The organism is Avibacterium endocarditidis (assembly GCF_965138825.1).
GTDB lineage: Bacteria > Pseudomonadota > Gammaproteobacteria > Enterobacterales > Pasteurellaceae > Avibacterium > Avibacterium endocarditidis.
The window spans coordinates 1-44,896 of sequence record NZ_CBCSDH010000018.1 but is presented as its reverse complement, the minus strand read 5'-3'; the positions used below and the strand labels follow the sequence as shown (position 1 = coordinate 44,896).

Below are 44,896 nucleotides of genomic sequence, written 5' to 3'. Positions count from 1 at the left end.
CTTAGAAGTGAAACGCTGTAACGCCGATGGTAGTGTGGGGAATCCCCATGTGAGAGTAGGACACCGCCAGGTATTGAATGAGAGAAGAACGCCATTGAGGGAACTCGATGGCGTTTTTTTATTNGTTTTATTTTATATCTCCTATTTTGGGTTTTATTTTGAGGGGGCTTTTTTCGCTTAATTTAATCTTGTCTATCTTAATTTATCTTCTCTTTTGCTTTCTGGTTTGCTGAATATCGCATTATAGCCGCTTGAATTTTCCCTGGAACGACGGACTTGTTTAGATGGATATTATTGATGCATTAATCCATATCTATAANCATAGATATATAAGAGAATGTAGGCGAATTTGGCTATTTATGTTATTAGCTGAAGCAAATTAAACAAGCTAGGGAATATATAAGAGGAATCTGGCAAAATTACACCGCACTTTGGTTTTATGTTTTTCTAGTAAAAACCTTATAACTGGCTTGAAATTAATTTTTGAAAAGTTAAAGTAAAATCTCTATTTTTCTTAAGAAGAACGAAAAAGATTTTATCAGAATGATTTAGTTATTTTTTAGTAGTTACGTTTATTTATAGATAGATATAGCGGTTACATTATCTCTTATACCCACTCAAAACCTCATTCCAATCCTGTTCTGTAAATTTTATTGCTAGCTTATTTACTTCTTTAATGAAAGAGCGGTGTAATCTGGCGAGATTTTGGGCTTTCCAGTTATTGCCTGATTTTTCGGTGCATTTGTCAAAATCAATCAGCCAGTATTTTTGTTCTGGTGTGGCGAAATGTTGGACTAAAATATTATGGGCGTTAAGGTCGGTGTGGCAGATTTGCCGATCGTGTAATTGACGGATTAAGTGGCCGATTTGCTGCCAATTTTCAGCGGATAAAGAATGGTGCTGCAAAAGTGCGGTGAGATCTTGCGCATTTTCGATTTTTTCACTCAGTAAATCTGCTTGATAGCAAATGCCCGCTTTGCCTTTAATCACTCTTGCGCCAATGGGTTTTGGCACGGGGAGTCCGTCTTGATGTAATTTATTTAACAAATGAAATTCGGCGAAACTGCGCGTGTGTTGAAGATCGTGGAACCAATAACGATCTTTATTCAACTTACCAAATAAACCACCGCGATAATAATGGCGCAAGGCACAATTTACACCAAAAAGATCCGCACTTTGCACAAACCAAGTTGTCCCCCGCCCTTTGGCTGAACCAAGAATACGCTGCTGTTGCTGCCAAAATTGCGGATCAAAATAAGCGCAAGGATCAACTGGTTGTGTTTCCAGATTAAAAATAAAATATTGGTTTTGCTGTTGCAGTTCAAGCATATTCGGCAGATTTCTTATAGAATAGATCAATGAAAATATTCTACTGAAAATAAAAAAGAATGCTACATTAAGCAGAAAAAGTAAGGTAAATCTATGGCACTTTTTTCCACGCCCCCTAAATCTATTTGTATTTTACGCCTTTCCGCCATTGGTGATGTGTGTAATGCGCTGTCAGCGGTACAACAAATTCAGCGTTATTGGAAAGATACCCAAATCACTTGGATTGTGGGCAAAACCGAAATGCAGTTATTGCAAAATGTGAAAGGGATTCGCTTTATTCCTTATGACAAAAAAACCGGCTGGAAAGGCATTTTAGCTTTGTGGAAAACCTTGCGTGGCGAGCATTTTGATGTGCTATTAAATATGCAAACGGCTTTGCGTGCTTCAATGATTTCCTTAGGCATCAAAGCCACTTATAAAGTGGGGTTTAGCAAAAATCGTGCGCGAGAAGGTCAATGGTTGTTTACCAATCGTAAAATTAATGAACCAACTAATCCGCACGTGTTAGCGGGATTTTTGGCATTTGTGGAATATTTAGGCTTGCCTGTGGAAGCGCCTAAATGGGATTTAGCCATTGGCGAAAAAGAAATTTCCGCCGTTCGGCAATTTATTGATCCAACAAGAAAAAATCTACTCATTTCCCCTTGCTCAAGCAAATCAGAAAAAGATTGGCTGGCTGAATGCTATGCAGAAATCGCCAATATCGCCCATCGTCAAAATATTAATGTGATTTTGTGTGGCTCGCCTGCGCCAAGAGAGCAAGCAATGATCGAAAAAATCATCGCATTGTGTGATTTTCAGCCTGTGAATGCGAGCGGCAAAACCTCATTATTGGAATTAAGTGCCTTAATCGGAATGGCGGATTTACTGCTTGCTCCCGACAGCGGCCCTGCACATATTGCTACCGCTCAAGGCACCCCTGTGATCGGCTTGTATGCCTATCATAACCCGCTACGCACAGGCCCTTATAACAATTTGCCCGAAGTGGTTTCCGTGTATGAACAAAATGCCCAGCAAGAATTTGGCAAACCGTCTAGCCAATTACCTTGGGCAACCAAATTGAAAGGCAAAGATTTAATGGCGCAAATTTCTGTGGCAGACGTATTAGAGAAAATGCGCCAGATGGGCTTTATTCAATAAAACTGTTAAAAAATAGCCAAGCATTCGCTATAATACGCCGATTTTTGCGTTCGCGAATGCCAAAAAATAAAGTGCGGTGGAAAATTCTGTAATTTTTCACCGCACTTATCCTTTTGCTTTACCTTGCGAACCTTTCTTTTTATTTCTAGGAAAAACAATGTTTAATAAAATTTTTGAATGGTTTGAAAGTCGCCTAAATGCCTATCCAGAGCAATCACCGAAAACGCCCGAAAAAGGGTTGATCCGCTTTATTTGGTCGAATATGGAAGGAATGCGTGGCTGGATTTTGCTACTTGCGTTGCTCACAGTCGGCACAGGGGTGATGGAAGCCGTGTTGTTCCAGTTTATGGGAATTGTGGTGGATTGGCTTGGCAAGTACACGCCAGCCACCTTATGGCAAGAAAAAGGCCATTGGCTTTTGGCGATGGCAGCTTTGTTAGTGTTCAGCATATTTTGGTCATTTACTGCGTCTGCGGTGCGTTTGCAAACCTTGCAAGGCGTATTTCCAATGCGATTGCGTTGGAATTTCCACCGTTTAATGCTGGGGCAAAGCCTGAGTTTCTATCAAGATGAATTTGCTGGACGCGTATCGGCGAAAGTTATGCAAACTGCCCTTGCGGTGCGTGATACCGTGCTGACCATTGCGGATATTATGGTCTATGTCGTGGTGTATTTCATCACCTCAGGCATTGTGCTTGCCGCGTTAGATGCGTGGTTCTTGCTACCTTTTGCCTTATGGATTGTGGCGTTTATCACGATTTTACGCATTATCATTCCAAAATTAGCCAAAACTGCAGAACGCCAAGCAGACGCACGTTCTTTAATGACGGGGCGAATTACCGATTCTTACGCTAATATTGCCACCGTGAAATTATTTTCCCACGGTTCAAGAGAAGCCAGTTACGCCAAGCGTTCAATGGAAGAATTTATGGTTACCGTACACGCCCAAATGCGTTTGGCGACCTCTTTAGATACCATCACTTACGCCACTAACATCACCTTAACACTCAGCACGGCAATCCTAGGCATTGTGCTATGGAAGCAGGGCAGCGTTGGTGTAGGGGCGATTGCTACCGCCATTGCAATGGCATTACGGGTGAATTTTATTTCCCGCTGGATTATGTGGGAATCCGCACGTTTATTTGAAAATATCGGCACGGTAAATGACGGAATGAACACGCTAACCAAACCGCATACTATTGTGGATAAACCGCAAGCCTTGCCATTAAAAGTAAGCAAAGGGGAAATTCGCTTCAATGATGTCAGTTTCTCTTACGATCCACAAAAACCATTGCTAAACCACTTTAATCTCACCATTAAACCGGGGGAAAAAGTGGGCTTGATCGGTCGTTCAGGGGCGGGGAAATCCACCATTGTAAACTTGCTATTACGTTTTTACGAAGCAAATCACGGCGACATCACCATTGACGGACAAAATGTGTGTGATGTTACGCAAGAAAGTTTACGTAGCCAAATTGGCTTAGTGACGCAAGATACCTCGTTGCTGCACCGTTCCGTGCGCGAAAACATCATTTACGGCCGCCCAACTGCTAGCGATGAAGAAATGATCTCTGCTGCACAGCGTGCTGAAGCGTCAGAATTTATTCCTTATTTGAGCGACTCAGAAGGCCGAACAGGCTATGATGCTCACGTTGGTGAGCGCGGTGTGAAACTTTCTGGCGGACAACGTCAGCGTATCGCCATTGCCCGCGTAATGCTAAAAGATGCGCCAATTCTGTTGTTAGATGAAGCCACCAGCGCGCTAGATTCCGAAGTGGAAGTGGCGATTCAAGAAAGCCTAGATAAAATGATGGAGGGCAAAACCGTGATTGCTATCGCCCACCGTCTTTCCACCATTGCTGCAATGGATCGCTTAATCGTGCTAGATAAAGGCCATATCGTAGAACAAGGCACGCACAACGAATTGCTCGCCCAAAATGGACTTTACGCCAAACTCTGGCACCACCAAAGCGGTGGTTTTTTGAGTGAAGAATAGATAGCATTAAATATCAAAGCAAGATTGCCGAACAATCTTGCTTTTTTTGTATTTATATTATTCCAATACTTTCCACGTGCGATAACCATAAATTGCAATGGCAACAAAGCAGATAAGTGGTAGTACGAAAGAAACATTGACTGCTGGCATTCCAAAAATTTCGCCTTGGTCAATAAGAATGCCTTGCAATGGTGGCATTAACGCACCACCGACAATTGCCATTACTAAACCAGCTGCGCCTAAGGTGGCTTCTTCTTTTAAGCCATAAAGTGCAATGCCGTAAATGGTTGGGAACATTAGGGACATAAAGGCTGAAGTGAGAATTAAGCAATATAAACCGCCCACACCGTCAATAAAGATAACACCAAGGATACTAAAGAAGCCGCCTAATGCGAAAAGGTATAACATGAGTTCTGCTTTGAGATATTTCATAATACTGGTGCTAATAAAGCGGCTTACGATAAAAATACCCATTGCGATAATGTTGTAGTTTTGTGCTTCTGCTTTGGTGAAGCCCAAACGTTCTGCATATTGAATAATGAAAGTCCAGCACATAATTTGCACACCAACATAGAACACTTGCGCAATCACCCCTTCGCGATATTTTGCTTTTGCAATTAAGCGGTTAAAGGCTTCACGGAAAGACAGTTTTGTGCCTTGTTCAATTTTAGTTGCAGGCATTTTGTATAAACCAATCACTAATATAATCACGACTACCACAAGTCCCACAACTAAATAAGGATTGCGGATAATTTCTAAATCGTGGGTACGCACGGCGGCTTTTTCTGCTGCGGATAAGGTGTTGAAAATCAGATTACCTGCTGCATCACGTTTGTCAGATTCCAAATTCACTAACACGATTTGTGAGGCAACAAACATTCCTGTAATCGAACCGAGCGGATTAAAAGATTGCGCTAAATTCAAACGGCGAGTAGCAGTTTGTGGATCACCCATTGAAAGAATATAAGGATTGGCAGTGGTTTCTAAGAACGCCAAGCCAAAGGTTAAGATATAGAGCGAGAATAAAAAGAAGGTAAATTGTTCATAGCGTGCCGCAGGATAGAACAAAAATGCCCCGACTGCATAGAGGGCTAGCCCAAGCAATACGCCTGATTTGTAGTTATAACGGCTAACAAATAATGCGGCAGGAATGGCCATTGTGCCGTAACCACCATAGAAAGCAAATTGCACTAATGCAGCTTCTGAGGCGGGAATTTCCATTACAGTTTGGAATACCGCAACCATTGGATTGGTAATATCATTGGCAAATCCCCATAGTGCAAATAATGTCGTGATTAAAATGAAGGGGACGACAAATTGTTTTTCAAGAATTTTAGCACTCATAATGTTCTCCTTGTGTGAGAAACAAACTCATTGCATTTTCAAAAAAACCGATAGAAAAATGAGCTTATTTAATTAACTATTCTTCAATACGCAATCCATAAGATTTAAATTTTTCTAACACTTCTGCCATTTGCGTTTCTGATAAAAGCGGAATGTCAAGGCCTGTTGCGAGCAATTTCATATACCACTGTGCCAATACTTCCACTTCGTGTGCGAGCCAAAGTGCTTTATCAAGATTTTGTTCTGCTGCAATTAAACCGTGATGAGCGAGTAAAATTGCTTTTGAGGTTTTAATGCCTTGTGCCACATATTCCGCCAATTGGTGTGTACCGAATGTGGCATAAGGGACACAAGGAATATGATCTGTCCCGCCAACAGCAATCATATAATGGAAAGGGGGAATGGGTTTTTCGAGAATTGAAACGGCAGCACAATTCACCGCGTGATTATGCACCACGGCATTAACATCAGAGCGAGCTTGATATACCGCTAAATGGAAATGCCATTCGCTGGAAGGTAATTTTCCTTTTTCATAATGGCCTTGTTTGTCCACATAAACAATACTGTCTGGTGTCATTTGTTCGTAAGGCGTTCCCGTGGGAGTAATTAACATTCCGTCTTGATAACGAACGCTAACGTTGCCGGCGGTGCCTTGGTTTAAACCTAATTTCGTCATTTCAAGGCAAGTATCAATAATTTTTTGTGAGAGCTGTTGTCTGTTCATTTTTATTTCCTTACTACTATTGGATCGAAATCGGGGTAACCCCTTTTTTCAAAATAATATTGCCGTATTTGGCACATTCCCCTGTTACCACGATGGCATAGGCTTGCTTCGCACGCTCATAAAAATCAAAACGATCGATACGGCTTAATTTAGGCAAATTTTGCACCGCACTTTGGTTTTCTGAAGCCTGTGCGATCACATTGAGATAACGCATTTCTACGTTGGGATCGAGGCTGTCGCCACTGACCGCCTGCATCATAATCAGCGGTGCGTCCACATAAGCATCAAATTCAAACAATGGTGTGATGCCACTTAGCAAGGTGGCAATGCCAACACCGTCTGCTCGAAGCACGCGTGAATGCAGTTGATGAGCGGGAAAGTGAGCATCAGCGAGAACGATTTCATCGCCGTGTCCCATTTCGGCAAGGGTTTTTAATAAGTCTGGTGAAAGACTGGGGTGAATACCTTTTAACATTATTTGTTCTCCATCAGTTGTTGATAAAGTGCGGTGTGATTTGAAGGGAAAATGCGTTGTTTGTTTGGCTGCATTTCGCCTTGCGCTTGTTGTACATTGTCATACACGCCAACGCCCGCCAGAGTAAACATTGCCGCACCTAACACGGTGCTTTCTGCCACGTCCACAATATCAATAGGTAAATTCAGCACATCAGCACGAATTTGATTCCACAGACGATTTTTAGAACCGCCACCCACGCAAATTAAGCTCTCCGCTTTGAAATGGCTGACTTGTTGCAGAATATCTAAGCCTGCTTTAAGTTGATAAGCCATATATTCCAACGCCGCACGATAAATTTGCCCACGCGAGCTGTGCATTGAAAGCCCGACAATTTGCCCGAAACCTTGTCCGTTATCCGCAGGATTAAACTTGCCACTAAAGCGAATGCCCTGTGATCCCACGGTTGCTGCTGAGCCTTCTGCGATCATTGTTGGGTAATATTCTTCAGTATCTTTTACATCGGCAAAGAAAGTTTTGCCCACCCATTCCATCACGCCAGAGCCAATCCATTGCACTGCAGGATTAAAGCAACGAGATAGTGCGTCAAATTCCGTGGTTAAGCCTTGTGGCACAAATTCAATGTGTGGCTCGGCTTTTTCGGTGCGCGCCATTAAAATCTCCCAAGTGCCTGAACTTAGCACCGGTTGATTTAGCCCTGCGCCTGAGCCAAAAACCGCAAATTGGGTATCGTGTCCGCAAGAAATCACCGGAATAGGATTTAACCCTAGCTGCTGACAAAGTGCGGTGGATAACACGCCAATTTTTTCACCTGCACTCACCATTGGTGGAAAATGTGTTTCTTGTAGCCCTAATACATTTAGCACTTCCGTATCCCAAGTTTGGCTTTGCAAATCGGTCATCATTGAGGTACCAGCCATTGTGCGATCGGTGCTAAAAACACCTGTTAAACGTTGGTTAAGCATTGATGAAATGAACACAAATTTATCCATTTTTTGCAAAATTTCAGGTTCATTTTCTTTTAGCCATAACAGTTTAAATAGGGTGTTAAAACTGTATTGCCCAATTCCGTTCCGTTGATAAAGTGCGTTTACATCAAGGTATTGTGCAAGATTTTCCATAATGAAAATGGTGCGTGGACATTGCCAAGAAATAATCGGGTAAAGCTGATTTCCAGCCTTATCGAAAGGTGCGCCATCTACCCCAAAGGTGGTGACGCCAATCCCCACAATATCTTGCAAAGAATGGGATTGTTTGAGCTGAGTTAAGGTTTTTTCGGCACAAATTAACAACTTCTGCCAGATTTCTTCAATATCCCAAATATAAAAATGGGGATACTGCGGATCAGGTTGAGCGCGATTTGGCTGATGATGAGAGGCCAAAATCTTGCCTTTTTGATCAATAGCAATAGTGCGTAAATTGGTTGCGCCACAATCAAAAATCAGTGCGATTGCCATAAAACCTCCGAGAGTTCTATTTCAAAAGTGCGGTTAAAAAACACCGCACTTTTCCTTTAGCGATTATTTATAAAGTGGCCCAAAGTTTGCGCAAGCACGGTAATCTTGCCCTTCTTTGTCTTGACCAAAGCCATTCCACGCACTTGGGCGGAAAATATCTTGTTCAGCCACATTGTGCATACACACAGGAATGCGCAACATTGATGCAAGGGTGATGAGATCCGCACCAATATGACCATAAGTGGCAACGCAGTGATTTGCGCCCCAGTTCGCCATAACAGAATACACATCAGTGAATGCACCTGTGCCTGTTAAGCGCGGTACGAACCAGGTGCAAGGCCAAGTTTCGTTGGTGCGTTTCATTAGGGTGTCGTGAACCTCAGCAGGTAAATCAATTGACCAACCTTCCGCAATTTGTAGTACAGGGCCAATGCCGCGAATAATATTTAAACGGTGTATCGTAAATGGCATTCCGCCTTTAGTGAGATATTGTGATGAGTAACCGCCGCCACGGAAATATTCATACACCGCAGGACACCAACGGGTGTTTTCCACACAGCGTTTGCCATCTTCTTCCGTCACTTCCCAAGCAGGCTTAATGACAGGATTGCCTTTTTCATCCGTATGCTGGCCTGTGCCGTCTAAGGCGGCAGAACCTGAGTTAATCAAATGGATAAAGCCACTTTCTGGGCGGAAGCCAGTGGCACGTTCCACTGCATCAGGACTCCAATAGGTGCGAACATCGGCAAAGATTTGTGCTTGCCCAGTAAGCTGATTACCAAACAGCATACATACGCCATTGAGGGAGTCATTTTCCGTAGCAAGAATGTAAGGTGGGCGAACTCCGTTCCAGTCGTAGGTGGAGTTAAGAATAGCTTCCATAAAATCGCCATTTGGCATATGGTCTGTCCAATGACGTTGTCCTTGGAAACCTGCTGCAATCGCGTTATGTCCAAGAGCTTCTTCACCATAATTGAGCTGCGCTAATTTTTCATTGCCCGCCATCAGATCACGCGTGATGATTGCCATTTTCACCACGTTTTCCCAAAGCTTCGCTTTTTGTTCTGGGCTATCTTGATGATCTGGGTGATTGACATCAACACCTTCTTTGCAATAGGTTTTCACCCATTGAAGTGCCAATTCCACTTCTTCCTCATCATAAATTTTGCGGTCAAGACGGCGTTTAATTTCGCTCATATCCACATATTCATTGCGCATTCCTAAATATTCTTGGAAGAATTTTTGATCCACGATAGATCCTGCAATTCCCATAGAAACAGAGCCGATAGAAAGATAGGATTTGCCGCGAATGGTCGCCACAGTTAGTGCGGCGCGAGCAAAGCGTAGGAGTTTTTCTTTAACGTCTTCAGGAATACTGGTATCAGAGGCTTCTTGCACTTCTGTGCCATAAATAGAAAAGGCAGGTAGGCCCATTTGTGAATGGCCGGCTAATGCGGCAGCTAAATAAACAGCACCGGGGCGTTCTGTGCCATTGAATCCCCAAATGGCTTTTGGCATATGCGGATCCATATCAATGGTTTCTGAACCATAACACCAGCAAGGGGTAACGGTAATCACAGCGCCTACATTGGCGAGTTTAAATTTTTCTGCACAAGCAGCAGCTTCGGCCACGCCACCAATACAAGTATCTGCGATAACACATTCCACAAATGAACCGTCCGTATGGCGAATATGGCTTTCTAATAAATTGGCAACCGATTTTGCCATATTCATCGTTTGATCTTCGAGCGATTCACGCACGCCCATACGGCGGCCATCAATGGTTGGGCGAATACCAATTCTAATTGGGGCTGATTTTAATACTGTCATTGTGTTTTCCCTCTATACTAAGCCGAGCTTTATTCCGCTATGGGTATTGTGTTGAATAAAGTCAGCAAGATTTATTGAAAAAGTACGACTTGGGTAAAATGAATTGCTTTCATCGCACATACGGCAAGAATGGAACGGTGGAGCAATATCGTTATGCAATGTGCTGCATCAACTTTATTGTTCAATAAATCAGAAAAAGAGAATAGTTTTTTAGCAAGTTTGTGTGATTTTTGCGGAATAGATCACAAAAAATGCCCGATTTAGAGGGGGTAAAATGCCCGTTTTTGGTATTAAAAGCAAAATCGGGCATTAAAACGAAAAAGTGCGGTCAAAAAGCAAGGTGAATTTCTTGCTCTTTACAATAGTTTTGTAAACCTTCATTTGGGGCTTGATCAGTAAATAAAATATCCAGTTGAGAAAGCTCACCGAGTTTGATTAAATTTTTCCGCTCAAATTTAGAGCTATCAAGCAGTAAAAATTTCTGCCCAGAGGCGTCAATCATTTTGCGTTTAATGGACGCGTTCAGCTCGTTGGATTCCCAAATGCCACCATTGCTATCAATGCCAGTACAAGAAAACACACAAAGATCAATATGCAAGCGGAGCAATAATTGCTCAGAGAGCGGCCCATAAAAGGCAGCATATTTGGCGGAATAGACCCCGCCGGTGGCAATGGTTTTTATGTTGGGTTTATTGGCTAATGCATTGATATTGTTCATAGAATTGGTTACCACGGTGCAAGGAATATCGGGAATAAGCTGAGCAAAATGCCAGCTACTGGAACTGGCATCAAGCCCGATCACCGCCCCTTCAAACACATATTCTACCGCTTGTTGTGCGATGTATTTTTTCGCTTCAGAATTTAACCGTTGTCTTGCTTGAAAGGAACGCCCAATGTCTTTAGACTGGCAACTCATCGCCCCGCCGTGAACGCGATGCAATAAGCCTTTTTGATTTAACGCTCGCAGATCACGGCGAATGGTTTCGACCGATACACCAAATTGCTCGGCGAGGGCATTGACATTCACTTTTCCAGTCGCGTTCACTAGCTGTAAAATTTGCGATGTTCTACTTGGCATTTTTCCTCCAAACGGTCAAAGCAGGCATTAAACCCACAAAAATTTAATAGCCACTTCCTTGCACTTTCTCCCCCTGTACAATCGCAACTCCCGCACTTACGCCTAATCGGGTTGCTCCTGCTTCAAGCATTGCCAGAGCGGTGACAGTGTCGCGAATGCCGCCAGAGGCTTTTACCTCCACCGCATCGCCAACGGTTTGTTTCATCAAGGCGACATCTTCAACGGTTGCCCCGCCTTTGTTAAACCCAGTGGAGGTTTTGACAAAGGCAACGCCCAGTTTTTTACAGATTTCACAGGCTTTCACGATCTCTTCTTTGCTGAGCAGGCAGGTTTCTAAAATCACTTTTAAGGTTTTGCCTTGACAGGCGGTAAGCACTTCGGCGATGTCTTGCTCTACGGCTTGCCATTGTTGTGCTTTCATAAGTCCTAGGTTAATCACCATATCAATTTCATCAGCCCCTTGCTTAATGGCTTCTGAGGCTTCAAAGGCTTTCACTTGGCTTAAATTTGCCCCTAAGGGAAAGCCAACAACGGTGCAAATTTTCACCGCACTTTTCTCTTTGCCATTTTGCGTGAGTGCCTGCTTAGCCAGTGGAATATAGGCGGAGTTTATGCACACGGAACAAAATTGGTGTTCAAGCGCTTCTTGGCATAAGTTAAGAATATCTTGTGGGGTTTTATCTGCGCCAAGGGCGGTGTGGTCAATGTATTTGGCAATATCTTGTGGTTGCATTGTGTGTCCTTAATCTTGTCTGGATTTGTGCTATATCATAACCTAAAAGCGGTGGTGAGCGCGAAATTTCTTTAGCCCTTATGCGCAAAATCCTTTAGAATAAACGGCAATATTGAAATCAAATGAGGATTGAAAAATGATTATTGTAACTGGCGGCGCAGGCTTTATTGGCAGTAACATCGTAAAAGCGTTAAACGAGATTGGACGCACAGATATTTTAGTGGTGGACGATTTAAAAGACGGCACAAAATTCGTCAATTTAGTGGATTTGGATATTGCGGATTATTGCGATAAAGACGACTTCATTGCGTCCATTATGGCAGGCGATGATTTAGGCGAGATTGATGTGATCTTCCACGAGGGGGCGTGTTCTGCCACCACCGAATGGGACGGCAAATTTGTGATGGAAAACAATTATGAATATTCCAAAGAGCTATTACATTATTGTTTAGATCGCCAAATTCCGTTCTATTATGCGTCCAGCGCTGCCACCTATGGCGACAGCGACACCTTTGTCGAAGCGCGTGAATTTGAAAAACCTTTAAATGTATATGGTTATTCCAAATTTTTATTTGATGAATATGTGCGTAAAATCCTGCCAGAAGCCCAATCACCTGTGTGCGGCTTTAAATATTTCAACGTTTATGGCCCAAGAGAACAACACAAAGGCAGTATGGCCAGTGTGGCTTTCCACCTTGATAACCAAATTTTGAAAGGGGAAAATCCAAAATTGTTCGCCGGCAGCGAACATTTCTTGCGTGATTTTGTCTATGTTGGCGATGTGGCAGCAGTAAATATTTGGTGCTGGCAACACGGCATTTCGGGCATTTACAACTGCGGAACGGGCAAAGCGGAAAGTTTCGAGGCCGTAGCGCAAGCGGTATTGAAATTCCACGGCAAAGGGCAAATTGAAACCATTCCATTCCCAGAGCATTTAAAAAGCCGTTACCAAGAATACACCCAAGCGGATCTCACCAAACTGCGCGCCACAGGTTATGACAAACCATTCAAAAGCGTTGCCGAAGGTGTCAGCGAATATATGGCGTGGTTGAATAAATAACATAACTACGTAATTAAATCAGATGTAAGGGCGAACCTGTATGTTCGCCCAAAATAAACAGGATTAGTCGTAAAAAATTAGCAGAAATTTCACCGCACTTTTCTTTTTAGCTAAATATAAGTGCGGTGGGAAATTGGCGATTTTTGAGTGAGCGAACATAGCGTTTCCCCGACAATTGATATAATTCACACATTAATGAGAACCGCAGAATGAACATCTTAATAATTGGCCCATCTTGGGTTGGCGATATGATGATGTCGCACAGTTTATATCAATGCTTAAAACAGCAATATCCTGATTGCCAAATTGATGTGCTTGCGCCAAATTGGTGTAAACCCTTGTTGGAAAGAATGCCGGAAGTCAGAGGGGCGCTCACAATGCCCATCGGACACGGCACCTTTGGCTTGAAACAGCGCTATGAAATTGGGAAAAGTTTAAGAAATCAATATGATATGGCGATTGTGTTGCCAAACTCACTCAAATCTGCGTTTATTCCTGTGTTTGCCAAAATTGCTCGCCGCCGTGGTTGGAAAGGGGAAAGCCGTTATTTCTTTTTGAATGATTTACGCGCTAATAAAAATGATTACCCAATGATGGTGCAGCGCTATGTGGCATTGGCTTATGAAAAAAACGCCGTGCCAACGGCAGCACAAATGACCTTTCCTTACCCTTATTTACAGGTGAGTAGCCAACAAATCGAGCAAACCAAAAGCCATTTTCACGCACAACTTGCACAGGCAGAAAATCGCCCTGCGATTGGTTTTTGCCCGGGTGCGGAGTTTGGCCCTGCCAAGCGTTGGCCGCATTATCATTATGCTGTGCTTGCTCAAATGCTGATTGAAAAAGGTTACAGCATTCGTCTGTTTGGTTCAGCAAAAGATGAACAAGTGGGCGATGAAATTCGTGCCAGTCTGCCAGAAAACTTGCAGCCTTATTGCTTAAATTTAGCGGGGCAAACCAGCCTTAATCAAGCGGTAGATTTAATCGCAGATTGCAAAGGCGTGGTTACCAACGATAGCGGATTAATGCACGTTGCGGCGGCAGTCCAGCGTCCACTTGTGGCGCTTTATGGCCCAACTAGCCCGCAATACACCCCACCATTATCCCATCAAGCGGTGATTATTCGCTTGCAAAAAGGCGGATTAGAAAAAATTCGTCAGGGCAAAGACAGCGCCGAAGGCTATCATCAAAGCCTTATCGACATCACGCCTGCAATGGTAATGGAAAAATTAAGCGAAATTTTACCGCACTTTGATCAGGCATAAATAAGGCAGAAAGATGCGAATTTGCTTAGTAAAAACGTCTTCAATGGGTGATGTGATCCACACCTTGCCCTCATTGACCGATGCACAAAAAGCTTTGCCTCATTTACAAGTGGATTGGGTGGTGGAAGAAAATTTTGCGGAAATTCCTACTTGGCATTCGGCGGTGAAACAGGTTATCCCCGTTGCCATTCGCCGTTGGCGCAAACAGCTTTTACAACGCAAAACTTGGCAAGAATGGCAAGCCTATCGTCAATTATTACAACAAAATCAATATGATGCCGTGATTGATGCGCAAGGCTTGGTGAAAAGTGCATTGTTCGCCGTACGTCTAGCGCAAGGGGTAAAACACGGCTATGATAAACATTCCGCACGCGAGCCTTTGGCTGCCTTATTTTATGATGAGCGCTACGCCATTGATTACCAGCAACACGCTGTAGAACGCATTCGTCAGTTATTTGCGCAAGCCTTGGGCTATGCGTTGCCGAGCCAACAAGGGGATTATGGCATTGCACAGCATTTTCCTGTGCAAAAAAGCCTGCCGCCTTATGTGTTGTTGATTCACGCTACCACGCGCGCGGATAAACATTGGCGCAATCAAGAATGGAAAAAATTAGCGCAAAATCTCACCGCACTTGGGTTTGCCGTGCATTTGCCTTGGGGAAATAAGAAAGAAAAACAGGCAGCGGAATGGATCGTGCAAGGCATTGAAAATGCCGTTGTTCTACCGAAAATGGATCTCACCGCCTTAGCCCAACATATCGCCAATGCCCAAGCGGTGGTTTCCGTGGATACTGGGTTGGCGCATCTCACCGCCGCCTTGGATAAACCGAACATCACTCTTTATGGCGCAACCAACCCAGATTTAATCGGCACTTACGGCAAAAATCAATATCACTTACAAGCGCCTACAATGGCACAGATTTCTGCCGAAGCGGTGTTGCAGCGCTTGCGCCCTTTGCTCTAATTTGATTTTAACGCCCCTTGCAAGCGCCCTTGATTTTCACGCAATAATTGCACCGCACTTGGATAATCCAAGTCCGCCAGCAACATTAAGATGGCCACTTTTGCATTGTTGTGTGCGGCGTTAAGGGTTTGTTCTGCTCGTTCAGCGGTGCAATCTGTCGCCTGCATTACGATACGCACAGCACGTGCCACTAATTTTTGATTGCTGGCTTGCACGTCCACCATTAAATTTTGGTAGCATTTACCCATTAGCACCATACTGGCAGTGGTGAGCATATTCAGCACCAGTTTTTGCGCCGTGCCAGATTTCAAACGGCTTGAGCCAGTTAGCACTTCCGCACCTACCGCAGTGATAATGGCAATTTCCGCCACCTGTGCCATCGGTGAATTGGCGTTGCTAGCAATGGCCACCGTGGTCGCGCCTAAGGATTTCGCATAATCTAAGCCGCCTAGCACATAAGGCGTGCGGCCGCTGGCAGCAATCCCGACCAAAATATCTTTCTCATTAAAATCAATTTCTTGCAAATTTTCCACCGCACTTTGTGGATTATCTTCCGCCCCTTCAATGGGGTGGCGCAAAGCACGTTCGCCCCCAGCGATAATGCCTTTTACCATTTCATTGGAAACGCCAAATGTAGGCGGACATTCTGACGCATCAAGCACGCCCAAGCGCCCACTTGTGCCAGCCCCGAGATACACCAAACGCCCCCCTTGCTGAAACGCCTGCACGATTTTTTCCACCGCTGCGGCAATTTGTGGCAAGCATTTTTCAATAGCCAATGGCACGTTTTTGTCTTCCGCATTCATTAATTGCACGATTTCCAACGCCGAAAGCTCGTCCAAATTCATTGAGTTCGGATTACGCTGTTCCGTGCTAAGTTGCGAAAGTTGATTGAGTAATGGGTTGTTTTTCATTTTTTGTCTCTTTGGTTTTTTGAGAGGATTTGCGTAGGGTGGGCTTTAGCCCACCAATGGGAAAATCACATTAAATGGTGGGCTAAAGCCCACCCTACACTGTAATGGCGTATTATCTCGTAGGGGCGGACCGATGTGTCCGCCTATTTAAAATCGCGATTTATTCTATTAAAAATAAAAGTGCGGTGAAATTTTGCCAGTTTTTCCTACGATTAATTCTGTCCATTTCGGGCGAACACATAGGTTCGCCCCTACGAAAATTATTCTTTATAAAATAATGTGTTACAGTTACTTCTAGGTTCTAGCCCTATTTATTATTTAACAATCCTTAGGATAAATCACCCCTAAACTCACCGCTTTTGTTGCGCCGGTAACGCTCGGTTCGTTGGAGGGTAAATTTTCCATTCGACGGTAAGCTAGCCACGCAAAGGCAGCGGCTTCTAAATAATCTGCGTCTAAGCCATAATCTGTGGTGGTGGCGATTTGCCAATGGGGTAATAAATGTTGCAAGTGAGCCATAATAACAGGGTTTTTCGCGCCGCCGCCGCAGACTAATAATAAACAAGGAAGCGTGTTGTGTTGGCTTAAATGTTGCAGATCTTGCGCGCTGCATTGTGCGGTAAATTCCGCCAGCGTTGCTTGCACATCTTGGGGGAGAAGTGCGGTGTGTTTTTGCAGAATTTTTTCTAGCCAAGCCAAGTTGAATAACTCTCGCCCCGTGCTTTTCGGCGCAGGCAAGGAAAAATAAGGATCTGCCAACAAATCTTGCAATAATGCAGGATTGCTTTGCCCAGACGCTGCCCATTCGCCATTTTTATCATAGCTTTTCCCCTGATGTTTGGCGATCCAACTATCTAGCAACGCATTGCCCACTCCTGTGTCGTAACCTAGCACAGGTTGGTTTGGGAGCAGCACAGAAATATTGCTAATCCCACCAATATTCAGCACCACGGTGTTTCGCGTAGGATCAGCAAACACATTGTGGTGGAAAGCAGGCACGAGTGGTGCGCCCTGTCCGCCATAAGCCATATCTTTACGGCGAAAATCAGCCACGGTAGTAATGCCTGTACGAGCAGCGATAATATTGGCATCGCCTAATTGCCAAGTGAAAGGGAATTGCCCTTGCGGTGCGTGCCAAATGGTTTGTCCGTGGCAGCCTACCGCCTGAATTTGTTCTGCGCGAAGAGAATGTTTCGCCAAAAATCGGTTGATACTTTCTGCATAAAGTACGCCAAGTTGATGATCCAGCTCACCAATTTGCTGTAACGTGCCTTGCCCTTGCTGGCAAAGTGCGGTGAGATTTTGACGCAAATTTTGTGGCATTGGCACAAAATCTGTGGCGACCACTTGCGCAGGCTGAGTGGAAAAATCCATTAGCGCGAGATCCACGCCGTCAAGGCTCGTGCCAGACATCACGCCAAGGTAATAATGGGGTTGCATAAACATTTCCATAGAAAATTTGAATTGGCGATATTCTATTATAAAATAGGACAGATTTTTATCTTAAACCGACAGAACAAGGATTTTTATGAAAAATTTAAGCGTAGTGATTTTGGCCGCGGGCAAAGGCACAAGAATGTATTCCGACTTGCCAAAAGTGTTGCATAAAGTTGCAGGCAAGCCAATGGTTAAGCACGTTATTGATACAGCCAAACAGCTCAATGCCGATAATATTCATTTAATTTATGGCCACGGCGCAGAATTATTACAACAACACCTTGCCGATGAAAATGTAAACTGGGTGCTACAACCTGTGCAACTTGGTACAGGACACGCAATGCAACAGGCTGCGCCATTTTTCGCAGACGATGAAAATATCGTAATGCTGTATGGCGATGCACCGCTTATCACCGCGCAAACCTTGCAAAAACTGATTGATGCTAAACCAGAAAACGGTATTGCCTTATTAACTGCGCATTTGGACGATCCGACAGGCTACGGGCGGATTATTCGTCAAGATGGTAATGTGGTTGCCATTGTCGAGCAAAAAGATGCGACGCCAGAACAATTAGCCATTCAAGAAGTGAATACCGGCGTAATGGTTTCCAGTGGCGCGAGTTTCAGAAAATGGCTAGCAAAATTGGATAATAATAATGCGCAAGGCGAATATTATATGACCGATGTGATTAAATTCGCCAACCAAGACGGCTGCAAAGTGGCTGCTGTGCAAGCGCAAGATTTAATGGAGGTTGAAGGCGCAAATAACCGCTTACAACTGGCTGAGCTTGAGCGTTATTATCAACGTAAACAAGCGGAAAAATTATTGCTAGCGGGCGTAAGTTTGCGTGATCCAAACCGTTTTGATTTGCGTGGTGAAATCACCCACGGTAAAGATGTGGAAATTGACGTGAATGTAATTATCGAAGGCGCCGTCAAATTGGGTAATCGCGTCAAAATTGGCGCAGGTTGCGTGATCAAAAACTGCGTGATTGGCGATGATGTAGAAATCAAACCTTATTCTGTATTTGAAGATGCTGTGATTGGCGAAGAGGCGAAAATTGGGCCTTTTGCCCGCCTTCGCCCCGGTACAGAGCTTGCCGCACAAACCCATATCGGCAACTTTGTCGAAGTGAAAAAATCACAAATTGGCAAAGGCTCGAAAGTGAACCACCTAAGCTATGTGGGCGATAGCGAAATTGGCGCGAATTGTAATATTGGCGCAGGTACCATCACTTGTAACTATGACGGCGTAAACAAATTCAAAACCGTGATTGGTGATGATGTGTTCGTGGGTTCAGACAGCCAACTGGTTGCCCCAGTAACCATCGCCAAAGGCGCAACCATCGGCGCTGGCACAACCGTTACCAAAGATATTGCAGAAAACGAACTGGTGATCTCACGCGTCCCACAACGCAATATCCAAGGTTGGAAACGCCCAGAAAAACTCGAGAAAAAATAACGTGGTTACTCTCATTGCTGGTTATGATGATTTTTTAGTCAAAAGTGAAAATGAATGGAACATCTTGCCAATCTTTTTGACTAAGTAGCGATGCCGTTATGCAATGCGCATCAATAATAAGCAATGATGCCCTGCGATAAAGTGCGGTGCATTTTATCGCAGTTTTTTATTTTTAATGATCGAAAGGAAAGTTTATGACAACTGAAAATGCTCAAGCCGCTGAAAATACAGTGGATATTCAAGCGCAAACTTCAGCGTTGATTGAAAAGGTTCATTCAATGGATATGAACACGCTCTTGAATGATTATGTGATCCCTTATGGCACAAAAATTCTGCTTGCGATTGCCATTTATATAATCGGTAAAAGTATCGCACGCTTGCTTAGCCGCTTGCTTGGCAAAGCCGTGTTACATTCTACCAAAGACGAAATGCTGCACAGTTTTGTGTCGTCAATTAGCTATTTCTTATTCCTATTAATGGTGATTATCGCCGCACTTTCACAGCTTGGCATTAACACCACATCACTTGTCGCATTAATTGGGGCAGCGGGTCTAGCGATTGGTTTAGCCTTACAAAACTCGCTGCAAAACTTTGCCGCAGGTGTGATGATTTTAATCTTCAAACCTTTCCGCAAAGGCGATTTAATTGAAACAGGTGGCGTGTTAGGTGCTGTGGAACAAATCGGTTTATTAGTGCTTGAACTGCGTACTGCGGACAACAAAACAGTACTTATTCCTAATGGCAAAGTGTTTGGCGACAGCATTACCAACTATTCCAGCAACGCCACACGCCGCATCGACTTTATTTTCGATATTGCCTACAAATCTAACATTGAACAAGCGAAAGCTATTGTGGCAAACATCTTGGCGCAAGACCCACGCGTGTTGAAAGACCCAGAACCCACCATTGCAGTGGGCGCACTCGCCGCAAACAGCGTACAACTCGTGGTTCGCCCTTGGGTAAACACCGCGGATTACTGGGCAGTGCATTTTGATGTTACGGAAAAAGTCAAACTCGCCTTTGACCAAGCTGGCATCGAAATCCCATTCCCACAAATGAATATTCATTTACCTGAAAACACGGAATTGAAAGTGGGGCAGAAGTAATTTTTTAGTCAGCAAAAAAGCAAAGTGCGGTGAAAAAATCACAAATTTTTCACCGCACTTTTGTTTAGAAACGTTTTCAGCATTATATTAACGTGGCGTTTTAGTTAGAGAGTTTGGGGCTTCACAACATTTCAGTTCTTTATTAATCAAAATTCAAACCTAAATCTAATTCCTTCAACCATTTGCTTTCGTTGATAAGATCACTTTTCACTAACGGGTTTTCTTGCAGATAACTTGGCTCAAATTGGATTGTCCATTGCGCTAAAGTGCGGTCGATTTTTAGTGAAATTTTTTCACTCCATACGCTGGCTTGACGTGATTTATTCAGCAAAATGGCTAAGCGCAGCAAACGCACAAGGGCGAGAATATCTTGCTCGGCATAACGAGAAAATTTTGCAAAATCAGCCTGTTTAATATTGTTGATTTGGTAACGTACCAAGGTGGTGAGCAGGCGTTGTTGCTCTTTATCAAAGCCTGGTAGCTCCATATTTTGCAGAATGTAGGCGGAATGCTTTTGCAAGCCTTTATGATTGATTACAATGCCCACTTCGTGCAGCCGTGCCGCCCAAAGGAGAATGTCCACCATTTCATCTTGTAGTTGGCTGTTTTGCCAAGCGCCGTATTGTGCGGCAAGGCGTTGAGTGCTTTGATGGACTCGCTCAGATTGCGCCATATCAAGGTTAAATTGTTCGGCAAGGGCAAGAGCGGTACGTTGGCGGATATTGCTCACTTGGAAGTTTTTTTCTAGGCTGTACATCACGCCTTCACGCAATGCGCCGTCTGAATAACGCATTTGTTCAATGCCGAACACTTCAAATACCGCGCTGAGAATAGCCAGCCCCGGCACGAAAACATCGGCGCGATCTTCGTTTAAGCCGTCCAAATGCAGATCGTCAAAATGGCTGACTTGTAGCACTTTTTCACTGAGTTGCGCTAAACGGGCTGCGGTGATAATGCCATTAGTATCAAGATTTGCCGCAATCACCTGATAGACGGTTTTGATCGTGCCTGATGAACCCAGCACCGATTGCCAGCCTAATTTACGGTATTCAAAGGCTAAATCTTCAATTTTATTCACCGCACTTTGTTTGGCACGCTGAAAATTTTCGGCAGAAATTTCACCTTGCGGGAAGAATTTTTTGGCAAAGCTCACGCAGCCCATATGACGGCTTTCTGCAATGAGCGGATGAAAATCATCACCGATGATCATTTCTGTCGAGCCACCGCCAATGTCCACCACAAATTTTCGTCCTGTTTCAGGCTGAGTGTGAGAAACCCCAGCGTAAATGGTTTTGGCTTCCATTTGCCCGCTGATAATGTTAATTGGGTAAGGGAAAACCTGTTCCGCTTGGCGTAAAAATGCTTCATTGTTTACCGCGGTTCGTAGGGTAAATGTTCCTACCACATTGACATTTTCGGCAGGAAATCCTTGCAGCCGTTCTGCAAAAAGCGCTAAACAATTTACTCCGCGCGCAATGGCTTCTTGGCTTAGCTGGTTGTTCTCATCTAAGCCTTCAGCCAGTTGCACTTTCTGTTTTAGGCGTGAAAGCACTTGGATTGAGCCATTGATAATGCGGGCGATGATCATATGAAAGCTGTTTGAACCCAAATCAATAGCGGCGATTTCACGCGCTTCACCACGCTGATGTAAATAATCAGAGGCTTTGGCTAGAAGGTTTTCGTTATTCATAAAATTGCCCTAAAAATCAAAGTGATAAAGTAGGTCAAAGGCCTGATTTACGCCCGAAACCGATTGTAAATAAAGTTGTGGTAACAATTTGTAGCGTACCGTAAATTCGGCTAAGCCGTCAAATAAGCCTACGCCGTATTTGAGCTGTAAGCGTGGTGTAATGTTGCCGCTCACCGTAACTTTGGAACTGTCGCCCACCCCTTGCGTGCCTAGGCTGAGATCTCGCACACCAAAGGCTTCGCCGATACCGCCGACTAATTTACCGCTTTTCGCTAAGCCCATTCCAAGCAGTGCCGCCCCGATTGAACCGCCCGAGCCTGCTTCACCGCTATTTTCTAGCGAACGCCCTGTTAGCAAGTAGGAAAGGGCTTCATCTTGCGAGCTAGCAGGATCGGAGAACACCGTAACTTGCGGGGCAGTGGCAATGCCGATCACTTTCACCCCAGCGGTAATATTGCTGTTTTCCATTGCCGTTGGGTTGCGAATGGCTTCAATATTCAGCATTGGTTGAGATGGCAAGCCAGAAAAACTGATTTGTCCTTTGCGAATTAGCAAGTCTTGCCCATAAGCGGCATAGCGTCCATTTTTCAAGTAAATTTGCCCGAATAAACCCAGTTTGCCTTTGTCTTGTTTGACTGAAAGCAAGCCGTTTAAGCTGGTGTTTAAGCCGTAAGCGTTGAGGGTAACATCATCACCGATATTAATTTTCAGATCGGAACGAATTTCCATACCGCTTTTTGTACGCGCTTTAATTTCACCGTTTTTTAACCCCACTTTGGTTTTGTCTGGGCCGTCTAAAATCACTTCATCACCGCTTACGGCAACGGCGCTGTCTGGCAATTCTTCAATGGCAATTCTTGCCCAAGGAATATCTACCGTACCAGAAATATCAAGCAGTTTTGGATTGGCTGTGAGTTCCACATTTGGGCTAATTTTTAATTTTGCCATTGACGGAATATTCACATTAAAGCGATCCGCTTTGGCTTGCACACGCGTGTTCCAGTGTTCTACATCTTTCCAATCCGCTTCGCCAGTAATATCTAAACGGCTTTCAGGGCTTTGCACATAGCCTTGCAAGGTGGAACGATTGCCGGCAAAACGCATAGATAAATTGCCGTCTTTAATGGTGAATGGCAGGGATTTCATTGTGGCACTTAAGCGATTAACATCAAAATTACCGTGAATAAGCGGTGCATTGAGATTGCCGCCTAAGGTAAGATTTGCAGCAATTTCGCCATTGATTTTTTCGCCACTTGAAAGCAGTTGTTTGGCTAAATTGAGATTTAAGTGCTGAATGCTAATGTTGCCGCCTAGGGTGCGAGATTTCGCCAAATCTTGCAATTTAAGTGCAGTGGTAATTCGGCCATTTTCCACTAAATCAATGGCGGAATCCAAATTCAGATTGTTGTTTTCCATTTGGGCTTTAATGTCCACTTTCGGAATAGCAAGGTTGAAGGTGCGATAATCAATTTTCTGCGCTACTGATAAATGATTGCCTGCCACTTGCACATCGAGCTTAAGTGGTTTATCACTAAACCACGCCACCGTTCCCTGACTTTGTAATTGCCCTTTGATTTGCGTTGGGTTCTGTTCTTTATCCAATAATTTGTTGATTAAAGCTAAATCCAATTTACGCACTTGGAATGGCACTTCGCCGTTTTTCCCTGCGGTGAAATTTTTGGGGAAACATAGCTCAATATCGCTGTTTAACCAACAATGTGCGGAAATCGCGGCTTCAATTTTGTTTTGATTATAAGTTACCGCAACGCCTTGATTAGTTTGCCATTTTCCCACTGGGGATTGAATATCCACACCGCTAATTTGCCCTTTCCAGATTTGCGAAGAGCGGTCGAAATTTCCTGCAATTTTTAAATTGGCTGCCACTGGTTTACCCTGTGATTGCAGCTGTAATTGGTGATTTTTTTCATCACCCGATAACGCAAGGGTCGCTTGGTTAATTGCCACATCGGCATATTTCAAACCTGTTACATTGGCGTTTAAATCACCGCTAATCACTTTCTGCGAGCGAATATCCCCTTTAATGGCGAATTTATTCAGCTGTAATTGTTGGAAGCGAATGTTGTTGCCTGTTAAATCCACATTTAAATTTGGCTCACGAATGTCCCCTTTCAATTTTGCATAGCCAAATAGGGTGGCGGAAAGTTCAGGCAGCAATCCACGCAAATTCGGTGCGTGAATATCAAGGGATAAATCCGATTGCTGGCTGATTTCCCCTTGCATTGCAATGTGATTTTCACCGTAATTAAGCAACAGATTTGGCACTTGCAGCCATTTGTTGTTGTCTGCGCTAAGCTTACCTTTTAAGCTTAATGGCTGGCGAGAAAGCGTGCCGTTAATGTCTAAATCAGGGACGTCAATTGTCCAATTTTGCCCATCAACTTGCCCTTGCGAGCTGAAATGACCAGACAGCACAGCAGGCATTGAAGGCAAATATTGAGTGATATTTAATTGTGAAAAATCCACCGCACTTTGCCATTGCACGCCTTTTTGCCAGTTTACTTCACCGCTTAAATTCGCTTTGCCTTGTAAGGTGTTAAGCTGAAATTGTATGATGTTCGCCTGCCAGAGTTTGCCGTTAATTTGGCTGGTAATTTGTGTTTTTGGCGTACTCATTCCAGAAACATCAGCATTCAGTTGCGCTTGGTAAGCCAGCAAATCGCCAGTTAGATTGAGCGTTAAATTTTGTACTTTCAGCGGATCTTTTTCTTTTTTATCAAAAGGATATTGCAAGCTTTTACTGGTTAGTTTGAGATCAAAGGGCGTTTTTTCTTGGTTAAGAGCCACATTGCCCACCAGTTCCGCATTAATATCCCCTTTGCTTTGCAAATGAAGCTGCGTTTGCCCGCGCAGTTTGCCTGAAAGTTGTAGGCTGAGATCGCCCTGTGGAATATTCAATGGCGCATAGCCTTTCAGTTGGCTGTTTAACTGAAAATCAAGGGGGAAATCTTCGTCCAGCTGCATTGTGCCTTGCCCTGCTAGTGTTCCCACTGAACTGGCGATATTCAGGTTGTGCAGCTGCACTTGATTGCCTGTGGCATCTGCGTTGATTTGCAAAGAGGCCACCTCAATTTGTTGTGCAGGGGCAGGCGCGGTTTCAGTTTTTGGTGCCTTATTTTGTGCATTATCTTGCGCCTGATTTGCACTGTCGAAATGCTGTTGATATTGCCAATTTTTGCCTTGAATATCCGTAATATGGAGATCAAAAGGCAGCTCAATTTTGTTTAAATTGCCGAGCAAAGCTGGGGTAAGGCGTTGTTCTAATTGTTGCCAATCAATGACTTGCCCTGTTGGTTGAGCGGCTTTGTTTTCCGTTTTTTGTGCGTTTCTGTCTTCTTCTGGAGAGCTGTAAGTTTGTACTAACAAATCATTAATCTGCGTTGGCGCAAGGGTAAAACCGTTTTCATTGTTTAGGCTAAGTGCGGTGGAAAAATGGGCTAAATTGATCTGCGTTTGATCGATGGTTAAAGCTAAATCCTGCACTTGCACATTATCTGCTTGCACCGCCACAGGCAGATGAATTTTCTTCATTGGGCTAGGATCGTTGTCCTTTTCTTCCGAAGGCGGCAGCTTTGCCGTGTCAATATGAATGTGTGGTTGTTGAATGCTGAGATCTTGCAGGCAAACTTTAGCTTTCAGCAAGCAAGATAAATCCAGTTGCAAATGGGCTTGCTGAATTTGGGTATCCACGCCTTCTGACTGAAATTTGACCTTATGCAGGGTTAGTCCATTTTGCAAACCGCCTTCTACATGTTCAATAGAAAGGTTGTCCATAAACTTATCTGCCAGTTGGATAAGTCCACGTTGACCTTGGCTAGTGGCAAGGGTGGCGAGCAAGGCAAAAATAGGCAAAAAAATCACCGCACTTAAGCACAGCAGTATTTTCCATAGTGAGCGTTTTTTCTTCACTACGGGAGATTGAGCTTGATGCTCTGTGGATTGGGGAGATTGCGTTGCGTGTTCCTCTTGCTGTTGTTTTGTCATTGTTGTTGCCTATAATTCTGAACCTAAACCAATATAAAATTGCACGTTTTTGCTGTTGTCTTTATCTCGAATTGGGGTGGCAATATCCAGTTTTACCGCGCCGATAGGTGATGCCCAGCGTACGCCCATTCCCGCACCGTAGCGCAGTTCTTCTAAATCGAAACTGTTCGCCGCAAGCCCTGTGTCGGCAAAGGTGGCGAGCCACCAGTTTTCATAAACTTGGTATTGATATTCCAATGTTCCCGTGGCAAGACGGGTTGCACCCACCAATTTGCCCTCGGCATTTTTTGGTGAGATTTTTTTATAGCCGTAACCGCGCACGCTACGATCGCCCCCGGCAAAGAAACGAAGTGCGGGCGGAATTCTCTCTAAATTTTTGGTCTGTAACCAACCGATCTCACCACGCACTAAGAAACGGTGATTATCGGCAAAGGTGCGAATCCACGCGCTGGACGCTTGTACTTTGAAGAAATTCGCATCAGAAAGCCAGATTTTATGCCCAAAATCCACGGTTAAACGCTGTGCATCGCCCCAAGTTGGGAATAATCCCCCTTTTAGGCGGGTTCGGCTGATGGAGGCGGTAGGATAAACCAGCCAAGTGCGATCAGAGTGATTCGCTTGGGTGAAGGAATCATAACGCACACGCAACCCAAGTGCGTGCTGCCAGCCTGATACGCGATTCCAATAACGCAACGCCGCAAAGGTGCCTGATGAAGTTTCCGTGTCGTTAGTTTTTTCCCGTTCGTAACCGGTGGAAAATTCATAATAATAACGCAGTGGATTTTTCAACAGTGGCATTTTATACACCGCTTCCACCGTTTGTTTTGGCGCAGAGGCGTAAAGATTAAAGCGGAAACTATGCCCACGGCTGTTGATCCAAGGCTTTGTCCAACCCCATTGAAAGCGCGGGCCGACATCGGTGGAATAACCTATCCCCACGTCCATTGCATTTTTTTTACGCGGCGTGAGTAGCACATCAACATTAACGATTTTATTTTCTTCATCAAGGTTAGGCTGTACTAACACCGAACTAAACCAGTTGGTAGAGGTGTAATCGTTGGTAAAACTGGAAAGATCATTGATGAGATAAGGTTGTCCTTCTTCAATTTCCATCATATTACGCAAATAATCTTCACGAATTTGCGAGCGTTGAAAGGTGAATTTGCCGAAGCGATAGCGTTCGCCGCTATCAAAGGTGATTTTCCACCAGCCTTGATAAGTGGAAGGGCGCACTAATAATTGGGAAACATCAAAATCTGCATCAAAATAACCGCGTGCCAGAGCAAGGGATTGCAGATCGCTTTTGTAATCTTCGTATTTGGAGTGATAAAGCAATTCGCCAAGTTTAGGCAGTTTTTTATCTAGCGCTTTGAAGGCTTCATCGTCTTTTGCTTGGCCCAGAATTTGAATATCCATTCCTGTGAGCAAAACAGGTTTGCCAGCATTGACATCAGCGATGAGTACAGGGCGTTTGCCCCCTTTGGCAGGTTGCAGGCGGAAATCAATTTTAATGTTGTAATAGCCGTAAACACGCAAGGCTTTTTTGATGGCTTCACTCACAATATATTGATAGCGATCTGAGCCGTCCGCTTCTTCAGGATCGATCATCTTGGTGTAAATATCCACATTTTCAATGGCTTTTACTCCTTTTACCCCAATGACTTTGAGATCCACGGTATGTTCGGCATAACTATTGATACTGCTTAAACTCCAAGCGGTAAGTAGGCTTGCATAAAGCAATAAATGGCGTTTTTTTTGTTGCAATAATTTCATACTGTTCCCATTTCGCTGAACCTTGGTTCAAATAAAGTGCGGTGCTTTTTTTCGTTATTTTTATGAATGTAATAAATGGCGTTTGCGAATGCCTAAAAGCAATAATGTGCCGCCATAAATCAATGCTGCAAGGGCAATAAGCCAAGCCAGCCAGTGAATGCGAGTGATAAATGTCATTTGTTGCCAGCTTTCTAATGTTGGGCAATAGTGCCAAATCACAGCGCCCATTGCTAGCCCTGCTATCAAAACTTTGACAAAAAACACTGCACTTTGTTTACTAAAATGATAAATATTTGCCTGCGCCAGCCCACGGTAGAGCAAATAGGCGTTTAAGGTGGCAGACATCGCCGAAGCAATGGCAAGCCCCACATAGCTAAACGGAATGGCAAGCAGGTTAAATGCCATATTGCTCACCATTGCGATAATGCCGATTTTCACGGGAGTTTTGGTGTCTTGGCGGGCATAGTAACCATTGGCGAGAATTTTAATCAGCATAAAGCTCAACAGCCCCGCATTAAAGGCAAGCAGGGAATAGGAAGCAGCTTGCACATCAGAAAAGAGGAATTGACCCCGCATAAATAGCACTAACAACATCGGTTGGGCAAGCACGCCGATGCCGATCATCGCTGGCACGCCGAGTAATAAAATCATTCGCACGCCCCAATCCATTGTGTTGCGAAAATCCACCGCACTTTGTTCGGCATTATCTGTGCGATTAACGTGATGGCGTGCCAGTGTTGGTAAGATCACGGTAGAAATGGCGATACCAAATAAGCCAAGGGGAAATTCGAGCAAACGGTCAGAATAATAAAGCCAGCTGATCGAGCCTGTCATCAAGAAACTGGCAATAAAGGTATCCAGCAGTAAATTGATTTGGCTCACGGAAACTCCGAATAAGGCAGGGATCATCAGCGTGCGGATTTTTTTTACCCCTGCATCATTCCACGCCCATTTTGGTTTCACCAACAAGCCAGCTTGCTTTAAGAAAGGCAACTGAAATAAAAATTGCAACAAACCGCCAATAAAGATCCCAATAGCAAGGGCAAGATCAGGGCTTGATGTGTAGGGCGCAAGAAAAAGTGCGGTGCAAATCATCGCAATATTGAGTAACACAGGCGAAAATGCCATCACACCAAATTTGCCGAGCGTGTTTAAAATCGCCCCAGACAGCGCAACAAAGGTAATAAACCATAAATAAGGAAAGGTGATTTTGAGTAACAGCGAGGCTTGTTCAAACTTCACGCCGTTTACCCCATCATTAAGCCAATCAATAAACCAGCCCGTACCGAAAATGGCGGCAACCACAGGGGAGAAAATCATCGCAAAGACAGTAACGATAGTGACTAATCCGCCTAATGTCCCGGAAACTTTGCTGATAAATTGCTGGGTTTTGTTGAGATCGCCGGCTTTTTGGTATTCTGCCAAAACGGGTACAAAGGCTTGAGAAAATGCGCCTTCAGCAAATAAACGGCGTAAAAAATTAGGAATACGGTTGGCAAACAAGAACACATCAGCACTTAACCCCGCGCCGATGATTTGTGCGATAATCACATCGCGCACCAGTCCAAGTACGCGCGATAATAAAGTCATTGCACTGACAATAATGCCAGATTTTAATAATCGTTTACTCAAAATAGCTTTCTCATCAAGAAAAATTTGGCTTAATTGTATAGAAATTTTGTTTTTAAGCTATATTCTAGGCAAAAAAACTGATAAAATTCGCCCACATCGTTTGGGTGGGCTACATTGAAAGCCGCATTTTCAGCGAACGATGCAGACTTTCGGTTGTGTCTCACCGAGTAATCAAGCTAAATTTTGCTAATTGTTTATTGACAATTATGGAACGGAAAGGCATAGTTTACGCCTTTATTTATCTCATAAACTAACAGAAATTTTTAGGAGTTTGACCTTGGCTAATATCAAGTCAGCTAAAAAACGCGCGGTTCAATCAGAAAAACGCCGCCAACACAATGCAAGCCAACGCTCTATGATGCGTACTTACATTAAAAAAGTTTACGCCGCTGTAGCAGCAGGTGAAAAAGCTGTGGCTGAAGCCGCTTTCGTAGAAATGCAAAAAGTTGTGGATCGTATGGCATCTAAAGGCTTAATCCACAAAAACAAAGCAGCGAACCACAAATCTAAATTATCTGCTCAAATCAAAAAATTAGCGTAATTTCAGATTAAAAAATTCAGAAAAATAAAACCGCACTTTAAAAGTGCGGTTTTTTTATGATTTATTTTTAAATCGTCTGCGTCTGCTGTGATAGGTTAAACGACTGGCTGTTTGAGGTTGTTTCTTTTTAACAGGCTGGGAAAGCTCAAGTTGTTTGTGTTTCACTCGGCGATAACGGCTTAAAAAATAATGAATGGAGCTGGCAAATAATGTTCCCGTAAGAAACACGATAATGATCTCACCGTAAAGACGGTTAAAAATCAGATTGATTTTACTTTGCGTGGTTTGTCCATACTTATTATTAAAGGTTACGCGCAAAAAACCTTCCACGCCGTCAGAAGAATAAATTGGTTCAACAATTTGTTGATTGATGATTTCTTTTGCCACGGGCTGATCAAGCCCTAATTGAAGACGTAATAATGAAGCATTGGAACTTTGTGCTAACAGCTCACCTCGATTAGAATAAACCGATGCATCAAGGATAAAATCCTCTTTCACAAAATTATCTAAGTTTTCTGTCAACTGTTCTGATTTTGCATTATTAATCAATAACATTGAAAATAAATTGGCTTGCTGACGCACTAATAAATGGGAAAGATTCGTTACTTGATTGACACTGGCTAATTGTGATCCCAGTTTAAATTGTTGCACACCGAATAAAATCACGCCCATTATGCCAAGGCAAAATAAGATTATGATAACAATCATCGTGATTTTCAGTGCTTTTTCTTTGATGAGTTGCACGTTATTTTCCCCAAGATTTCGCAAAATAGGCTAGAATAAGGCGTTATTTTAGTCTATTTATGCGTTCACGGCACAATAAATCGTAAAAATGCCGATAATTTACAGGATTTTCTATGCAAACACAAAATCTCAAGCAATTACAACAACAGTATCCAAGCCTGCCTTGCCCACTGCAGCAGATGCAATCCCTTGCCGCAGGACAGGATTATTTTTTGCTTTATGGCGAAAGCTTAGATTTGGCCAAATTGCAGCTATTTCAGCAAAAGTGCGGTGAAAATTTCACGCTTTTTGACTATTGGATTGAAGCCCGCAACCTTGCGGTGCTGTTGCAAGGCAATTGGCAAGCACAGTGGCAAGAATATGCTCATCAATTAGAAGTGGATATTGCGCTGCTCAATTTTTCCGCTCGTTTGCAGAAAAAAGGCTTGCTAGTGATGGATATGGATTCCACTGCCATTCAAATTGAATGTATTGATGAAATTGCGAAATTGGCTGGCACAGGTGAGTTGGTGTCTGAAATCACCGAGCAAGCCATGCGCGGAGAGTTAGATTTTGAGCAAAGCCTGCGCCGCCGCGTGGCAACCCTAAAAGGCGCGCCGGAAAATATCTTGCAACAAGTGCGAGAAAAATTGCCGCTGACTTCAGGTTTAGTGGAAACCATTCAAGGCTTGCAGAAATACGGCTGGCGAACCGCCATTGCGTCAGGTGGGTTTACTTATTTTGCGGATTATTTAAAAGCAGAATTAGGGCTTGATGCGGCGGTTTCCAATCAATTTGAGATTGTGGACGGCATTTTGACTGGTGAAGTACAAGGTGCGGTGGTGGACGCGCAATATAAAGCGAATACGTTGCGTCAATTGAGCGAACAATATCATATTCCAATGGAAAACACCGTTGCCATTGGTGATGGCGCCAATGATTTGCCAATGATGAAAGTCGCTAATCTCGGTGTGGCATTCCACGCCAAGCCGAAAGTGCAACAACAGGCACAAATTGTGGTAAACTTTGCCGACTTAACCGCACTATTATGTATTTTAGGTGCGAATGACCGAATAATGAAAAACGAGGAGTAATTATGCCTTCATTTGATATTGTTTCTGAATTAGACGCGCACGAAGTGCGTAACGCCGTGGAAAATGCCAACCGTGATTTAGCTAACCGTTGGGATTTCCGCAACGTGCCTTCTTCTATCGAATTAAACGAAAAAAACGAAACCATTAAAGTGGCCAGTGAGTCCGATTTCCAAGTGGAACAGCTGGTGGATATTTTGCGTAATGCGTGCATTAAGCGTGGTATTGATTCTGCGTCATTGGATATTCCAACAGAATATGAACACAGCGGTAAAACCTTCAGCAAAGAAATTAAGCTGAAACAAGGTATCGAAACGGATATGGCGAAAAGACTTACCAAGTTGATCAAAGAATCCAAACTCAAAGTGCAAACTCAAATTCAAGGGGATCAAGTGCGCGTAACAGGAAAATCCCGTGATGACTTGCAAGCGGTGATCCAACTGGTGAAAAATGCGGAATTAGGGCAGCCGTTCCAGTTTAATAATTTTAGAGATTAACCAATACCTTATCTAAAGCGGCAAATTAGCCGCTTTTTTTATAGAGAACGTTTATAGACTTCGCCAAAATATTTCGTTTGCGAACCAAAAAGTTTATATATCTGTGCTAAAAATAGTTCTCCTGTGGCGATGGCGTCAATTAAGGCGTTATGGTTGATGTAATCAGGCAAGCTATAATTTTTGCGAATAGTCGCGAGCTGATAATTGGGGCTGACATTTGTATGTGGCGACATAAAAGATCGCTCAATTTTTAATGTGTCTAGCCAAATGAGGGGAAAATGCGTGATCTGATAGCGGGTGGCAAGATAATGCTGAATAAAACGCTTTTCAATATTGGCTCCGTGGGCAATGACAATTCGTCCAGCCATTAGGCTAAAAAGTTTGTGCATCGCCTCATCGAGTTGTTCGGCACCATTGAGCATTTGCGGCAAAATATGATTAACTACGACCGTTTCAGGATTGACTTGAGGTTCATCAATAAATAAATGCCAAGCTTGGGAGAGATCTAAGCGGAGGTGATCAATTGGCAGTGCTGCAATACTTAAAATATTGTCGATCATTGAATTAAGCCCAGTGGTTTCAAAATCGATCACAAGGTAAGCGAGTTTTTCAAGTTCATCTTCAATATTAGGGCAAGGAAATTGGAGTAAAGGCTGTAAAATAGCAGGGCAATCTTTGTGCATTAAATATTGTTGCCGTGTGTGTTGCAATTTGCTGAGAGGGTGAAAACGCTGAAAAAATTGAGAAAATCCTTTCATCGCATCATTCCTCTTTGTGAAAAGCGAAGCTGGGCGGCTTCTTGGAATTGTGCAATTAAACGGAATACATCTTTTAAATGCTGCCGTTCAAAGGTGGTGAGCTCACTGGGATCAATATGATTGCTGATCGGCTGCTGATTTTGCAGAGAAATTCGTTGATATTTAAAACGAATATCACACACGCATTCGTAAGCGCCTAGCGCATTATCTAGCGTGGTTTTGTCAATCAAGGCTAATTCTTGGCAGCGAATAAAACGTTGCTCCCTAGAAAGTGCATTGGAAATTCCCGCCGCCAAGGCGTAGATACGCCCAAGATCAACCAGTAAACTAATAGCACGTTTTTTTAAATTGAGTTTATTTTTATTTTCCCCTTCTTTAATCAGAACAAAATTACGGAAAATGCTCAAAGGTGGGGTGATTTTCGTTGAATTTGCGACTAAAAATGATAAAAAACGTTTATTATTCTTTACTAATTCTGTAATGTGATCTTGTAATTGTTCAACTAAATTCGTTTCACCATAAAGTGCACGCATATCCATTAACACGCTGGTATTTAATAGGCTCTCTAATTCAGGAGTACGAACCCATTGATTAAAATTTTCCTTCCATTGCGTTAATGAAATGCACCATTTGGGGTTTGAGGCCATAAAGTTTCCCGAACAATAAGCATAACCGCACAAATCTAAGCCTCGACTAACAAACTCGGCAAGTTGAGCAAAATAGGCTTGTTCCGTTTCATTGAGCGATCGCTCGGTAATAATGAAATTATCCTGATCTGATAATAAGTGCATTTCATAACGAGCCTGAGAGCCAGATACCCCCCACGCATAAGCACAAGGTGGTTTGCCAAATTGATGCTCTGCCATCATCAATAATTTTCGGTTAAAGGCATCTGCGATTAAGGTCATCACTTTCATAATGGTGTTATAAGGCGTGCCGTTTTGCATAAGCGCGATAAACAAGGTTTTTTGTTGCTGCGCTACTTCAATCAGTAAGGGTAACGTATTAGCTTGAAAAATGCGATTAATGATAAAAATTGATTGAATACTGTTATATCTCACCAAATCGGTTGCGGTTAAAATCCCTAAAATTTGCTGATCGATGACAATAGGTAAACTGCGAATATTGTGTTGCATCATCAAAGACACCGCATCAAGAATTAAGTCGGAAGGCGCAATCGTTGGAGGATTTGGAGTCATAATTTGGCGAATAGATTGATGAATATCTAACCCCATAGCGACCACTTTTTTAGTCATATCTCGATCATTGACGATCCCGATTAATTTTCCATTTTCCAGCACTAAGGCGGAAGAACGGCGCTGCTTTTGCATTTCTTGCGCTGTTTGTTGAATGGTGCTGTTTACATCAACAAGGGCGACTTTAGGGTTAGCTACTTCAATAGCTTTTTTCATAAAAATATTATCATCATTCTTGAGATTTGCACTGCGCGCAATACTAGTTAATCTTGTGCTAGTTCGGGGAGAAAAGTAAGCAGCATACTCAGGATATTCTTGCAATATTTTACTTAAGCAAGGATAGGGAATTTGATAAATCAAACTATTTTCTAAAGCATAAGCACAATATTTTTCTTTTTCGTGCGGTGAAAAAATACTGAAACCGAAAATATCCCCTTGTTCTAACTTAGCCCGCAGTTCACCGTCTTGATGAATTTGTTCAACTTCACCAATACGAATAATGTAAAGAAAATCTACCGCACTTTGTTCGTCAATTACCGCTTCCCCTTTAGGGATATAACGAATCATAATCTGACTTGCTATGCGTTGTACCAAAGAAGAAGGGAGCTGATTAAAAGGGAAAAGTGTCGCAATAAAAAGCTCAATATTCGGAATGAGAGATGTATCCATTTATTCCACCTTTTTGAAGATCGGCTAGGGTTTAGTATAACTTTATCTTTACGGAATGAAAGCCTAAAAAGCAAAGTGCGGTCATTTTTCTTGGCGTTTTTCCTGAAAATCGTTAAACTATGCCGACTTTTTTAGCAAAGGAATAATGAATTTATGGCATTACTTGATGTGTTGATTTACCCCGATGAGCGCCTTAAAACGGTGGCGCAGCCGGTGGAAAAATTTGATGAAGAATTACACACTTTGATTGATAATATGTTTGAAACAATGTATCACGAGCAGGGCATTGGCTTGGCAGCAACCCAAGTTGATGTACATCGCCGTTTGATTGTGATCGACATTGAAGGTACGAAAGAAAATCAAATTGTGCTAATTAACCCTGAAATTATCGAAAGTTCTGGCGAAACAGGCATTGAAGAAGGCTGTTTGTCTTTGCCCGGAATGAATGGCTTTGTACCGCGTAAAGAAAAGCTAACCGTGCGTGCCTTGGACAAAAATGGTAAAGATTTTTTACTTAACGCTGATGGCTTATTAGCGATCTGTATCCAACACGAAATTGATCACTTAAATGGCATTGTCTTTGCGGATTATCTTTCTCCGCTTAAGCGTCAGCGTATGAAAGACAAACTCACTAAGTTGAAAAAACAGCTACAAAAAGCCTAATTTTTACCATTAGAAAGAAAACCTGCGTTTAAGCAGGTTTTTTATGAGAAAAATTTACGAAAAAAACACCGCACTTTATTTTAGGGGCTTTTCCTTTTGGGCGGCGTAGGCCGCCCCTTTAGCGAGCATTCGCAGTTGTAAAATCACCCGTTCTTTAAGCAACTCACGTTCTTCCTTATTCATATCCAACGCATTCGCACCAGCGGTGAACACAAGTGTAACAATGCCCTCTGCTTGAATATAAGCAATGTGGCGGGAATAGCCATTGCGTTCGGCAATATATTCTGCCAGTTCGTCAATAAAATGCTTAATTTCCCGTGCGGCGGCAGTACGGAACGCGTGCGATGTGCCGGAGCTTTCACGCAATAATAGGCGGAAAACATTGGTGCTGTGGGTGATAAATTCAAAAAACGTATTCACTGAGATCACGATAACGCTACCGCCATTTTCCAACCGTTTGCGTGCTTGGCGCATTAATTGGCGCAGCATTAGGCCGGCTTCGTCCACCATTTCTAAGCCGAGTTCGTCCATATCACGAAAATGGCGATAAAAGGAGGTAGGCGCGATGCCCGCTTCTCTTGCCACTTCACGTAAGCTCAGATTGGAAAAACTTTTCTCCGCACTGAGCTGATTAAACGCTGCACTGATCAACGCGCGTCTGGTTTTTTCTTTTTGAATTGCACGAACGCCTGCCATTTTGCCCTCTTATTTTTGTTGAAGGATCGGGGTGATGATATTGCTAATGGTGTTTGCCACCCGTTCATAACGCATTCTTAATGGAGAACCAGGGCGGTAAATTAGTGCCACGGTGCGTGAGGGTTCTGGCACACAAGGGAGGTATTTTACCCCTGTGCGATTGCCTTCGTTTAACACCGCAAGCTCTGGCATTAAGGTTATTCCTGCGTTGGCGGAAACCATATTGCGTAAGGTTTCAAGGCTGGTGGCTTGGAAATGGGGATTTTCCTTTGCCCCAGCGGTGAAACAATAGCCCAGCGCTTGATCGCGCAAGCAATGGCCGTCATCAAGCATTAGCATTTCACAGCCTTTGAGTTTGTCCATTGGAATACTGTTCTCTTTTGCCCAAGGATGCTCTTGGGAAATCGCAAGCAACATTTTTTCTTTAAATAATGGCACTTCAATAAAGGCTTCGGTTTCTGGCACGGTGGCAAGAATAGCGCAATCTAAACGTCCACTTTCCAATTGCTCTAACAGTTGATGAGTTTGCGCTTCATATAAAAATAGCTCTAAATCAGGAAAAGCTTGTTTTAGCGCAGGCATAATATAAGGCAGCAGATAAGGCCCAAGGGTTGGGATCATTCCAATATGCAATGGCCCAGTCATTTCTTTACCTTGATTGCTTGCCATTTCTTTGAGTAATTTTACTTCACGCAACACGGTGCGAGCTTGATCCACGAGTAATAATCCCGATTGGGTAAACAGCACTTTACGGCTGGTGCGTTCTAATAAAATAATGCCCAGTTCGTCTTCCAGTTTGCGAATTTGTCCACTTAAGGTAGGCTGGCTAACGTGGCACGCATCGGCGGCACGGCGGAAATGCTTGTGTTCAGCCAGTGCGACTAAATATTCTAAATCTCGGATATTCATTATTTCCTCTCATTATAGAAAGAATCAATTAAAAGGATAGGTATTAATCGTTTGTAACTATATCACGATTTTCACTATAATTCACCCCGTCAATAAGAAATCATTATTTTAATCGCAATAGGAGAAAGATTATGACAGCAACAATGGAAGGAAAAAAAGTTCCTCAAGTAACATTCCATACTCGTCAAGGCGATCAATGGGTTGATGTAACCACTTCAGAGTTATTTGATAACAAAACGGTTGTGTTATTTTCATTACCAGGTGCATTTACCCCAACTTGTTCATCAACACACTTACCACGTTATAACGAATTAGCGTGCGAATTCAAAGCCTTAGGTGTGGATGATATTATCTGTTTATCTGTAAATGACACTTTCGTAATGAACGCGTGGAAAGCAGATCAAGAAGCAGAAAACATCACAGTAATCCCAGATGGTAACGGTGAATTTACTGAAGGTATAGGTATGCTTGTTGATAAAGATGACCTTGGCTTTGGTAAACGTTCTTGGCGTTATTCAATGCTTGTGCGCAACGGTGTGGTGGAAAAAATGTTCATCGAGCCAAACGAGCCGGGCGATCCGTTCAAAGTGTCTGATGCAGATACAATGATCAAATATTTAAAACCTGATTGGCAAGCAAAACCTTCAGTGTCTATCTTCACTAAACCGGGTTGCCCATTCTGTGCAAAAGCAAAAGGTTTATTAAAAGTGAAAGGTTACACCTTTGAAGAAATCGTATTAGGCCGCGATGCAAGCACCATCTCTGTGCGTGCGATCACGGGTAAAACCAGCGTGCCACAAGTATTCATCGGTGGGGAGTACATCGGTGGAAGCGAAGATTTAGAAAAATACTTCGCAAACCAAAACTAACTCCATAGCATAAATTAGAAACTTCCTATAAAAACCTTTGGCTAATCCTTGTGATTAGCCTTTTTTATGCCGTTAATAATGCGGCGGCGGGGTTTCTTCTGCTTGGCTTGCAATGTTAGACGGTTGTAAATCTTTTAACTTCGCGGCTAAATGACGCAGTTGCAACTGCATTTTCTCTAGCATAAATTGTTGTTCCACCAAGGCTTGGTTTAATTCTTCAATGGCGTGTTCTTGGAATGCCACTTTTGTTTCTAATTCGGCAATTTGTTTTGCTTGCTCAAGTTGAATTTGCATAAATAATCCTTGGGTCTGTTGATAATTCATTATACATTTGAGCTGGAGGCTATTTTTTGTGAGAATAAGGCGAATGTGGTGAAATTTAGTTATTCTAAACGAGCCACATTCAACGCAGTTATCACGAAAAATAGCCCCAGCCCTTCGGGTTAGGTTTAAAATTAGCGCACTCTTTGTTGCACTTCTCATTAAGAGAGCCACTCTTAGTTTCGAAGTGCGCCGCGATTGCGCTAATTTTAAACGATAACTCAAATGTACAATGAATTATCAATAGACCCTAAATAATGGTTGTTAAATTGCTCAAGACAATTTAACCTATCAAACATTCCGACTCATTATAAAGGATGATAAACAATGTTAAAAATTCAAAAATTCTCTCTTATCACACTTGCATTAAATGCGGTGGTTTCTGGCTCAGTTTTTGCTGATCAAGCAGCGGATAAAAAATTCAATGATGAAGCCTCTTATGTGGTGGGGTATGCCACAGGAAAACAATTCCTTGAAACCTTAATCAACGATCAAAAAGATGTGATCAGTTACGACAAAGCCCGCGTATTACAAGGCGTGAACGATGCTTTAGAGGGCAAAGGGGATTTAACCGATCAACAAATCCAAGAAAAATTAAAAGCGATTGGCGACAAAGTGTATGAAGCGCGCCAAGCGAAAGTACAAGCCGAAAACGAAAAATTCACCGCGGACTTTATGAAAAAAGACGGCGCGAAAAAAACTGCGTCTGGCTTAATGTACCGCATTGAAAAAGCAGGTGAAGGTGCGGCAATCAAACCTGATGATATGGTCAAAGTGCATTACACAGGGAAATTAGCCGATGGCACCGTGTTTGATAGCTCCGTAGAACGTGGCCAGCCAGCAGAATTCAAATTAAATCAAGTGATTAAGGGCTGGACAGAAGGGCTTCAGTTAGTGAAAAAAGGCGGCAAAATTGCCCTGCTTATCCCTGCGGATTTAGCCTATGGAAAACAAGGCGCAGGCCCAATTCCACCTAACTCAACCCTTTATTTTGATGTGGAAGTATTAGACGTAACCCCTGAGAAAAAATAAGAAAAAAACCACCGCACTTTGTATCCATTGAAAGAAAAGTGCGGTGGATTTTTCCATCATTTTGAGATAAACCCAATGCTAACGGATAGACGCCCTTTTACTGATGAAGATCGTGCGATTTTAAATTCCTATATGGCGGTGGTGGACGGCGTAAGTGCATTAATCGGCAGTCATTGCGAAATCGTGCTACATTCTCTCGAAGATTTTGAACATTCTGCCATTTGCATTGCCAATGGGCATAACACCCACCGCAAAGTGGGATCACCAATCACCGATTTTGCCTTGAAATCGCTCAAAACAATGCAAACGGAGAATGTTTCCAAGCCTTATTTTACCCGCGCAAAAGGCACGGCATTGATGAAATCCGTCACCATCGCCATTCGCAATCAAGAAAAACGCATTATTGGTTTGCTGTGCATTAACATTAATTTAGATGTGCCGGTAACCCAATTTATCCAAGCCCTTATGCCGCCTGCGGAGCAACAATCTGCTTCTGAAGTGAATTTCGCCAGCTCGGTGGAAGAACTGGTTAGCCAAACCATCGAACAAACGGTGCAAGAAATCACCGCCGATCGCTTGGTGGCAAACAATAATAAAAATCGCCAAATTGTGCTCTCGCTCTATGAAAAAGGGATTTTTGACATCAAAGATGCCATCAACCTAGTGGCGGAGCGGCTAGATATTTCACGCCATACGGTGTATTTGTATATTCGCCAAATCAAGCAAGACGAGATGAAATAATGCGCTATGTGATTGCGGTAAAACAGCCAGTTTATGGCTCGCAAGGGGCATTTTTAGCCTATCAACTCGCCCACGCCTTGCTTGAAAAAGGGCATCAAATCAGCCAAGTTTTTTTTATGCAAAATGGTGTAAGTAACGGCAACGGTTTTGCGTATCCTGCCAATGATGAATTTAATTTACAACAACATTGGCAAGCCTTGAGTGAACAGCACCATATCCCTTTGCATCTTTGCATTGCGGCTTCACAACGCCGTGGCGTGGTGGATGCTTTAACGAGCAAAGATAAACAGCAAAATAATCTGGCAGAAGGCTTTGTGTTAGCAGGATTGGGCGAGTTTAGCCAAGCTGTGCTGCAAGCAGATCGAGTGATAACCCTATGATTAAACTGGCTTTTGTGTTTACCCAACCACCTTATGGCACGGCCGCTAGCCGCGAGGGCTTAGATGCGCTCCTTGCTGCCACCGCCTTTTGTGATGAAAGTGAAATTGCGGTGTTTTTCCTTGATGACGGGGTTTTCAATCTCATTGCCAATCAACAAAGCGAAAGAATCTTGCAGAAAAATGTCAGCCAGCCTTTCAAATTACTGGAATTATACGACATCGAACAGCGTTACCTGTGCCAACAATCCGTACAAGCCTTACATCTTGAAAAAGCAAATTGGCTATTGGATTGCGAAATATTGCCCCGTGCGGCGTTAATGGAAAAATTACAACAAGCAGAAAAAGTACTGACTTTTTAGCGTGCTTTTTCATTCTTTTTGCAGGAAATGATGATGCTTTACACCTTCGCCAAAGCTGATTACGACAGCCAAACCCTCACTCGCTATTTTGCCCATTTTACTGAACAAGATTGCCTTGTGCTATGGCAAGACGGCGTGCTACTTCCCTTCAAACACCAAGAACTTTTCACCCAACTCACCGCGCCTTGCTATGCGCTAGAGAACGACATCTACGCCAGAAATCTACAAGAAATCGCACCGCACTTTGTTAATTGCGATGAAAATAATGAAAGCAAAGTGCGGTTGATTTCTCTGCAAGATTTTGTGGCACTGACCGAGCGGTATTTCCCGCAGGTGGGGTTGTAAGCAAATTAATAATCAGACAAAGACTTTGTCCTTTGCCTGTTCTATGACTTGACATTCTTAGTGTCCAAGATTAAAATTCGACGTCTATCTATTCTAAGATAGAACAAAAAGTAAACATTCTTTTATGAATAACAACTATTAAACTGGAGCTTTTTTAATGGCAACTATCAACCAATTAGTACGCAAACCGCGTGTGAAAAAGGTTGTAAAAAGCAACGTTCCTGCATTAGAGGCTTGCCCGCAGAAACGTGGCGTGTGTACTCGCGTGTACACAACTACACCTAAAAAACCGAACTCAGCATTACGTAAAGTGTGCCGTATTCGTTTAACAAATGGTTACGAAGTAACTTCTTATATCGGCGGTGAAGGTCATAACCTTCAAGAGCACAGCGTTGTGCTTATCCGTGGCGGTCGTGTTAAAGATTTACCGGGTGTGCGTTATCACACTGTGCGTGGTGCATTAGACTGTGCCGGCGTTAAAGATCGTAAACAAGGTCGTTCTAAATACGGCGTTAAACGTCCTAAAGCTTAATGGTTCTCCGTTAAGTAAGGCCAAACGCTAATTAAATTAAATAATTATCATAAACTCCAGTAAACGTAAGATCTCTTACACAAAGAGTTTTGGATAATCCTGAAGATTAAAAAACGGAGAAATTGCAATGCCACGTCGTCGTCGTATTGAACCACGCAAAATTCTTCCAGATCCAAAGTTCGGATCAGAATTACTTGCGAAATTTATTAATGTATTAATGGTAGATGGTAAAAAATCTATCGCAGAATCAATCGTTTATGGTGCGTTAGAAACTTTAGCTCAACGTACAGGTAAAGAAGCTTTAGAAGCATTTGAAATCGCACTAGAAAACGTACGTCCAACCGTTGAGGTTAAATCTCGCCGTGTTGGTGGTTCTACTTATCAAGTGCCAGTTGAAGTGCGCCCAGCTCGTCGTAACGCATTAGGTATGCGTTGGATCGTTGAAGCAGCACGTAAACGTGGTGATAAATCAATGGCTTTACGTTTAGCAAATGAATTATCTGATGCATCAGAAAACAAAGGTGCAGCAGTGAAAAAACGTGAAGACGTTCACCGTATGGCTGAAGCTAACAAAGCGTTTGCTCATTACCGTTGGTAATCAGTTAATCAAACGATTTTTAGGCTTCATCACATTTTGCTATGCGGTGAAGCCTTATCCATATTTAAAATTTTAATTTATTGAATTCCAAACAAGGAAATAATAATGGCTCGTGTAACTCCTATTGAGCGCTATCGTAATATCGGTATTAGTGCTCACATTGATGCTGGTAAAACAACAACCACAGAGCGTATTCTATTCTATACAGGTGTTAGTCACAAAATTGGTGAGGTGCATGATGGTGCAGCTACCATGGACTGGATGGAACAAGAACAAGAGCGTGGTATTACCATTACTTCTGCGGCAACAACGGCTTTCTGGTCTGGTATGTCTCAGCAATATCCACAACACCGTATCAACGTTATCGATACTCCGGGACACGTTGACTTTACTATCGAAGTAGAACGTTCAATGCGTGTTCTTGATGGTGCGGTAATGGTTTACTGTGCAGTAGGTGGGGTTCAACCTCAGTCTGAAACTGTATGGCGTCAAGCAAACAAATATAAAGTACCTCGTATCGCGTTCGTAAACAAAATGGACCGTACTGGTGCAAACTTCCTACGCGTTGTTGAGCAAATCAAAACTCGCTTAGGTGGTAATGCTGTTCCTTTACAACTTCCAATCGGTGCAGAAGAAAACTTCAAAGGTGTGGTTGACTTAATCAAAATGAAAGCAATCAACTGGAATGAAGCGGATCAAGGTATGACATTTACCTATGATGATATTCCTGCAGATATGGTTGAATTATGTGAAGAATGGCACCAAAACCTTGTTGAAGCAGCAGCAGAGGCTTCAGAAGAGTTAATGGAAAAATACCTAGGCGGTGAAGAGCTTACTGAAGAAGAAATCAAAGGTGCGTTACGTCAACGTGCGTTAGATACTGAAATCATTCTTGTAACTTGTGGCTCAGCGTTCAAAAACAAAGGTGTTCAAGCAATGCTTGATGCGGTAATCGACTACTTACCAGCACCAACAGACATCGCTTCAATCAAAGGGATCAACCCTGATGAAACTGAAGGTGAGCGTCACGCAGATGATAATGAACCATTTGCAGCACTTGCATTCAAAATTGCAACTGACCCATTCGTAGGTAACTTAACCTTCTTCCGTGTATATTCTGGTGTGGTTGAGTCTGGTGCGACAGTATTGAACTCTGTAAAAGATAAACGTGAGCGTTTTGGTCGTATCGTTCAAATGCACGCAAACAAACGTGAAGAGATCAAAGAAGTTCGTGCGGGCGACATCGCAGCGGCAATCGGCTTAAAAGATGTTGGTACAGGTGATACATTATGTGCAGTTGATGCACCAATCATTCTTGAGCGTATGGAATTCCCTGAGCCAGTAATCTCTGTTGCGGTAGAACCAAAAACCAAAGCAGACCAAGAGAAAATGGGCTTGGCATTAGGTCGTCTTGCACAAGAAGACCCTTCATTCCGTGTTCACACTGATGAAGAATCAGGTGAAACCATCATTTCAGGTATGGGTGAGTTACACTTAGACATTATCGTTGACCGTATGAAACGTGAGTTTAAAGTGGAAGCGAATATCGGTAAACCACAAGTATCTTACCGTGAAACTATCCGTACTCGTGTGAACGATGTTGAAGGTAAACATGCAAAACAATCTGGTGGTCGCGGTCAATATGGTCACGTTGTTATCGACTTGTATCCATTAGATCCAGAAGGTCCAGGTTACGAATTTATCAACGAAATCAAAGGTGGTGTAATTCCTGGCGAATATATCCCTGCGGTTGATAAAGGTATCCAAGAGCAACTTAAATCTGGTCCATTAGCGGGTTATCCAGTGGTTGATATCGGTGTTCGTTTACACTTCGGTTCATACCACGATGTGGACTCATCTGAGTTAGCATTTAAACTTGCTGCATCATTAGCATTTAAAGCAGCGTTTAGCAAAGCAAACCCAGTATTACTTGAGCCAATTATGAAAGTGGAAGTTGAAACTCCACCAGAGTATGTGGGTGATGTAATTGGTGATTTAAGCCGTCGTCGCGCTATGGTAAATGGCCAAGAAGCAAGCGAATTTGTTGTTAAAATCAATGCAGAAGTTCCACTTTCTGAAATGTTTGGTTATGCAACAGATCTTCGCTCACAAACTCAAGGTCGTGCATCATACTCAATGGAACCATTGAAATATGCTGAAGCACCTGCAAGTGTTGCAGCAGCAGTTATTGAAGCACGTAAAAAATAATTGAAAATTAAACTCCGTAGTACAGCAATGTGCTACGGAACTTTACTTAAAGGAAACATCAAAAATGTCTAAAGAAAAATTTGAACGTACAAAACCGCACGTAAACGTGGGTACAATCGGCCACGTTGACCATGGTAAAACAACTTTAACAGCAGCAATCACCACAGTATTAGCAAAACACTACGGTGGTGCGGCACGCGCATTTGACCAAATTGATAACGCGCCAGAAGAAAAAGCACGTGGTATCACCATCAACACTTCACACGTTGAATACGATACTCCAACACGTCACTACGCACACGTTGACTGCCCAGGACACGCGGACTATGTTAAAAACATGATTACTGGTGCGGCGCA

The 44,896-nt window shown here is 43.1% G+C and carries 41 protein-coding genes; 21 read left to right on the top strand and 20 right to left on the bottom strand.

All coding sequences use genetic code 11. From position 1 onward, the window contains the following. Window positions 1-600: 600 nt before the first annotated feature. On the bottom strand, window positions 601-1,329 hold the full coding sequence (locus tag ACNAV8_RS09840; protein ID WP_415777653.1) for a 3-deoxy-D-manno-octulosonic acid kinase: 729 nt from the start codon (window positions 1,327-1,329) through the stop codon (window positions 601-603). A gap of 93 nt (window positions 1,330-1,422) precedes the next feature. Here ACNAV8_RS09840 and ACNAV8_RS09835 point away from each other — a divergent pair, with 93 nt between their 5' ends. Together ACNAV8_RS09835 and ACNAV8_RS09830 are read left to right on the top strand one after the other, a co-directional pair. Next, entirely contained in the window at window positions 1,423-2,469 is a 1,047-nt protein-coding gene (locus ACNAV8_RS09835) for a glycosyltransferase family 9 protein (RefSeq protein ID WP_415777652.1), read from the top strand. A gap of 157 nt (window positions 2,470-2,626) precedes the next feature. Further along, on the top strand, window positions 2,627-4,465 hold the full coding sequence (locus ACNAV8_RS09830) for an ABC transporter ATP-binding protein (RefSeq protein ID WP_103855402.1): 1,839 nt from the start codon (window positions 2,627-2,629) through the stop codon (window positions 4,463-4,465). A gap of 57 nt (window positions 4,466-4,522) precedes the next feature. On the opposite strand, the gene fucP is transcribed toward ACNAV8_RS09830, so the two are convergent. From fucP to deoC, 7 genes are all read right to left on the bottom strand, one after another. Continuing rightward, the gene (fucP, locus tag ACNAV8_RS09825; RefSeq protein WP_415777651.1) at window positions 4,523-5,809 is read right to left on the bottom strand and encodes an L-fucose:H+ symporter permease; all 1,287 of its coding nucleotides are present in this window, start codon (window positions 5,807-5,809) and stop codon (window positions 4,523-4,525) included. A gap of 76 nt (window positions 5,810-5,885) precedes the next feature. Continuing rightward, window positions 5,886-6,533, bottom strand: coding sequence for an L-fuculose-phosphate aldolase (gene fucA / locus ACNAV8_RS09820; protein ID WP_411607606.1), 648 nt, complete (start codon window positions 6,531-6,533; stop codon window positions 5,886-5,888). A gap of 16 nt (window positions 6,534-6,549) precedes the next feature. Continuing rightward, entirely contained in the window at window positions 6,550-7,008 is a 459-nt protein-coding gene (gene fucU, locus ACNAV8_RS09815; RefSeq protein ID WP_103855404.1) for an L-fucose mutarotase, read from the bottom strand. Continuing rightward, window positions 7,008-8,465, bottom strand: a complete 1,458-nt coding sequence (fucK, locus tag ACNAV8_RS09810) for an L-fuculokinase (RefSeq protein WP_103855405.1) — start codon at window positions 8,463-8,465, stop codon at window positions 7,008-7,010. The genes fucU and fucK overlap by 1 nt, the downstream gene beginning before the upstream one ends. Window positions 8,466-8,528: 63 nt before the next feature. Next, window positions 8,529-10,295 carry an L-fucose isomerase gene (fucI, locus tag ACNAV8_RS09805; protein ID WP_103855406.1) on the bottom strand — a complete coding sequence of 589 codons (1,767 nt, stop codon included), beginning with the start codon at window positions 10,293-10,295 and terminating at the stop codon, window positions 8,529-8,531. Between the two features lie 328 nt (window positions 10,296-10,623). After that, the gene (locus ACNAV8_RS09800) at window positions 10,624-11,373 is read right to left on the bottom strand and encodes a DeoR/GlpR family DNA-binding transcription regulator (RefSeq protein WP_103855407.1); all 750 of its coding nucleotides are present in this window, start codon (window positions 11,371-11,373) and stop codon (window positions 10,624-10,626) included. A 43-nt stretch (window positions 11,374-11,416) separates the two neighbouring features. Then, complete coding sequence (gene deoC, locus ACNAV8_RS09795) at window positions 11,417-12,106, bottom strand: deoxyribose-phosphate aldolase (protein WP_103855408.1); 690 nt, start codon at window positions 12,104-12,106, stop codon at window positions 11,417-11,419. Window positions 12,107-12,242: 136 nt separating this feature from the next. Between deoC and rfaD the strand changes: the two genes are divergently transcribed. The 3 genes from rfaD to rfaC all read left to right on the top strand — a co-directional run bounded on the left by rfaD (window position 12,243) and on the right by rfaC (window position 15,395). After that, window positions 12,243-13,166, top strand: coding sequence for an ADP-glyceromanno-heptose 6-epimerase (gene rfaD / locus ACNAV8_RS09790; RefSeq protein ID WP_103855409.1), 924 nt, complete (start codon window positions 12,243-12,245; stop codon window positions 13,164-13,166). A gap of 209 nt (window positions 13,167-13,375) precedes the next feature. After that, window positions 13,376-14,431 carry a lipopolysaccharide heptosyltransferase II gene (waaF, locus tag ACNAV8_RS09785; RefSeq protein ID WP_103855410.1) on the top strand — a complete coding sequence of 352 codons (1,056 nt, stop codon included), beginning with the start codon at window positions 13,376-13,378 and terminating at the stop codon, window positions 14,429-14,431. Window positions 14,432-14,444: 13 nt separating this feature from the next. Then, complete coding sequence (gene rfaC, locus ACNAV8_RS09780) at window positions 14,445-15,395, top strand: lipopolysaccharide heptosyltransferase RfaC (protein WP_103855411.1); 951 nt, start codon at window positions 14,445-14,447, stop codon at window positions 15,393-15,395. Here rfaC and murQ read toward each other — a convergent pair. After that, window positions 15,392-16,309: an N-acetylmuramic acid 6-phosphate etherase gene (murQ, locus tag ACNAV8_RS09775; protein WP_415777650.1), complete on the bottom strand. Its 918-nt coding sequence runs from the start codon at window positions 16,307-16,309 to the stop codon at window positions 15,392-15,394. The two genes, rfaC and murQ, sit on opposite strands and share 4 nt — an antisense overlap. A 318-nt stretch (window positions 16,310-16,627) precedes the next feature. Further along, window positions 16,628-17,749: an anhydro-N-acetylmuramic acid kinase gene (locus ACNAV8_RS09770; protein ID WP_415777649.1), complete on the bottom strand. Its 1,122-nt coding sequence runs from the start codon at window positions 17,747-17,749 to the stop codon at window positions 16,628-16,630. Window positions 17,750-17,837: 88 nt separating this feature from the next. On the opposite strand from ACNAV8_RS09770, the gene glmU reads away from it, so the two are divergent. Then, window positions 17,838-19,208, top strand: a complete 1,371-nt coding sequence (glmU, locus tag ACNAV8_RS09765) for a bifunctional UDP-N-acetylglucosamine diphosphorylase/glucosamine-1-phosphate N-acetyltransferase GlmU (protein WP_103855413.1) — start codon at window positions 17,838-17,840, stop codon at window positions 19,206-19,208. 194 nt (window positions 19,209-19,402) lie between these two features. Further along, entirely contained in the window at window positions 19,403-20,314 is a 912-nt protein-coding gene (locus tag ACNAV8_RS09760; RefSeq protein ID WP_103855414.1) for a mechanosensitive ion channel family protein, read from the top strand. 142 nt (window positions 20,315-20,456) lie between these two features. Here the strand turns inward: ACNAV8_RS09760 and ppx are convergent, their stop codons facing one another. From ppx to murJ, 4 genes are read right to left on the bottom strand one after another with little or no spacing between them, the layout of a single operon-like run. Beyond that, window positions 20,457-22,004: an exopolyphosphatase gene (gene ppx, locus ACNAV8_RS09755; RefSeq protein WP_415777648.1), complete on the bottom strand. Its 1,548-nt coding sequence runs from the start codon at window positions 22,002-22,004 to the stop codon at window positions 20,457-20,459. A gap of 9 nt (window positions 22,005-22,013) precedes the next feature. After that, complete coding sequence (tamB, locus tag ACNAV8_RS09750) at window positions 22,014-26,006, bottom strand: autotransporter assembly complex protein TamB (RefSeq protein ID WP_415777647.1); 3,993 nt, start codon at window positions 26,004-26,006, stop codon at window positions 22,014-22,016. A 9-nt stretch (window positions 26,007-26,015) separates the two neighbouring features. Then, window positions 26,016-27,779 (bottom strand): autotransporter assembly complex protein TamA, encoded by a 1,764-nt coding sequence (gene tamA / locus ACNAV8_RS09745; RefSeq protein ID WP_415777646.1) that lies wholly within the window; start codon window positions 27,777-27,779, stop codon window positions 26,016-26,018. 60 nt (window positions 27,780-27,839) lie between these two features. Next, entirely contained in the window at window positions 27,840-29,411 is a 1,572-nt protein-coding gene (gene murJ, locus ACNAV8_RS09740; RefSeq protein ID WP_415777645.1) for a murein biosynthesis integral membrane protein MurJ, read from the bottom strand. A gap of 277 nt (window positions 29,412-29,688) precedes the next feature. Between murJ and rpsT the strand changes: the two genes are divergently transcribed. After that, a complete protein-coding gene (gene rpsT, locus ACNAV8_RS09735) occupies window positions 29,689-29,952 on the top strand; it encodes a 30S ribosomal protein S20 (RefSeq protein WP_017805402.1) in 264 nt (87 codons plus the stop codon). A 54-nt stretch (window positions 29,953-30,006) separates the two neighbouring features. Here rpsT and ACNAV8_RS09730 read toward each other — a convergent pair whose 3' ends face one another. After that, window positions 30,007-30,696, bottom strand: coding sequence for a YtjB family periplasmic protein (locus tag ACNAV8_RS09730; RefSeq protein ID WP_103855415.1), 690 nt, complete (start codon window positions 30,694-30,696; stop codon window positions 30,007-30,009). A gap of 113 nt (window positions 30,697-30,809) precedes the next feature. Here ACNAV8_RS09730 and serB point away from each other — a divergent pair, with 113 nt between their 5' ends. Further along, complete coding sequence (serB, locus tag ACNAV8_RS09725) at window positions 30,810-31,769, top strand: phosphoserine phosphatase (protein ID WP_103855416.1); 960 nt, start codon at window positions 30,810-30,812, stop codon at window positions 31,767-31,769. Window positions 31,770-31,771: 2 nt separating this feature from the next. Beyond that, a complete protein-coding gene (locus ACNAV8_RS09720) occupies window positions 31,772-32,263 on the top strand; it encodes a YajQ family cyclic di-GMP-binding protein (protein WP_103855417.1) in 492 nt (163 codons plus the stop codon). A 38-nt stretch (window positions 32,264-32,301) separates the two neighbouring features. Here the strand turns inward: ACNAV8_RS09720 and ACNAV8_RS09715 are convergent, their stop codons facing one another. Both ACNAV8_RS09715 and ACNAV8_RS09710 read right to left on the bottom strand, forming a co-directional pair. Then, a complete protein-coding gene (locus ACNAV8_RS09715; RefSeq protein WP_103855418.1) occupies window positions 32,302-33,021 on the bottom strand; it encodes a 3'-5' exonuclease in 720 nt (239 codons plus the stop codon). Beyond that, window positions 33,018-34,886, bottom strand: coding sequence for a DUF294 nucleotidyltransferase-like domain-containing protein (locus ACNAV8_RS09710; protein WP_415777644.1), 1,869 nt, complete (start codon window positions 34,884-34,886; stop codon window positions 33,018-33,020). Before ACNAV8_RS09710 ends, ACNAV8_RS09715 begins: the two co-directional genes overlap by 4 nt. A 153-nt stretch (window positions 34,887-35,039) precedes the next feature. Between ACNAV8_RS09710 and def the strand changes: the two genes are divergently transcribed. Continuing rightward, a complete protein-coding gene (def, locus tag ACNAV8_RS09705) occupies window positions 35,040-35,549 on the top strand; it encodes a peptide deformylase (protein WP_103853500.1) in 510 nt (169 codons plus the stop codon). Between the two features lie 75 nt (window positions 35,550-35,624). Here the strand turns inward: def and fabR are convergent, their stop codons facing one another. Further along, window positions 35,625-36,245 (bottom strand): HTH-type transcriptional repressor FabR, encoded by a 621-nt coding sequence (gene fabR, locus ACNAV8_RS09700; RefSeq protein ID WP_103853501.1) that lies wholly within the window; start codon window positions 36,243-36,245, stop codon window positions 35,625-35,627. Window positions 36,246-36,254: 9 nt separating this feature from the next. Continuing rightward, window positions 36,255-37,154 (bottom strand): DNA-binding transcriptional regulator OxyR, encoded by a 900-nt coding sequence (gene oxyR, locus ACNAV8_RS09695; RefSeq protein WP_103855421.1) that lies wholly within the window; start codon window positions 37,152-37,154, stop codon window positions 36,255-36,257. Window positions 37,155-37,285: 131 nt separating this feature from the next. Here oxyR and ACNAV8_RS09690 point away from each other — a divergent pair, with 131 nt between their 5' ends. Continuing rightward, window positions 37,286-38,023, top strand: coding sequence for a glutathione peroxidase (locus ACNAV8_RS09690; RefSeq protein WP_415777643.1), 738 nt, complete (start codon window positions 37,286-37,288; stop codon window positions 38,021-38,023). A gap of 72 nt (window positions 38,024-38,095) precedes the next feature. On the opposite strand, the gene ACNAV8_RS09685 is transcribed toward ACNAV8_RS09690, so the two are convergent. Then, entirely contained in the window at window positions 38,096-38,317 is a 222-nt protein-coding gene (locus ACNAV8_RS09685) for a SlyX family protein (RefSeq protein WP_103853504.1), read from the bottom strand. A gap of 354 nt (window positions 38,318-38,671) precedes the next feature. Here ACNAV8_RS09685 and ACNAV8_RS09680 point away from each other — a divergent pair, with 354 nt between their 5' ends. From ACNAV8_RS09680 to ACNAV8_RS09640, 9 genes are all read left to right on the top strand, one after another. Beyond that, the gene (locus ACNAV8_RS09680; RefSeq protein WP_415777642.1) at window positions 38,672-39,376 is read left to right on the top strand and encodes an FKBP-type peptidyl-prolyl cis-trans isomerase; all 705 of its coding nucleotides are present in this window, start codon (window positions 38,672-38,674) and stop codon (window positions 39,374-39,376) included. A 75-nt stretch (window positions 39,377-39,451) separates the two neighbouring features. Next, on the top strand, window positions 39,452-40,117 hold the full coding sequence (locus tag ACNAV8_RS09675) for a helix-turn-helix transcriptional regulator (RefSeq protein WP_415777641.1): 666 nt from the start codon (window positions 39,452-39,454) through the stop codon (window positions 40,115-40,117). Then, a complete protein-coding gene (gene tusD / locus ACNAV8_RS09670; RefSeq protein WP_415777640.1) occupies window positions 40,117-40,497 on the top strand; it encodes a sulfurtransferase complex subunit TusD in 381 nt (126 codons plus the stop codon). The genes ACNAV8_RS09675 and tusD overlap by 1 nt, the downstream gene beginning before the upstream one ends. Further along, on the top strand, window positions 40,494-40,856 hold the full coding sequence (gene tusC / locus ACNAV8_RS09665) for a sulfurtransferase complex subunit TusC (protein ID WP_103853507.1): 363 nt from the start codon (window positions 40,494-40,496) through the stop codon (window positions 40,854-40,856). The genes tusD and tusC overlap by 4 nt, the downstream gene beginning before the upstream one ends. Before the next feature lie 33 nt (window positions 40,857-40,889). Beyond that, complete coding sequence (locus ACNAV8_RS09660; RefSeq protein WP_103854848.1) at window positions 40,890-41,201, top strand: DsrH/TusB family sulfur relay protein; 312 nt, start codon at window positions 40,890-40,892, stop codon at window positions 41,199-41,201. Window positions 41,202-41,358: 157 nt separating this feature from the next. Continuing rightward, window positions 41,359-41,733, top strand: coding sequence for a 30S ribosomal protein S12 (gene rpsL / locus ACNAV8_RS09655; protein ID WP_013745731.1), 375 nt, complete (start codon window positions 41,359-41,361; stop codon window positions 41,731-41,733). A gap of 127 nt (window positions 41,734-41,860) precedes the next feature. Then, complete coding sequence (gene rpsG / locus ACNAV8_RS09650) at window positions 41,861-42,331, top strand: 30S ribosomal protein S7 (protein ID WP_103853509.1); 471 nt, start codon at window positions 41,861-41,863, stop codon at window positions 42,329-42,331. 105 nt (window positions 42,332-42,436) lie between these two features. Further along, a complete protein-coding gene (gene fusA / locus ACNAV8_RS09645; RefSeq protein ID WP_103854847.1) occupies window positions 42,437-44,539 on the top strand; it encodes an elongation factor G in 2,103 nt (700 codons plus the stop codon). Window positions 44,540-44,603: 64 nt separating this feature from the next. Then, a partial coding sequence (locus tag ACNAV8_RS09640; RefSeq protein WP_415777639.1) for a GTP-binding protein occupies window positions 44,604-44,896 on the top strand: 293 nt, incomplete at its 3' end.

Excerpts from the sequence above, each read along its gene's own strand:
- ACNAV8_RS09710 (WP_415777644.1), bottom strand. The coding sequence starts at position 34,886 with ATGGATACATCTCTCATTCCGAATATTGAGCTTTTTATTGCGACACTT.
- tusD (WP_415777640.1), top strand. The coding sequence starts at position 40,117 with ATGCGCTATGTGATTGCGGTAAAACAGCCAGTTTATGGCTCGCAAGGG.
- tamB (WP_415777647.1), bottom strand. The coding sequence starts at position 26,006 with ATGACAAAACAACAGCAAGAGGAACACGCAACGCAATCTCCCCAATCC.
- ACNAV8_RS09690 (WP_415777643.1), top strand. The coding sequence starts at position 37,286 with ATGACAGCAACAATGGAAGGAAAAAAAGTTCCTCAAGTAACATTCCAT.
- ACNAV8_RS09840 (WP_415777653.1), bottom strand. The coding sequence starts at position 1,329 with ATGCTTGAACTGCAACAGCAAAACCAATATTTTATTTTTAATCTGGAA.
- ACNAV8_RS09685 (WP_103853504.1), bottom strand. The coding sequence starts at position 38,317 with ATGCAAATTCAACTTGAGCAAGCAAAACAAATTGCCGAATTAGAAACA.
- fucU (WP_103855404.1), bottom strand. The coding sequence starts at position 7,008 with ATGTTAAAAGGTATTCACCCCAGTCTTTCACCAGACTTATTAAAAACC.
- ACNAV8_RS09760 (WP_103855414.1), top strand. The coding sequence starts at position 19,403 with ATGACAACTGAAAATGCTCAAGCCGCTGAAAATACAGTGGATATTCAA.
- tamA (WP_415777646.1), bottom strand. The coding sequence starts at position 27,779 with ATGAAATTATTGCAACAAAAAAAACGCCATTTATTGCTTTATGCAAGC.
- glmU (WP_103855413.1), top strand. The coding sequence starts at position 17,838 with ATGAAAAATTTAAGCGTAGTGATTTTGGCCGCGGGCAAAGGCACAAGA.
- rfaC (WP_103855411.1), top strand. The coding sequence starts at position 14,445 with ATGCGAATTTGCTTAGTAAAAACGTCTTCAATGGGTGATGTGATCCAC.
- fusA (WP_103854847.1), top strand. The coding sequence starts at position 42,437 with ATGGCTCGTGTAACTCCTATTGAGCGCTATCGTAATATCGGTATTAGT.
- ACNAV8_RS09715 (WP_103855418.1), bottom strand. The coding sequence starts at position 33,021 with ATGAAAGGATTTTCTCAATTTTTTCAGCGTTTTCACCCTCTCAGCAAA.
- fabR (WP_103853501.1), bottom strand. The coding sequence starts at position 36,245 with ATGGCAGGCGTTCGTGCAATTCAAAAAGAAAAAACCAGACGCGCGTTG.
- fucI (WP_103855406.1), bottom strand. The coding sequence starts at position 10,295 with ATGACAGTATTAAAATCAGCCCCAATTAGAATTGGTATTCGCCCAACC.
- rpsL (WP_013745731.1), top strand. The coding sequence starts at position 41,359 with ATGGCAACTATCAACCAATTAGTACGCAAACCGCGTGTGAAAAAGGTT.
- ACNAV8_RS09800 (WP_103855407.1), bottom strand. The coding sequence starts at position 11,373 with ATGCCAAGTAGAACATCGCAAATTTTACAGCTAGTGAACGCGACTGGA.
- ACNAV8_RS09720 (WP_103855417.1), top strand. The coding sequence starts at position 31,772 with ATGCCTTCATTTGATATTGTTTCTGAATTAGACGCGCACGAAGTGCGT.
- serB (WP_103855416.1), top strand. The coding sequence starts at position 30,810 with ATGCAAACACAAAATCTCAAGCAATTACAACAACAGTATCCAAGCCTG.
- ACNAV8_RS09830 (WP_103855402.1), top strand. The coding sequence starts at position 2,627 with ATGTTTAATAAAATTTTTGAATGGTTTGAAAGTCGCCTAAATGCCTAT.
- rfaD (WP_103855409.1), top strand. The coding sequence starts at position 12,243 with ATGATTATTGTAACTGGCGGCGCAGGCTTTATTGGCAGTAACATCGTA.
- rpsG (WP_103853509.1), top strand. The coding sequence starts at position 41,861 with ATGCCACGTCGTCGTCGTATTGAACCACGCAAAATTCTTCCAGATCCA.
- fucP (WP_415777651.1), bottom strand. The coding sequence starts at position 5,809 with ATGAGTGCTAAAATTCTTGAAAAACAATTTGTCGTCCCCTTCATTTTA.
- ACNAV8_RS09660 (WP_103854848.1), top strand. The coding sequence starts at position 40,890 with ATGCTTTACACCTTCGCCAAAGCTGATTACGACAGCCAAACCCTCACT.
- waaF (WP_103855410.1), top strand. The coding sequence starts at position 13,376 with ATGAACATCTTAATAATTGGCCCATCTTGGGTTGGCGATATGATGATG.
- def (WP_103853500.1), top strand. The coding sequence starts at position 35,040 with ATGGCATTACTTGATGTGTTGATTTACCCCGATGAGCGCCTTAAAACG.
- tusC (WP_103853507.1), top strand. The coding sequence starts at position 40,494 with ATGATTAAACTGGCTTTTGTGTTTACCCAACCACCTTATGGCACGGCC.
- fucA (WP_411607606.1), bottom strand. The coding sequence starts at position 6,533 with ATGAACAGACAACAGCTCTCACAAAAAATTATTGATACTTGCCTTGAA.
- fucK (WP_103855405.1), bottom strand. The coding sequence starts at position 8,465 with ATGGCAATCGCACTGATTTTTGATTGTGGCGCAACCAATTTACGCACT.
- ppx (WP_415777648.1), bottom strand. The coding sequence starts at position 22,004 with ATGAATAACGAAAACCTTCTAGCCAAAGCCTCTGATTATTTACATCAG.
- murQ (WP_415777650.1), bottom strand. The coding sequence starts at position 16,309 with ATGAAAAACAACCCATTACTCAATCAACTTTCGCAACTTAGCACGGAA.
- ACNAV8_RS09835 (WP_415777652.1), top strand. The coding sequence starts at position 1,423 with ATGGCACTTTTTTCCACGCCCCCTAAATCTATTTGTATTTTACGCCTT.
- oxyR (WP_103855421.1), bottom strand. The coding sequence starts at position 37,154 with ATGAATATCCGAGATTTAGAATATTTAGTCGCACTGGCTGAACACAAG.
- ACNAV8_RS09770 (WP_415777649.1), bottom strand. The coding sequence starts at position 17,749 with ATGCAACCCCATTATTACCTTGGCGTGATGTCTGGCACGAGCCTTGAC.
- ACNAV8_RS09680 (WP_415777642.1), top strand. The coding sequence starts at position 38,672 with ATGTTAAAAATTCAAAAATTCTCTCTTATCACACTTGCATTAAATGCG.
- deoC (WP_103855408.1), bottom strand. The coding sequence starts at position 12,106 with ATGCAACCACAAGATATTGCCAAATACATTGACCACACCGCCCTTGGC.
- ACNAV8_RS09675 (WP_415777641.1), top strand. The coding sequence starts at position 39,452 with ATGCTAACGGATAGACGCCCTTTTACTGATGAAGATCGTGCGATTTTA.